General features: G+C 67.1%; 59 protein-coding genes, 1 tRNA gene, 1 other RNA gene, 2 pseudogenes and 1 riboswitch (2 of these 64 running past the window's edge). Of the genes and pseudogenes, 42 read left to right on the top strand and 21 right to left on the bottom strand.

The features are described from left to right. The 3 genes in view from DAI20_RS09850 to DAI20_RS09860 are tightly spaced (each overlapping or abutting the next) and all read left to right on the top strand, a layout consistent with a single transcriptional unit that may run on beyond the window. On the top strand, positions 1-140 hold the final stretch of the coding sequence (locus DAI20_RS09850; protein ID WP_108250369.1) for a metal ABC transporter ATP-binding protein. Its footprint begins 595 nt before the window's first position; the window shows 140 of its 735 coding nt (coding positions 596-735); its start codon lies off the left edge, out of view; it ends in the stop codon at positions 138-140. Next, complete coding sequence (locus DAI20_RS09855; RefSeq protein ID WP_108250370.1) at positions 137-1,009, top strand: metal ABC transporter permease; 873 nt, start codon at positions 137-139, stop codon at positions 1,007-1,009. The genes DAI20_RS09850 and DAI20_RS09855 overlap by 4 nt, the downstream gene beginning before the upstream one ends. Next, entirely contained in the window at positions 1,006-1,689 is a 684-nt protein-coding gene (locus tag DAI20_RS09860) for a metal-dependent transcriptional regulator (RefSeq protein WP_240606004.1), read from the top strand. The genes DAI20_RS09855 and DAI20_RS09860 overlap by 4 nt, the downstream gene beginning before the upstream one ends. A gap of 29 nt (positions 1,690-1,718) precedes the next feature. Here DAI20_RS09860 and DAI20_RS09865 read toward each other — a convergent pair whose 3' ends face one another. Further along, positions 1,719-2,474: a DedA family protein gene (locus DAI20_RS09865; RefSeq protein ID WP_108250371.1), complete on the bottom strand. Its 756-nt coding sequence runs from the start codon at positions 2,472-2,474 to the stop codon at positions 1,719-1,721. A gap of 205 nt (positions 2,475-2,679) precedes the next feature. Between DAI20_RS09865 and DAI20_RS09870 the strand changes: the two genes are divergently transcribed. Continuing rightward, positions 2,680-2,859, top strand: a complete 180-nt coding sequence (locus tag DAI20_RS09870; RefSeq protein WP_108250372.1) for a hypothetical protein — start codon at positions 2,680-2,682, stop codon at positions 2,857-2,859. 106 nt (positions 2,860-2,965) lie between these two features. Here DAI20_RS09870 and DAI20_RS09875 read toward each other — a convergent pair. Together DAI20_RS09875 and DAI20_RS09880 are read right to left on the bottom strand one after the other, a co-directional pair. Further along, positions 2,966-3,047: transfer RNA gene (locus DAI20_RS09875), tRNA-Leu, on the bottom strand. Positions 3,048-3,077: 30 nt separating this feature from the next. Next, entirely contained in the window at positions 3,078-3,851 is a 774-nt protein-coding gene (locus DAI20_RS09880) for a VOC family protein (protein ID WP_108250373.1), read from the bottom strand. A 182-nt stretch (positions 3,852-4,033) separates the two neighbouring features. Between DAI20_RS09880 and DAI20_RS09885 the strand changes: the two genes are divergently transcribed. The 7 genes from DAI20_RS09885 (at position 4,034) to DAI20_RS09915 (ending at position 11,614) form a co-directional block, all read left to right on the top strand. Continuing rightward, the gene (locus tag DAI20_RS09885) at positions 4,034-4,468 is read left to right on the top strand and encodes a Flp pilus assembly complex ATPase component TadA (RefSeq protein WP_108250374.1); all 435 of its coding nucleotides are present in this window, start codon (positions 4,034-4,036) and stop codon (positions 4,466-4,468) included. An 86-nt stretch (positions 4,469-4,554) separates the two neighbouring features. Then, positions 4,555-5,700, top strand: a complete 1,146-nt coding sequence (locus tag DAI20_RS09890) for a tyrosine-type recombinase/integrase (protein WP_159084986.1) — start codon at positions 4,555-4,557, stop codon at positions 5,698-5,700. Between the two features lie 679 nt (positions 5,701-6,379). Further along, positions 6,380-8,230, top strand: a complete 1,851-nt coding sequence (locus DAI20_RS09895; protein ID WP_159084987.1) for a site-specific integrase — start codon at positions 6,380-6,382, stop codon at positions 8,228-8,230. Positions 8,231-8,302: 72 nt separating this feature from the next. Beyond that, complete coding sequence (locus DAI20_RS09900) at positions 8,303-8,872, top strand: hypothetical protein (protein WP_108250377.1); 570 nt, start codon at positions 8,303-8,305, stop codon at positions 8,870-8,872. A 110-nt stretch (positions 8,873-8,982) separates the two neighbouring features. Continuing rightward, positions 8,983-9,267 (top strand): helix-turn-helix domain-containing protein, encoded by a 285-nt coding sequence (locus DAI20_RS19125; protein ID WP_108250378.1) that lies wholly within the window; start codon positions 8,983-8,985, stop codon positions 9,265-9,267. 6 nt (positions 9,268-9,273) lie between these two features. After that, positions 9,274-10,125: a hypothetical protein gene (locus DAI20_RS09910; protein WP_159084988.1), complete on the top strand. Its 852-nt coding sequence runs from the start codon at positions 9,274-9,276 to the stop codon at positions 10,123-10,125. A 595-nt stretch (positions 10,126-10,720) separates the two neighbouring features. Continuing rightward, complete coding sequence (locus DAI20_RS09915) at positions 10,721-11,614, top strand: hypothetical protein (RefSeq protein ID WP_159084989.1); 894 nt, start codon at positions 10,721-10,723, stop codon at positions 11,612-11,614. A gap of 209 nt (positions 11,615-11,823) precedes the next feature. Here DAI20_RS09915 and DAI20_RS09920 read toward each other — a convergent pair whose 3' ends face one another. Then, positions 11,824-12,279 carry a DUF302 domain-containing protein gene (locus DAI20_RS09920; protein WP_108250381.1) on the bottom strand — a complete coding sequence of 152 codons (456 nt, stop codon included), beginning with the start codon at positions 12,277-12,279 and terminating at the stop codon, positions 11,824-11,826. Between the two features lie 27 nt (positions 12,280-12,306). Continuing rightward, on the bottom strand, positions 12,307-12,564 hold the full coding sequence (locus DAI20_RS09925; RefSeq protein WP_108250382.1) for a metal-sensitive transcriptional regulator: 258 nt from the start codon (positions 12,562-12,564) through the stop codon (positions 12,307-12,309). A 125-nt stretch (positions 12,565-12,689) separates the two neighbouring features. Here DAI20_RS09925 and DAI20_RS09930 point away from each other — a divergent pair, with 125 nt between their 5' ends. The 9 genes and pseudogenes from DAI20_RS09930 to DAI20_RS09970 all read left to right on the top strand — a co-directional run bounded on the left by DAI20_RS09930 (position 12,690) and on the right by DAI20_RS09970 (position 20,757). Then, the gene (locus DAI20_RS09930; protein WP_108250383.1) at positions 12,690-13,292 is read left to right on the top strand and encodes a rhodanese-like domain-containing protein; all 603 of its coding nucleotides are present in this window, start codon (positions 12,690-12,692) and stop codon (positions 13,290-13,292) included. A gap of 8 nt (positions 13,293-13,300) precedes the next feature. Continuing rightward, positions 13,301-13,603 (top strand): annotated as a pseudogene (locus tag DAI20_RS09935) (rhodanese-like domain-containing protein); the annotation flags it as partial. A gap of 51 nt (positions 13,604-13,654) precedes the next feature. Further along, positions 13,655-13,951, top strand: a complete 297-nt coding sequence (locus DAI20_RS09940; RefSeq protein WP_108250646.1) for a rhodanese-like domain-containing protein — start codon at positions 13,655-13,657, stop codon at positions 13,949-13,951. Positions 13,952-14,051: 100 nt separating this feature from the next. Further along, positions 14,052-15,407, top strand: coding sequence for an MBL fold metallo-hydrolase (locus DAI20_RS09945; protein WP_108250384.1), 1,356 nt, complete (start codon positions 14,052-14,054; stop codon positions 15,405-15,407). An 86-nt stretch (positions 15,408-15,493) separates the two neighbouring features. Continuing rightward, positions 15,494-16,537: a HoxN/HupN/NixA family nickel/cobalt transporter gene (locus DAI20_RS09950; RefSeq protein WP_159084990.1), complete on the top strand. Its 1,044-nt coding sequence runs from the start codon at positions 15,494-15,496 to the stop codon at positions 16,535-16,537. Positions 16,538-16,629: 92 nt separating this feature from the next. Continuing rightward, positions 16,630-17,400 (top strand): sulfite exporter TauE/SafE family protein, encoded by a 771-nt coding sequence (locus DAI20_RS09955; RefSeq protein ID WP_108250386.1) that lies wholly within the window; start codon positions 16,630-16,632, stop codon positions 17,398-17,400. Positions 17,401-17,763: 363 nt separating this feature from the next. Next, a complete protein-coding gene (locus DAI20_RS09960) occupies positions 17,764-18,561 on the top strand; it encodes a creatininase family protein (RefSeq protein ID WP_108250387.1) in 798 nt (265 codons plus the stop codon). A 174-nt stretch (positions 18,562-18,735) separates the two neighbouring features. Beyond that, positions 18,736-19,191 (top strand): MarR family winged helix-turn-helix transcriptional regulator, encoded by a 456-nt coding sequence (locus DAI20_RS09965; RefSeq protein ID WP_205781406.1) that lies wholly within the window; start codon positions 18,736-18,738, stop codon positions 19,189-19,191. A 462-nt stretch (positions 19,192-19,653) separates the two neighbouring features. Then, positions 19,654-20,757 carry an NAD(P)-dependent alcohol dehydrogenase gene (locus DAI20_RS09970; protein ID WP_108250388.1) on the top strand — a complete coding sequence of 368 codons (1,104 nt, stop codon included), beginning with the start codon at positions 19,654-19,656 and terminating at the stop codon, positions 20,755-20,757. A gap of 50 nt (positions 20,758-20,807) precedes the next feature. On the opposite strand, the gene DAI20_RS09975 is transcribed toward DAI20_RS09970, so the two are convergent. From DAI20_RS09975 to DAI20_RS10000, 6 genes are all read right to left on the bottom strand, one after another. Continuing rightward, complete coding sequence (locus DAI20_RS09975) at positions 20,808-21,734, bottom strand: ABC transporter substrate-binding protein (RefSeq protein WP_108250389.1); 927 nt, start codon at positions 21,732-21,734, stop codon at positions 20,808-20,810. Further along, positions 21,731-22,342, bottom strand: coding sequence for an ABC transporter permease (locus DAI20_RS09980; RefSeq protein ID WP_306766472.1), 612 nt, complete (start codon positions 22,340-22,342; stop codon positions 21,731-21,733). Before DAI20_RS09980 ends, DAI20_RS09975 begins: the two co-directional genes overlap by 4 nt. A gap of 68 nt (positions 22,343-22,410) precedes the next feature. Next, positions 22,411-23,076, bottom strand: a complete 666-nt coding sequence (locus DAI20_RS09985) for an ABC transporter permease (RefSeq protein WP_108250391.1) — start codon at positions 23,074-23,076, stop codon at positions 22,411-22,413. Beyond that, a complete protein-coding gene (locus tag DAI20_RS09990; protein ID WP_108250392.1) occupies positions 23,073-23,885 on the bottom strand; it encodes an ABC transporter ATP-binding protein in 813 nt (270 codons plus the stop codon). The genes DAI20_RS09985 and DAI20_RS09990 overlap by 4 nt, the downstream gene beginning before the upstream one ends. Then, positions 23,882-24,865: a zinc-binding alcohol dehydrogenase family protein gene (locus DAI20_RS09995; protein ID WP_108250393.1), complete on the bottom strand. Its 984-nt coding sequence runs from the start codon at positions 24,863-24,865 to the stop codon at positions 23,882-23,884. The genes DAI20_RS09990 and DAI20_RS09995 overlap by 4 nt, the downstream gene beginning before the upstream one ends. Then, entirely contained in the window at positions 24,862-25,308 is a 447-nt protein-coding gene (locus DAI20_RS10000; RefSeq protein ID WP_108250394.1) for a MarR family winged helix-turn-helix transcriptional regulator, read from the bottom strand. Before DAI20_RS10000 ends, DAI20_RS09995 begins: the two co-directional genes overlap by 4 nt. A gap of 130 nt (positions 25,309-25,438) precedes the next feature. Between DAI20_RS10000 and DAI20_RS10005 the strand changes: the two genes are divergently transcribed. Further along, entirely contained in the window at positions 25,439-26,047 is a 609-nt protein-coding gene (locus DAI20_RS10005) for a cysteine hydrolase family protein (RefSeq protein ID WP_205781407.1), read from the top strand. 391 nt (positions 26,048-26,438) lie between these two features. Here the strand turns inward: DAI20_RS10005 and DAI20_RS10010 are convergent, their stop codons facing one another. Further along, positions 26,439-26,930, bottom strand: a complete 492-nt coding sequence (locus DAI20_RS10010) for a MarR family winged helix-turn-helix transcriptional regulator (protein ID WP_108250395.1) — start codon at positions 26,928-26,930, stop codon at positions 26,439-26,441. A 98-nt stretch (positions 26,931-27,028) separates the two neighbouring features. On the opposite strand from DAI20_RS10010, the gene DAI20_RS10015 reads away from it, so the two are divergent. The 6 genes from DAI20_RS10015 to DAI20_RS10040 all read left to right on the top strand — a co-directional run bounded on the left by DAI20_RS10015 (position 27,029) and on the right by DAI20_RS10040 (position 32,243). Continuing rightward, positions 27,029-27,601: an NADPH-dependent F420 reductase gene (locus DAI20_RS10015; protein ID WP_108250396.1), complete on the top strand. Its 573-nt coding sequence runs from the start codon at positions 27,029-27,031 to the stop codon at positions 27,599-27,601. A 121-nt stretch (positions 27,602-27,722) separates the two neighbouring features. Continuing rightward, complete coding sequence (locus tag DAI20_RS10020; protein WP_108250397.1) at positions 27,723-28,634, top strand: VOC family protein; 912 nt, start codon at positions 27,723-27,725, stop codon at positions 28,632-28,634. Next, a complete protein-coding gene (locus tag DAI20_RS10025) occupies positions 28,631-29,284 on the top strand; it encodes an alpha/beta hydrolase (RefSeq protein WP_108250398.1) in 654 nt (217 codons plus the stop codon). Before DAI20_RS10020 ends, DAI20_RS10025 begins: the two co-directional genes overlap by 4 nt. Further along, on the top strand, positions 29,284-30,321 hold the full coding sequence (locus tag DAI20_RS10030; protein WP_108250651.1) for an LLM class flavin-dependent oxidoreductase: 1,038 nt from the start codon (positions 29,284-29,286) through the stop codon (positions 30,319-30,321). Before DAI20_RS10025 ends, DAI20_RS10030 begins: the two co-directional genes overlap by 1 nt. Before the next feature lie 115 nt (positions 30,322-30,436). After that, the gene (locus DAI20_RS10035; RefSeq protein WP_159084991.1) at positions 30,437-31,624 is read left to right on the top strand and encodes an MFS transporter; all 1,188 of its coding nucleotides are present in this window, start codon (positions 30,437-30,439) and stop codon (positions 31,622-31,624) included. A gap of 166 nt (positions 31,625-31,790) precedes the next feature. Next, the gene (locus DAI20_RS10040; RefSeq protein WP_108250400.1) at positions 31,791-32,243 is read left to right on the top strand and encodes a DoxX family protein; all 453 of its coding nucleotides are present in this window, start codon (positions 31,791-31,793) and stop codon (positions 32,241-32,243) included. Positions 32,244-32,410: 167 nt separating this feature from the next. Here DAI20_RS10040 and DAI20_RS10045 read toward each other — a convergent pair whose 3' ends face one another. The 3 genes from DAI20_RS10045 to DAI20_RS18495 all read right to left on the bottom strand — a co-directional run bounded on the left by DAI20_RS10045 (position 32,411) and on the right by DAI20_RS18495 (position 37,394). Next, complete coding sequence (locus DAI20_RS10045) at positions 32,411-33,064, bottom strand: hypothetical protein (RefSeq protein ID WP_108250401.1); 654 nt, start codon at positions 33,062-33,064, stop codon at positions 32,411-32,413. A gap of 1,097 nt (positions 33,065-34,161) precedes the next feature. After that, the gene (locus tag DAI20_RS10050; protein WP_108250402.1) at positions 34,162-35,121 is read right to left on the bottom strand and encodes a hypothetical protein; all 960 of its coding nucleotides are present in this window, start codon (positions 35,119-35,121) and stop codon (positions 34,162-34,164) included. 398 nt (positions 35,122-35,519) lie between these two features. After that, positions 35,520-37,394 (bottom strand): hypothetical protein, encoded by a 1,875-nt coding sequence (locus DAI20_RS18495; protein WP_159084992.1) that lies wholly within the window; start codon positions 37,392-37,394, stop codon positions 35,520-35,522. A 371-nt stretch (positions 37,395-37,765) separates the two neighbouring features. Between DAI20_RS18495 and DAI20_RS10055 the strand changes: the two are divergent. From DAI20_RS10055 to DAI20_RS10065, 3 genes and pseudogenes are all read left to right on the top strand, one after another. Further along, positions 37,766-38,614 (top strand): annotated as a pseudogene (locus DAI20_RS10055) (TadA family conjugal transfer-associated ATPase); the annotation flags it as partial. Then, positions 38,611-39,477: a type II secretion system F family protein gene (locus DAI20_RS10060; RefSeq protein ID WP_108250404.1), complete on the top strand. Its 867-nt coding sequence runs from the start codon at positions 38,611-38,613 to the stop codon at positions 39,475-39,477. The pseudogene DAI20_RS10055 and the gene DAI20_RS10060, both read left to right, overlap by 4 nt. Beyond that, entirely contained in the window at positions 39,465-40,412 is a 948-nt protein-coding gene (locus DAI20_RS10065; protein ID WP_240606005.1) for a type II secretion system F family protein, read from the top strand. Before DAI20_RS10060 ends, DAI20_RS10065 begins: the two co-directional genes overlap by 13 nt. Here the strand turns inward: DAI20_RS10065 and DAI20_RS10070 are convergent. The 3 genes from DAI20_RS10070 to DAI20_RS10080 are packed head-to-tail and all read right to left on the bottom strand — an operon-like array spanning position 40,409 to position 41,819. Next, the gene (locus DAI20_RS10070; protein WP_108250405.1) at positions 40,409-41,107 is read right to left on the bottom strand and encodes an alpha/beta fold hydrolase; all 699 of its coding nucleotides are present in this window, start codon (positions 41,105-41,107) and stop codon (positions 40,409-40,411) included. The genes DAI20_RS10065 and DAI20_RS10070 overlap by 4 nt on opposite strands. A 32-nt stretch (positions 41,108-41,139) precedes the next feature. Further along, a complete protein-coding gene (locus DAI20_RS10075; RefSeq protein WP_159084993.1) occupies positions 41,140-41,568 on the bottom strand; it encodes a type II toxin-antitoxin system VapC family toxin in 429 nt (142 codons plus the stop codon). Next, entirely contained in the window at positions 41,565-41,819 is a 255-nt protein-coding gene (locus DAI20_RS10080; protein WP_108250407.1) for a type II toxin-antitoxin system Phd/YefM family antitoxin, read from the bottom strand. The genes DAI20_RS10075 and DAI20_RS10080 overlap by 4 nt, the downstream gene beginning before the upstream one ends. Positions 41,820-41,945: 126 nt before the next feature. Here DAI20_RS10080 and DAI20_RS18705 point away from each other — a divergent pair, with 126 nt between their 5' ends. The 5 genes from DAI20_RS18705 to DAI20_RS18785 all read left to right on the top strand — a co-directional run bounded on the left by DAI20_RS18705 (position 41,946) and on the right by DAI20_RS18785 (position 44,684). Further along, positions 41,946-42,113 (top strand): hypothetical protein, encoded by a 168-nt coding sequence (locus DAI20_RS18705; RefSeq protein ID WP_168927685.1) that lies wholly within the window; start codon positions 41,946-41,948, stop codon positions 42,111-42,113. Between the two features lie 14 nt (positions 42,114-42,127). Then, entirely contained in the window at positions 42,128-42,529 is a 402-nt protein-coding gene (locus DAI20_RS10090) for a TadE/TadG family type IV pilus assembly protein (protein WP_240606006.1), read from the top strand. Continuing rightward, the gene (locus tag DAI20_RS10095) at positions 42,504-42,971 is read left to right on the top strand and encodes a hypothetical protein (RefSeq protein ID WP_108250409.1); all 468 of its coding nucleotides are present in this window, start codon (positions 42,504-42,506) and stop codon (positions 42,969-42,971) included. Before DAI20_RS10090 ends, DAI20_RS10095 begins: the two co-directional genes overlap by 26 nt. Then, positions 42,971-43,438, top strand: a complete 468-nt coding sequence (locus tag DAI20_RS10100; RefSeq protein ID WP_108250410.1) for a pilus assembly protein TadG-related protein — start codon at positions 42,971-42,973, stop codon at positions 43,436-43,438. The genes DAI20_RS10095 and DAI20_RS10100 overlap by 1 nt, the downstream gene beginning before the upstream one ends. A gap of 195 nt (positions 43,439-43,633) precedes the next feature. Next, positions 43,634-43,715, top strand: a riboswitch (cyclic di-GMP riboswitch). 15 nt (positions 43,716-43,730) lie between these two features. Continuing rightward, a complete protein-coding gene (locus DAI20_RS18785) occupies positions 43,731-44,684 on the top strand; it encodes a TetR/AcrR family transcriptional regulator (RefSeq protein WP_240606007.1) in 954 nt (317 codons plus the stop codon). A 72-nt stretch (positions 44,685-44,756) separates the two neighbouring features. Here DAI20_RS18785 and DAI20_RS10110 read toward each other — a convergent pair whose 3' ends face one another. After that, positions 44,757-46,025: an MFS transporter gene (locus DAI20_RS10110; protein WP_108250411.1), complete on the bottom strand. Its 1,269-nt coding sequence runs from the start codon at positions 46,023-46,025 to the stop codon at positions 44,757-44,759. A gap of 148 nt (positions 46,026-46,173) precedes the next feature. Between DAI20_RS10110 and prfB the strand changes: the two genes are divergently transcribed. The 7 genes from prfB (at position 46,174) to DAI20_RS10145 (ending at position 53,110) form a co-directional block, all read left to right on the top strand. Further along, on the top strand, positions 46,174-47,283 hold the full coding sequence (prfB, locus tag DAI20_RS10115) for a peptide chain release factor 2 (protein WP_108250412.1): 1,110 nt from the start codon (positions 46,174-46,176) through the stop codon (positions 47,281-47,283). Between the two features lie 111 nt (positions 47,284-47,394). Further along, entirely contained in the window at positions 47,395-48,621 is a 1,227-nt protein-coding gene (ftsE, locus tag DAI20_RS10120; RefSeq protein WP_108250413.1) for a cell division ATP-binding protein FtsE, read from the top strand. After that, on the top strand, positions 48,618-49,532 hold the full coding sequence (ftsX, locus tag DAI20_RS10125) for a permease-like cell division protein FtsX (protein WP_108250414.1): 915 nt from the start codon (positions 48,618-48,620) through the stop codon (positions 49,530-49,532). Before ftsE ends, ftsX begins: the two co-directional genes overlap by 4 nt. A 128-nt stretch (positions 49,533-49,660) precedes the next feature. Continuing rightward, positions 49,661-50,137 carry an SsrA-binding protein SmpB gene (gene smpB, locus DAI20_RS10130; RefSeq protein WP_108250415.1) on the top strand — a complete coding sequence of 159 codons (477 nt, stop codon included), beginning with the start codon at positions 49,661-49,663 and terminating at the stop codon, positions 50,135-50,137. 149 nt (positions 50,138-50,286) lie between these two features. Continuing rightward, positions 50,287-50,661, top strand: a transfer-messenger RNA (tmRNA) gene (ssrA, locus tag DAI20_RS10135). 175 nt (positions 50,662-50,836) lie between these two features. Further along, positions 50,837-51,601 (top strand): SDR family oxidoreductase, encoded by a 765-nt coding sequence (locus DAI20_RS10140; protein ID WP_108250416.1) that lies wholly within the window; start codon positions 50,837-50,839, stop codon positions 51,599-51,601. A gap of 12 nt (positions 51,602-51,613) precedes the next feature. Further along, positions 51,614-53,110, top strand: a complete 1,497-nt coding sequence (locus tag DAI20_RS10145; protein ID WP_108250417.1) for an MFS transporter — start codon at positions 51,614-51,616, stop codon at positions 53,108-53,110. Between the two features lie 126 nt (positions 53,111-53,236). Here the strand turns inward: DAI20_RS10145 and DAI20_RS10150 are convergent, their stop codons facing one another. Together DAI20_RS10150 and rsgA are read right to left on the bottom strand one after the other, a co-directional pair. Further along, positions 53,237-54,046, bottom strand: coding sequence for an inositol monophosphatase family protein (locus tag DAI20_RS10150; RefSeq protein WP_108250418.1), 810 nt, complete (start codon positions 54,044-54,046; stop codon positions 53,237-53,239). Positions 54,047-54,117: 71 nt separating this feature from the next. Continuing rightward, positions 54,118-54,903, bottom strand: the 3' portion of a protein-coding gene (gene rsgA, locus DAI20_RS10155; protein WP_108250419.1) for a ribosome small subunit-dependent GTPase A. 258 nt of this gene lie beyond the right edge of the window; 786 of the gene's 1,044 nt are visible here — the last part of the coding sequence; the start codon falls outside the window, past its right edge; it ends in the stop codon at positions 54,118-54,120.

A 54,903-nucleotide genomic window follows, 5' to 3' on the forward strand; every position in this document is an offset into this window, starting at 1 on the left:
ACCTCGCGGGCGTCCCGGAGCTCTGCGACGAGGTGGTGTTGCTGCAGCGCCGGGTGCTGTTCCAGGGCTCGCCGGCCGACGCGCTCGCGCCCGAGACGCTGGCCCTCGCGTTCGGCGGCGGAGTGGCGGTGACGGGATGACCCCGATCGAGTGGCTGCTCGAGCCGCTGCAGTACGCGTTCATGGCCCGGGCGCTCGTGGTGACGCTGGTGGCCGCGGTCACCTGCGCGATCCTGTCCTGCTGGCTGGTGCAGATCGGCTGGTCGCTCATGGGCGACGCCGTGTCGCACGCGGTGCTGCCGGGCGTGGCGCTGAGCTACATCCTCGGCCTGCCGTTCGCGGTGGGCGCCTTCGTCTTCGGCGCCGGCGCGGTCGCGCTGATCGGCGGCGTGCGGGCCACGACGAAGATCAAGTCAGACGCGGCCATCGGGGTCGTCTTCACGGCGCTGTTCGCCATGGGGCTCGTGCTCATCTCGATCACCCCGAGTCAGACGGACCTGTCGCACATCCTGTTCGGCAACGTGCTCGGTGTGAGCGACGCGGAGATCGCGCAGGTGGTGGTGATCGGTGCGGTCGCGAGCGCCGTCCTGCTGCTCAAGCGGCGCGACCTCACGCTGTTCGCCTTCGACCGCAGCCACGCGAACGCCATCGGCATCAACACCCGCTGGCTGTCCGTGCTGCTGCTCGGACTCCTGGCCCTCACCGTGGTCGTCGCGCTGCAGGCGGTCGGCATCATCCTCGTGGTCGCGATGCTGATCACGCCGGGCGCGACCGCGTACCTGCTGACCAAGCGCTTCGACCGGATGATCGCGCTCGCCGTGCTCGTGACGGCCGTCGCCTCCCTCGGCGGCGCGTACGCCAGCTTCTACCTCGACGTGTCCACCGGCGGCGCCGTCGTGCTCGCGCAGTCGGCGGCGTTCACGCTCGCGTACCTGTTCGGCCTCCGCGGCGGCGTCGTGACCGCGCGGGTGCGGGTCGCCCGGGCGCGGCGGCTCGAGGCGGCCTCGTGACCGGCGTGCCGCCGGGACCGGGCGCGGTGCCCGTGGCGTTCGAGGACTACGTGAAGGCGATCTATGCGCACACGGAGTGGCAGCCCGAGCCCATCACGCCGTCCGTTCTCGCCGCCCGCCTGGGTCTCGCGGCGTCGTCCGTGACCGAGATGGTGAAGAAGCTCGCCCGCGTCGGGCTCGTCACCCACCGGCCGTACGGCGCGGTCACCCTGACCGACGAGGGCCGGGCCCTCGCGCTGCGGATGCTGCGCCGGCACCGGCTCATCGAGACCTGGCTGGTGCGCTCCTTCGGCTACGGCTGGGACGAGGTGCACGACGAGGCGGAGGTGCTCGAGCACTCGCTGTCCGACCGCCTGCTCGAGTCCATAGCCGAGCAGCTCGGACACCCCGAGTGCGACCCGCACGGCGACCCGATCCCGACCGCCGACGGCCGGGTGAGCCGGCCGGAGGCGTTGCTGCTGCACGAGGCTGCCGTCGGGCACGCCGGCGCGGTCGTGCGCATCAGCGATCGGGACTCCGGCCTGCTGCGCTACCTCGCGTCCGTGTCCCTCGACGTCGGCACGGGACTCACCGTGCTCCCGCCGACACCCTTCAGCGACGCGGTGTGCGTGCAGGTGCAGGACGGGCCGCGGCTGGAGCTGGGCGCGCAGGCCGCCCGCTCCGTGTGGCTGTCGGCCTGACCCGCGCAGAGTGCGCGGGCCGGCCTCGGCTACCGGTCGCTGACCTCGCCGTGGTAGCCGGGGCTCGGGTGCTGGGTGAAGTCCTCGGGGTCGAGCAGCAGTTCGGCACGGCTGCGTCCGGCGGCCGCCTCCGCCGCCGCGGCGGCCTTGGCCTTCCGGCTGGACTGCACGTAGTGGATGGCGGTCGGGACGATCGTCACGACGACGGCGCCGAGGAGGATCATGTCGATGTAGTGGCTGACGAAGTCGCGGAGCGGCGGGATGTACCCGAGCAGATAGCCCGCGTAGGTGAGGCCCGCGCCCCAGAGCAGCGCGCCGATCAGGTTGTAGAGCGAGTACTTGCGGTAGTTCATGTGGCCGACGCCGGCGGCGAGCGGCGCGAAGGTGCGCACGACCGGCACGAACCGCGCGAGGATCACGGCGAGGCCGCCGAACCGCTCGAAGAACCGGTTGGTGCGCACCACGTTCTCGCGGCTGAAGATGCCGCTGTCTTTGCGCTCGAAGACCTTCGGCCCGGCTTTGTGCCCGATGAAGTAGCCCACCTCGCCGCCCACGAAGGCGGCGAAGCCGATCGCCAGGCAGACCCACCAGATGTCCATCTCGATCACGCCCGAGAACGTCAGGATGCCGGTGATCACCAGCAGGGTGTCGCCGGGCAGCAGGAAGCCGACGAACAGACCGGTCTCGGCGAACACGATGAAGCAGATGCCCAGCAGCGCGAACGCACCGAAACCCTGGATCAACTGCTCCGGATCGAGGAAGGGGATGAGTGCGGTGGGCGCCACGGGTTCGGGTTCTCCAGTTCGCTGGTCACGTGCACGGGGCGACCGATGGGGGTACTCTCTCGCCGCGCGCGGTGCTCATCACACTAGCGCGCAGGGTGGTCGCCGAACCGAGGGATTTCCCCCCAAAGCGGGAGCGGCCGATGCGCGCGGGGGAAGCGTCCATGGCGTGTGCGCGCGACAGGGGGAGAACTCCTAGAATGGGTGCATGAACATCGTGGCCTTCCTCGTCTCGGCGCTTCTCTTCCTCGGCGGCGTCTTCCTCCTCGGAGCGTCGTTCGGGGTTCCCGGCTGGGAGATGCTCGTGTTCTTCATCGGCATCCTCGCCGTGACCGCGGCGTTCTTCATCCCGGTTCAGATCATCGGCGCCATGGAGCGCAGGCGCTAGATCGGCGGGATCCCTCGGATCCTGAAGCTGCGGCAGACCCCCGGTCTGTCGCAGCTTTTTGCGTGCCCGGGTGGTTCGGCGCCGTCGGCGCCGTCGGTGCCGTCGGTGCGGGAGAAGGGACTTGAACCCTCACGCTCGAAAGCACAGGAACCTAAATCCTGCGTGTCTGCCAATTTCACCACTCCCGCGGGCGGTTCCCAGTGTAGGGGCCGCCGGCTTCAGTCCTCCGCGGGGTCCATGACGTTGAAGACGGCGCCCACGGGATCCGCCAGCTCGGCCATGCGGCCGTAGGGCGTGTCCTCCGGCTCGCCGCGCACGGTGCCGCCGAGCCGCACCGCGTCGGCGCAGGCCCGGTCGACGTCCGCCACCTGGAAGTAGACCCGCCAGCGCGAGAGCCCGTCCTCCGGCGGGAGCGCGTCGGCGTCCATGATCCCCGCGTACGGGCGGCCCTCGAAGACCTGCACGCAGTAGCGGAACTCGTCGGTGTCGCTCTCGACCTCGGTCTCCCAGAGGAAGGCGTTGCGGTAGAAGTCGAGGGACGCGGCGTAGTTCCTCGCCTCCACCTCGTGCCACACCGGTGCGCCGTCCTCGTTCACGATCTCGGTGCCGGGATGGTCGCCCGGCTGCCACACGCCCACGAGCGCGTCCCCGGGGTCCGCCACGAGCGCCATGGTGCCCAGGCTGCCGATCGCCAACGGCTCGACGAGCACATCGCCGCCGTGGGTCTCCGCCGCGGCGGAGGTCGCGCACGCGTCCGGCGACGCGAGATAGACCAGCCAGCCCTCGGGCGCGCCGGACCCGACGTCCGCAGCGCTGATGCCGGCGAGCACGGACCCCTTCAGCCGACAGGCGATGTAGCCGTTCTCCTCCGCGGGTGTATCGGTGGTCCAGCCGAACAGCTGGGAGTAGAAGCGCGCCGACACCGTCGGCTCGCGGGTGTAGAGCTCGATCCAGATCGGGGCCCCGGAAGGGGTGAAGGCTCGCGTGGGCATGGCGGACTCCTTTGTGCGCGGCGCTGCGCAGCACCGGCGCTTCGGGTGCGCCGGTACCCAGATGGTAGTGAGCGCGACCGTCCAATGCGGGAGCGCCCGTGCCCCAGATTCCGCCGTGCGGCCCCTCGCCCGGCTGTGGAGAACTCGCTCCGGCCGGTTCTCCTGCGGCCGAGAATGCTGCGGTGTCGTCCGCAGCCGAGATCATCGCCGAGAGGGTGCGCGAGCGTGTGCGGCGCGACGGGGTAGACCTGGCCGAGGGCGGGCCCGCGACCCGTTACGTGCAGGACGAGGTGCGCCGGTACAGCGAGCGCGCGCTCGGCGGGGCGACGCCCGTCGTCGCCGACGAGTCGGCGGTCGCCCGTCAGGTCGTCGACACGCTGACCGGGTTCGGCGCGATCCAGCCGTTCCTGGACGATCCGACCGTCGAGGAGATCTGGATCAACTCGCCCACGCGCGTGTTCGTCGCGCGGGACGGCGTTCCGGAGCTGACCACGACCGTGCTCACGGACGGGGAGGTGCGGGACCTGGTCGAGCGGATGCTGCAGTCCTCCGGGCGGCGGGTGGACCTGTCCTCGCCGTTCGTCGACGCTTCGCTGCCCGACGTTATCTGTGGGTGAGCCAACGCCGTCAGCGACGGTCAGCAGCGAGAGCGAGGCCTGCTGTAGGACTGACAACTGTCGGTGGCGGTCAGTAACCTGCATCCGTGACGATCCCTCAGTTTTACCGACTCGACCGCGCCGTGCTGCCCGACGGCTCTGTGCGGTTCGTCATCGTCGATCAGCAGGACGAGGTGCACACAGCCTCCCTTTGGCTCGCCGCGTTGGCGGACGTCGGACGTTCTCCGCACACGATGATCAGCTACGGTCGCAAAGTTGCGCACTACCTCTCCTGGGTCGTCACGATGGAGGACTGGCGGGCAGCAAAGCTGTCGCACGTTATCCTGTGGCGGCGAGGCCTCGCGGCAGGAGACAGGCTAAGCCCAGATTCCATCCGCTTATACATAGTCGCTTTGAGATCCTTCTACGAGTGGGCGGATTCCCGTCGCTATCTGCGTTCAGATGTCGCTCAACAAATGACGGAGGTGAAGTACTTTCCGGCTGGCAGCGCCGCGGGTGGGGAGCGCGGTGCAATTCGACGTGTCACATCGGCGCGGCTACGTGATCGACGCGAGTTTCGCAACACCAGAAAAGCCGCCTGGATAGATAACGCCGATGCACGCGGGGAGCTAGAGGAACTCGAGTTGCGGAAGCGAGACAGGCTCCTCGTAGACCTGTTCTACTTCACCGGTATCCGTGCGGGCGAGGCCCTTTCCCTCTTTACGGCAGACATGCACTTCGGGGGAGGCGACCGGCGATCGAACTGTAACATCCGGGACCCTCATCTTCACGTCAGGACTTCGAACCCGGTGGAGAACGAAGCGCGTGCTAAGGGGCAAGAGCGGACGCTTTTTGTGCAACAGTTCTTAGTCGACCGTTATATCGATTACGTGATCGAGCGCATGGGAAATCTAGGTGAATCGGATGCGTCCAAGCACGTCTTCGTCAATCTCTACACGCGCGGGCCTCACCGGAGCTCGGCTATGAGGTATCCGGGAGTGCGCGACCTTATCCAGCGGTGTGGCGAAGCAATCAAATTCCCGATGGATGGCCCGCACATACTGCGACATACATTTGCGACTCGGCTTCTGCGCGGGATCGACTGCACTCCTCAGCCACGGGATGTCGTCTCGGTACTGTTAGGTCACCGCAGCCGAAGTTCGATAGAGGTCTACGTTCACGATACGGAGAAAGCGGAGCGCGCGGCAATGATAGCGCTAAAGCCCCGCCGGATGGTCCTGGCAGGAGGGTGAAGTGGTGCTCCAAGCTGTGAGAGACGCTCCACTGAGGCTTCCCACTGCCTCGCACGCCGCGGTGACGTGGCAGGAGTTCCTCAGATCTCGGATCAAGTTTGACTGGCGCTCAGGAGAGTTTGACCAAGAGTCACTTGTCTACACCCCGGATCCCGCCGACCCGACCACGGCGATCACGGTCTGCGAGAAGAAAGGCTGCGGCGTCAGACTCGAGCATCGCGGGTTGTGCCCGACATGCCTTACGGCACGAGGCAAGGCCGAGGCGGCCGCTGGTTCAGCATTTGAAGTGAGCGAGTGGCTTCTGATTCCCCGGGTCAGGCGCCCGAAAGCCCGAGGATGTATCGTCATTGGATGTCAGCGGTCCCACGGGACCCGCGGACTCTGCATCAGTCACGCGACCACTTTCAAGAGTTGGGCCGCAAGGAGGTCTCCTAGGCCGGACCCAGAGGACTGGATCCAGGCGCGAAACCCGAAGGGCCTCCAAGCCTTAACACGCTGTCTGGCGGTCATCTGTCAGGCTGACGCATGGGGCCAGTACGGACTCTGCGGCGCTCATTCCTACCGCTACAAGCGTTGGGCGACCGCGCGAAGTTCAGCGGAGCACTCGGTCGAGGCCTGGCTGAGGCTCGCGGTTGAAGTTCCTCACGACACCGATTCGACGACCTCATACTCAGAGGTGATGGCCTTGCCCTTTGGCCTCTTACCCGAGCCACTCCGCTGGGAGCTGCTGTACGCCATTCAGCAACGAGACCTCTCCGATACGGCCAGGATGACGCCCCTGGAATTTCGTCGTGCATATCTTCACCTCCGGCGGTCAGAACTCACGACGGCCGTCGGCCTTGAGGCGCTGACCATGAGAAACCAGGATCGCAACGCCACCGGGATGTTGCGTGACCTCCAATACCGAATCGATGAAGCCCATCGCGAATGGTCCGGTATCGACAATCGACCGGCGAACGTCTACTTCATTCTTGATCTCGACCTCCGATACTCGACGAAGTCTGTTGGGCGAAATGCGAAAATCGACCTGCGCCCGATAAAAACCTCGTGGCTGCTCGATACGATGCGAGCGTTCCTTCTGGAGGGAGGGCCGCACGGGTATTCAGAGCTTTCGCAGGCCGGGCTGGTCGTGCAACTCGTTGATGATGTCCTGGTTGCTCGGCAAACCCGGATCGCGGCTCTCGGCCGTGCTGATATCGACGCCATAATGCGCGCTATACGAGCGCGCTGGACCACCGAATTGTCGCAGCGACGGCACATCGCCGCTTTGCAGGCAATCATCCGTTTCGCGCGCACTAACACGGATGCCGTTCCAGTCTGGAAGCGCGTGCCCGCCGAGTTTGAGATTGATCGCTCGCGGCACCGGCCGAACGGCACGCCAGCCCGCGGCCGATCCGTTGACACCTTGGACGAGCCCTTTCGGTTCGTTCCTCAGCCGATAATCGATTGGTTGATGGACCACCTTCACCTCTTGGAGCGCCGGACCTCCTACCAGACGGCTGAGGCGCGGTTCCTGCTATACCTTCATGAGCGGTGTGGCCGGCGCACGGGTGAAACGGTACGCCTCTTGAACGACTGTCTCAGCTACGACAACGCGGGAAACGCCTACCTTGAGTGGATCCAGGGCAAACCGCCGTGGGGGCAGGGGCGGCGCCTTCCAATAGACCAAGAGACGCACGATGCGATCAGGGAATGGCAGGCGTTCAAGAAGCAGGCCGGGGTGGAATCGAGATGGCTATTTCCATCACCGCGTCGACGCGACTTGCCAATTGATCCTGGGTTTCTTCTTGCGCGCGTACACGATTTCATAGACATCATTGAGCGCGACGCTCCTTACGATTCCGAGGTCGAGGGAGCGGAAGGCAACCTGATCTACTTCGACCTATCAACCATCGACGCTTACTCCTTCCGGCACGCCTACGCCCAGCGGCATGCTGACGCAACGGATCAGTTTGGTCGCGAGGCGGTACCGCAGGACGTGCTTCGAGAATGGATGGGACACTCTAACGCGAACACCACGGCGGTGTACTACGCCGTCACGAAGCAACGCCGCATGAGGGCGATGGCTGCCTTGCCGCCCCGGCGACTCAACTTCCTTGGAAAACTGGTGCCGTTCGATAGGGAACGAGAGAGCTACAACAGAATTGGGGTTGCTTTCGGCAGTTGCACGGAACCGCGCAACGTTGCCGCCGGTGGTGCGGCGTGTGCGATGGATTACGCGTGCGAGTCGTGCCCATTCTTTCTCGTCGACCCTTTCGAGAAAGACGGGATGGTGGCAAAGCGGCAGTACCTGATGGCGCAGATTGAGCGGCTGCAAATCATCGCTCCCGACAGTCACATGGTCAGCCACTATCGAGCGCGGGTGGCTGACTGCGATCGAATCATTGGCGCCATAGATTCCTACATCGCCACTCTTGCTGGCGAGGAGCGCGAAAAGATCGTTTCGGCACTCGATAAGATGTCCGACATGCGCCGACGAGCAACAGCTCACCGTCGCATTGATCTACGCTCTCTCTTCCGGGGTGAATGAGTGATGGTCCAACCATCTACCGAAGGCCTCCGACGGTTTCAGGCTAAGGCTGCTCAGGATAAGAATCTAGCGGTGCTGCAGGCCTTGGATGCAGCCGCCGAGTCCGATGAGCCGCTCACCATTGCGGCGGTCGCGCGCCGGGCCGGCGTCTCGCGCGAGTTCATACACAGTCGCCCCGTGCTGCATGCGAAGGTTCAGGAAGTGGCTGCCTTGAGGGAGGATGCGCGGTCGCGGGTTGCACTTGATCAAGCGACCGTGCAAGAGGGGCGTGTCGCTGACCGCTCTACGCTCGCGACTAAAGTCATCCGGCAACGCGACGAGATTCGACGCCTTGCAGACAGGGTGTCCGAGTTGGAGACCGCTCGATCCAAGCTGCTCGGCGAAAAGCTGCTGGCGCTCGACTCGACCGCCCAGGTGGATATCCAGGAAGCGCTTTCGCGGTCCGATCGGCTTCAGGCCGAGAATCTCGACTTGAAGCGCAGGTTGAACGAGGCCCAGCGCGTGCGAGCAGAACTCGAAGACGCCCTCGCAGCAGTTCGAGTCGCCCTCGCCGAGGCGCTATCGGATCAGCGGTTGAACGTGACTCCGTTGACCCCGCAGCGGCAGAGGCTCCCGGGGGCGCCGCCACCGCCGGCTCCGTGACCTGCCTTCCAACTGAAACTACCGCAGCACGGCGCGCTGTTGTGTATTACAATAAACAGGTATGAACAGCACTGAAAATCGCGCTACGGCGTGTCGTCTACGCTCGTCGTATGCCACGGCCCACGCGCACGCCACCGCTGGCGCGCACCGAAAGTTGGCCGAACGTGCCATCGCCGGATCCCAGCGGTGAAGTAGCGCGCCGCTTCGCGCTGAACCTCCGATCAGCGCTCGGGGCGAAATCGCTACGAGCGGCGGCAGACGTGACCGGGGTCGATCACTCGACCATCCAGGCGATCCTGCAGGGTCGTGTTTGGCCCGATTTAGAGACGATCGCGAAGCTTGAACGAGGCTTCGGGGTGGTCTTGTGGCCGGGACTCGTAGACATCGACAGTTGATCTGAGGTGGACGTGGTGGTGTCGACCGCCCCGCCCGATGGGCCGACCACAAGGCCCTTCGGCCTCGTTCCGTTATCCTCTGTGGCCAGGCTCGGTCTCATAGGAGACGTGAACGGGAGCACGCTCTACGCAATTCGTGCGGCGAAAAAGCTTTGTCAGCTCGGTGTGCGTGTGATCATCCAACTTGGCGATCTCGGCTTACTCAACTCTCGTCGCGACCACCCCGACCTCGAGTGGGTCAACCAGGAGCTGGAAGCTGCCGATCAATGGCTGCTCTTCGTCGACGGCAACCAGGACAACTTCGACGAACTGCTGAGTTACGCGCTCCACCCCAGCGGGCTCCGGCCGATCACCTCAAGGATCTTTCACCTGCCTCGCGGGTACCGGACGCGACTTTGGGATTTCCGCCTAGCCGCCCTCGGAGGCGCCAGCTCTGCAGACGCCTGGCGTGGACACTGGGAGCAGGAAGCTATTACCTCAGCGGATCTCGCTGACCTTGGGAGCGAGCGCGCCGAGATCATGATCGGCCACGACGCACCTCTGCACGTCCGGCCTCTCGAGGATTTTCTCGCAAGTACCGCGCACCGGTGGCCGGCTAGCGGGCGCGTGTACGCGCGCGGGGGTCAGGAAACCTTCCACGATGGCTTCCTGCAAGTCCGTCCGCGGGTTTACGTCGGATCGCATTACGAGCACCACGTCGACACGCGTGTGACGTATGCGGTAAATGGAGAGGCGTTCGAGACGCACGTGGTCCTACTCGACGCGTGTGGGCTTCCAGAATCGAAGAGCATGGCGATCCTCGACTCGAGGACGCTCGAAATCCGGAGCTTCGCGTTGATCGATTCGGATCAGCCATGACCAAGGGTTCTGGACATTTTCGGTCGACAAACGAGTCCGCGGAATCGAAATCGGAGCGGAGATCGGCCCCGCCCCGAAACAACCGTCGAGTGGCGCTGGGAGGGGTGAATTCGAGGATGCGGCAGTGGACCACAAAGCAAGCGGAGCTTGACTTTCCCGCCGACGTTCTCGGCGCCGTCAGGGCGCGGCGCCTCGCTGCAGCCTACGCGAGGGGTGACTTGCCCCTGTTGCTACCGGGGCCACCGACGTACGGCTTCTCGACGGAGGATCTCATCGAGTTCGGCGTGACTCTGGAAGACCTTTCGGGTGAGATCTCCGGTTCCACCCTCGCAAGGATCGCTCGGGGGCTCCTCGTCCGCATTTTGAAAGTAGAGGGCCGCGACGCGGAAATCGACGCCCTGCCGCCCCTTCCAGATCGACCACCGGCATCAGCTGAACCGGAGAGATCGCGTCCCCCTCGAAGAGGGTCTCCGAGATTCCGCGAAAATTGGCCCTGCCACTTCGTTCCGATCGTGCTGGCGTCTCTCGTCGGAGTCGTGGTTGCCAAGCTGTCAAACTCGCTAATCCGCTACCTTCTGCTCCGCGGCTCCGCGCGATGAGCGAACCTGTGCTTCGACCGCTCTCCTCGTCCCGGATCGATCGGGGAGCGCCCCTTGTCGTCCTCCTGCTGATATTGACCGTCGGATCGCTGCTGGTCACGGTCGAACCGGCCTATACCACCACGGCCTTGTTCGTCTTCCTCGCCTACCTCCTGGCAGGAGATGTGTGGGCCTCACAGCTGTCGCGCACTCGGTGGGTGCCGGCCACCCACACCTCCCTGTGGCCTGAGAACACTGCAATGGGCCTTGTCCTGTTCTTGCTTCTGGCGCACGGCGTCTGCACAGCGGTCGGCGCCCCCGTAGGTGGGTGGCTGTCCGTAGTGGGCATGGCCGTTGTCACCGCGGTGATCAGCCCCATCACTTTGGCGCGGTTCCCGGGGGTGCTTTTGGTTCCGCTTCGGGAGCTGCCCTCTGAGCCGCTCAGATACCAAGGAGCGGGTGTGGCTGTATCGACTCGGGCGCCGCGGCTGCCGGGGCACGGAGGCACGGCCGGTGCTCATCCTTCGCCCGTCGGCAGAACGGCGAAAGCGAACCTTCTGCGGCTGAATCGCGAGTTGGAAGTTGACCTCCTGCACAGCCTCGGCCGCGCCGAGGAAGCCGCGGCGCTGGAACCCATCGAACAAGTGATCAGCCGTCTGGACGCTCGCCGCCGCGCCCGCCAACGGAAGTACCTCAACCGCCGGAGGATGCGCCGACGGCCGTCGAAGCGTCAAGGAGCCCGGATCGTCCGACGGAGCGCCTCACGCCGCACCGGCCGCGTGTACGACCCGGACTACGACCCGGCGGCGAAGCGCGACGACGAGGACAACGAGTGGACCGACCTGGACAACATCTCGGACAGTCAGGTCATCACCAACGCTCGCCGCAGCTCCGGGACTACGGCTCCGTGAGACCGGAAGAGTTCACCGCGCTCTTCTACGCGCAGGCCTTCATAAACTGGAGTTCGCTGTGCGTGCGCGATCTGCTTCAGATTCTGGACGGTCAGGGCCAGCGGCCTTGGACGGACTGACGCGAGAGCACGGTCATCCACGAAGGCGATTCTCTATGCGCGGTCATATCCGGTGCGGAGACTCGGCCCTCTGCCCGGTGTCGCACCAATCTATCGTCGGTCGTTGTCGTTGTCGTTGTCGTTGTCGTTGTCGCTGCCCGCGGTAGCGGTGAGTGCCTCGAGTGCTGCTCGCAGGCGTGTATCGGCGTCGGTGGCGACGGCAGCGACGTGTTCGTTGTCCGTTAGTTGGACCATGGTCTGCGGGTCGATCGCTTCAACGGTCGTGTGGGTGCTCTCAGGGCTTCGTCGGACGACGACGTTGCATGGCAGGAGAGCGCCGAGGCTGGGGTCGGCGGCAAGCCCGCGGCTGGCCAGGTGCGGGTTGCAGGCGCCGAGGATGATGTAGTCACCAAGGGACTCAGCGACCGCCGTGCCGAGTTTGGTTTCGAAGGTAGCTCGAACGTCGATCTCGGACAGGATCCCGAAGCCCTGGACGCTGAGGGCGTCTTTTACGCGGGTGAGCGCTTTAGCGTGCGGCAGGTCGAGGGTGATGGCGTTGGTGTACATGTCGCTCCTGGTTCGGCGGGGGGACTTTCAGGCGAGGGAGAGGAACAGCTTTTCGAGTTCTTTCCGGTCCATGGTCCCGTCGGCGCTGGTGATGCATTTCTCGAGGGTGTCGGCGATGATCGCGAAGCCCGCCCGGTCGAGGGCTTTGGAGACGGCGGCGAGCTGGGTGACGACGTCCTTGCAGTCGCGGCCGTCCTCAACCATCCGGGTCACGGCGGCGAGTTGACCCTGGGCGCGTTTGAGCCGGTTGATGACCGGGGTCAGGTCGGCGGGATCGAGGTTCATGCGGGTATCTCCTTGAGCGTCATGAACCTCCAGCGTATACCCCCTGGGGTGTCTTGCATACCCCAGGGGGTATGTGTAAAGGTGGTGGTCGTTCCTGATCGACGCCTCTAGCAAAGAAGGACTTCATGACTGTTCCTCCCACCACGGTGATCGCCCTCGAGCCGGAGACTCTGCGGAGCTGGGTCTCGCAGCATGAGGACCTGGTCGTGCTCGATGTGCGTTCTGCAGCGGAGTTCGAATCCCTGCACATCCGTGGTTCCTACAACGTTCCTCTGCCGCATCTGGCCGAGCATGCAGACCAGGTGGCGGAGCGTCTGGGCAGCCGGGTGGTGCTCGCCTGCCAGTCGGGTGCCCGCGCTGAGCAGGCACGCCAGAGGCTGGCCGCCGCAGGCCTCGACACCGCGTATGTGCTCGTTGGTGGCGTGCCCGGTTTCGCGGCAGCCGGCGGCGATGTTGTCCGAGGCTCTGACCGGTGGGCGATGGAGCGGCAGGTGCGTTTCGCGGCAGGTTCCCTCGTCGTGCTCGGCCTGCTCGGAGGACGTTTCCTCTCACCACACCTGCGGTCCCTCGCCGGCGCGATCGGGACGGGGCTGACCTTCTCCGCAGCGACTAACACGTGCGCCCTAAGCCGAGTCCTCGCGGTCCTGCCGTGGAACAGGGCGACGAACGAGATCACCCCGACGGCCGCGATCGCACAACTCCCCGACACGAGCGAACAGGTTGCGTGATCGTGGGGATGTTCGAGAAGGTCACAGCACTGTTCCGAAGATCTTCAACGACCGTGTCGGTAGCGGAGGCAAAGGACCTCCTGGCCGCCGGGGCGAGCCTGGTGGATGTCCGCACTGTGCGCGAATGGCGCGTCGGTCATGTTCCCTCCGCGAAGAACCTGCCACTGGACACACTGCACAGCACGACCGCGGGAATCCGGAAGGACCGTCCCGTGGTGCTGGTGTGCCGAACCGGCGTCCGCTCGGCGGCCGCCGCTCAGTTGCTCGCCGATCGCGGATACGCCGCCCACTCGCTTCGCGGTGGGATCACCGCGTGGTTGGCCGCCGGGGAACCTTCTCAAAGCGATAACGGGGAGGAAACCATGTCGGAGATCAGCATCACCGAAGCCGACCAGCGCCGAGCCACCGAGCAGGTCCTCGACGTCCGGGAGCATAGCGAGGTTGCCAGCGGGATGATTCCCGGCGTGATTCACATTCCGATGGGTCAACTTGGTCAGCGCCTGAACGAGCTGGACGCCCAGACGCCGATCATCGTCGTCTGCCGCAGCGGTAACCGCAGCGCCATCACGGCAGAGGCGCTCACCTCCGCCGGCTACCGCGCCGACACCATGGCCGGCGGCATGATCGCCTGGACACGTGCGGGTCTTCCCACCACCTGAACGGCACACGACCGGCTCGAACGATCGCCTGAAAACGGCGTCCTCTCCTCGCCGAGCCCCGACATCCCTCATTTTCTGTTCTCTATCAAAGGATCTCTCCGTGGACGTCTCCATCATCGAAACCCCGCAGCTCGGGGACCGCAGCTACCTGGTCCATGACGGTGAGGTGGCACTCATCATCGATCCGCAACGCGATACCGATCGGGTCACCACCGCTGCCGCCGAGGCCGGTGTCCGCATCACCCATGTCGCGGAAACCCACCTCCACAACGACTACGTCACCGGCGGCCTCGCCCTCGCCCAGGAACTCGACGCCGTCTACCTCGTCAACGCCGCCGACCCGGTGGCATTCGACCGCCAGTCCATCGTGGACGGGGAAACGATCACCGTCGGCGCTCTGACCGTGAAGGCTGTGGCAACCCCCGGGCACACCCACACTCACCTGTCCTACGTCGTCACCCACGGTGACGAGCAGGCCGTGTTCTCCGGCGGGAGCCTGCTCTACGGCTCCGTCGGCCGCACCGATCTGGTGAACCCCGACGCGACCGTGGGACTCACCCACGACCAGTACGCCTCCGTCCGCCGCCTGACCGTCGAGGCGGACCCGGAAGCCGCTCTCTACCCGACGCACGGGTTCGGGTCGTTCTGCTCCTCGGGCCCCGCCACCGGTGCCGGGTCCTCCACCGTCGGTGAGCAGCTGCAGCACAACCACGCCCTCACCGACCCGGACGAGGAACACTTCGTCCGGGAACTGATCGCGAACCTCACCGCTTACCCCTCCTACTACGCCCACATGGGACCGGCGAACACGGAAGGCCCGGGTCCTGCGGATCTCACAGTTCCGCAGTCCCTCGACCCGCACGAACTCGCCCACCGGCTTCAGGCAGGCGAGTGGGTGGTGGATCTGCGGAACCGGGTCGCGTTCTCCGCCGACCACCTCGCCGGGGCGGTCAGCTTCGAATACGGGAACGGTGCCTCCTTCACGACCTTCCTCGGCTGGGTGATGCCCTGGAATCAGCAACTCACCCTCGTCGGCTCCCACGACGATGTCGAGAACGCCATCCGGGACCTGTCCCGCATCGGCATCGACTCACCTGATGCGGCGATCGGCACCGACCCCACCCAGCTCGCACCTGGTCACCCCACCCGCTCCTACCCGCGCGTGGACTGGGCCGGGTTCCTCACTCAACGACCTGACACCGACACCATCCTCGACGTGCGCCGTGAAGACGAATACGCCAATGGTCACCTCCAGGGGGCGGTGACGATCCCCCTGCACCAGCTGATCACCCGGATGGATGAGGTCCCCGCCGGGAAGTTGTGGGTGCACTGCGGTTCCGGATACCGCGCCGGGATCGCGGCGAGTCTGCTCGAACGCGCCGGACACGACGTCGTCCACATCGACGCGGCCTTCGGTGACGCCGAGGCCGCCGGCGTTCCCGTCACCCACGGCTGACCTGTCCCTCTCAAGGAACGTGTGGGAGGTGGACTCGTCGCCGCCTTCCACATGTTCCTCCTTCCCTGCCGTTGAAAGGCACATCCGTGACCACCCTCACGACGCTCCTCCCGGCGACCCCGCACCACCGTGCCCTCCTCGGTATCAGCTCGGCCATCACGCTCCTGCACCTGTCGGGTGGGGGGCTGCTGTTCACCCTCCTCCTGCCCACCGCGGCCGCGGCCGGCGGAAGCCCCGGTGCTCTCCTCGGGCTCGCCGTCGGCGCGTACGCGCTTGGCATCCGACACGCGTTCGACGTGGACCACATCGCCGCGATCGACAACGCCACCCGGCAGCTCATCAGCCAGGGCCGTGAATCGGTCAGCACCGGCTTCTGGTTCGCCCTCGGCCACTCCAGCGTCGTCTTCGGTTCCGTCCTCATCCTCACCACCGGGGTCGACACCTTCGCCGAAGCACTGACGAACGAGAACTCTCCACTCCGGCACACCGCCGGCATCTGGGGCGGCACGGTGTCGGGCGTGTTCCTGATCACGGCGGGAGCCTTGAACCTCCCCGTACTGCGCTCCCTTCTGCACCTGCGGCACCGGAAAGATGTGAGCACCACCGAGCTGCACAACCAACTCGAGCGGCGAGGGGTGCTCCACCGCCTCTTCCATCCCTTCACCCGACTCGTGGACCGGCCCACCCGGATGTATCCGGTCGGGTTCCTGTTCGGGCTAGGCCTCGACACCGCGGGTTCCATCAGCCTGTTCGTGCTCGCCAGCACCCTCACCCCCGGACTGCCCTGGTATGCCGCCCTCGTGCTCCCGGTGCTCTTCGCCGCCGGAATGACCCTGTTCGACAGCGCCGACGGAATCCTCGCCCGCACCGTCTACGCCTGGGGCACCGACGGCAACCGACGAACGATCATCTACAACCTCATCGTCACCGCCGTGTCCGTGTTCATCGCATTCCTCATCGGCGGCATAGGACTCCTCACCGTCGCAAGCGACCTCGTCGGAAGCCGCGCCCTCGACCCGGTGATGACCATCGACCTCTCCACCGTCGGTATCGGCGCGGTCATCTTCTTCGCACTCGCCCTGATGACCGTCGCCGTGCTGCACAGAAAACCCACTGCGACATCCTCCTGACGTAAACCTCCGGAACACACCACCGGAACTTCAACACCGTTCTCCTCCTGCTCGCGCTCAGCGCGTCCCTCCGAAAGAACAGGCACAACACGATGGGCGCACTCCTCGCCATACCCCTCGGGCTCCTCATCGGCGCGATCCTCGGCCTCGTCGGAGCAGGTGGCTCCATCATCGCCGTCCCCGCTCTTGTCTACGGCGTCGGCCTCTCCCCCGGAGAAGCCATCCCCTCCTCCCTGATCATCGTCGGACTCGCCGCTCTCACCGCCGTCCTCCCGCGCATCCGCAGCAACATCGACTGGAACACCGCATTCCCCGTCGGACTCGCCGGAATCCCCGCCACCTGGCTCGGCGCCACAGTGAACGGACTACTCAACCCGAACATGCTCATGCTCGCGTTCGCCGCGCTCATGGTCGCCGCAGCAACCCGGATGCTCGCCACAAATCCGACCAACCGCGCCACCGACTCCGATCCTGGTCACCGGCGGAGAAACATGCCGAAAGCACTTCTCGTGGGCGTGATCGTCGGGTTCCTCACCGGGCTACTCGGAATCGGCGGAGGCTTTATCATCACCCCCGCGCTGATCCTGCTCCTCGGCCTCCCCACGGGAACCGCCGTCGGAACCTCGCTCGTCATCATCGTCCTGAACTCGATCTCCGGATTCACCTCCCACCTCAGCGGCCTCGAACTCAACTGGATCGTCGTGCTCCTATTCAGCGCCACCGCGATCATCGGCTCACTGATCGCCTCCCGCTACGCCACCCGACTCCCGGACCGCATCATCAAAATGACCTTCGCCATCGTGGTCCTCACCGTCGCCGCTTTCGTCGCAATCAGCAGCACCACAGCACTCGTCACCACCTGAAGGACCAAACCGGCACTCACTAGCGACAGAACTTCACCCGCCAGATAGCAACACAGAATCACCGCCACCAATCGCCCTCAATAACACCCCAGTCGCTTGCTGGCAGTCTGGTCAGGGCGCGGTCGGCGTCCGCAGAGCGACCGCCACCCGGACATTTGATCGACGTTGGTTTCAGGATCGGTGACCGGATAGGGAGCACAATCCCTCCGTTGGCAGTTCGCATAGCCGTCGGCTGCCGGACGTCCAGGGTAGTTCGCAGTCACCTCTGCGGTTCACTCCAAGTTCGACTCTGCTGGCCTCACGTGCGTTGCTCTCAGAGGCAACAATTGGAGTTGCGGGTCGACGGATCCCCAGGAGGTCACAATGCGGTGGGAAGAGTTAACGGGAGACCGGTTCGCCGAGGCGGTCGACGAGTGCGGCGGGGTATGCGCCATCCCGCTCTCGGTGGTTGAACGCCACGGGCGTCACCTGCCGATGGGTACCGACACCTACCTCGGGCGGGAGACGCTGACCCGCGCGGCGGCGCTCGAACCCGTGATCGAGTTCCCGGACTACATCTTCACCCAGATCCCTGAAGCCCGGCATCGTGCCGGCACCATCAGCATCGATGGGGACCTGATGGTCAAGCTGCTCGACAACGTCTGCCGCGAGATCGCACGGAACGGGTGCAAGAAGATCGTGCTGGTGAATGCGCACGGCGGGAACCAGGGACTGGTGACGCTGTTCAACATGCTGCAGCTGTATTCGCCGCGTGACTACGTCGTCTATCTCGTTCAGCCGTTTATGGTGGTGTTCAGCGGCGACGTCGACGTGCCCTGGCCGATCGAGAGCGAGGGGCACGCCGGGCCGGGCGAGACGAGCATGATCATGACCACGCGTCCGGATCTGGTCCACATGGATCAGCATGTGGCGGAAGAGGGAGCAGCACTGGGTCGGCTGTCGGCGCTTCAAGACGCCGGTGTTCACACAGGGATTTCGTGGTACTCCGACTTCCCAACCCACTATTCCGGTGATGCCGCTCTGGCCGACGCCGAGGCGGGCGATCGGCTTCTTGACGCGATGGCGCAATCCGTTGTCCGTGCGTTACGTGCGATCAAGGCCGACACAACGGCGAGGCCACTCCAGGATGAATTCTTCGCCAGCTCTGAGCGCCCGGTCTAGCATCAGCCGAAGCGATAACAGGTGTACGTGATGGTCGCCTTCCCTTTTGAGGCTCCGGTCTCCTTGCCTGGGTGAGTCTGCCCGAAGTTCTCAGACGCGTACACGCGCCCGGTGGCATTGCGCGCTCGTATGGCTTCGCGTCGATGATCGATGAGGGGCGGCTAAAATAGCGCGGTGCCGACCAGCGCGGATGACCGTCTCCGATTTTTCGATGTCCTCGTGCGCACGGAGATAGCGCTATGGAACGCGGTGGACGACGCCGTCTCCACAGAGACGCCGGTGAACCTCGGCCTGCTCACCGCTTTGCGGCACATCGACGCGCATGACGGTCAAGCGCGCGTCCAAGAGGTGGCAGACGGGATAGGCATCACTGTCGGTGCGGCGAGCAAGATCGTCGATCGGCTCGAAAGAGCCCAACTTGTACGACGCAGGCCGCACCCGGCGGACAAGCGCTCATCCCTGATCGAACTCACCGACGATGGCGCCCAAGCCTTGCGTTTCGGTATGCGCGCCGTTCTCGCTGAGCTCCGCCGCCGTACCGACGTGCTTACGCCGGAGGATCTCGCCGCAACGACGATGCAGCTCGCCGCCCTCGGGAACGCGTTCGCCCCTTCAGGGTGCCGGGCCTAGTCGGCGCCGGATCCTGGTCTGCATTCCGTGGAATAACCTCGAGGTCCGCGCACGGACCGTGCGGGCGAGGAGAACCACTGGAACACGACGGCAAGGCCCTTGCTGCCGACGAGACTCATCGCCGTCAGCCCCGGCTCCGGGGCTCATCTCTGTTCTTGGCCGAGCCGCCGTGACGTGTCTGTCGATCTTTCCACTCGCGATGGTCGGCATGTTCGTAGAGGCGGCGCTCGTACCGTCCTGGCCCATCCCGTTACGAGCGCTGGCGCTCACCGTGATCGTGTGCCGCTGTCGGTACATGTGCTTGTACCGCGCCTGCTGCTGCTCGTGCGCCACATGATGGGGCAGCGGAGCGCGTGAACCTTCGCGGGCATAAGCTTCATTCCACGGAATAGTTATCCGCGTCTGACGCCGCCGCTTGGAGCCGGCGCCGGCGCCGGCGCGGAGGCGAAGGGAACTCGAACAATGCAGATCACCGCAGCCGTCGCCCGTGAGCACGGCCAGCCACTCTCCGTCGAGCAGCTCGAACTCGACGACATCCGTCCGAACGAGGTTCGCGTCCGGATGGTCTCGGTCGGCGTATGCCACACCGACGCCATCGTCCGCGACGGCGTATACCCGACACCGCTGCCAGCCGTGCTCGGGCACGAGGGCGCGGGCGTCGTGGAGGCGGTCGGGCACGCCGTCCGGAGCGTCGCCCCCGGTGACCACGTGGTCCTCGGTGCGGCCTACTGCGGCTTCTGCCGTCGATGCCGATCCGGCGAGATGGCGTATTGCGAGAACCTCTTCGCCGAGGACTTCGGCGGGCGCCGTCGGGATGGCAGCACGTCGCTCAGTCGGGACGGCGAGGTCATCTCTTCGCACTTCTTCGGCCAGTCGGCATTCGCGACCTACGCCAACGTGGTCGAGGAGAGCGTGATCAAGGTGGATAAGGACGTTCCGCTCGAGCATCTCGGTCCGCTGGGTTGTGGTTTGAATACCGGCGCAGGCACAGTCCTCAACGAGCTCCAGCCACCCGCGGGCAGCTCGCTCGTCGTGTTCGGAACCGGCGCGGTCGGATGCGCCGCCATCATGGCGGCGGGTGTCGCCGGGTGCACCACGGTAATCGCTGTCGACATCGTGGAATCCAGGCTAGAGCTCGCCAAGGAGCTCGGCGCGACCCACGTCATCAACTCCAAGTCCGACGACGTCGCCGCCCGTATCGCCGAGATCACCGACGGCCGCGGCGTCGACTTCGCCGTCGACACGACGGCCCGTCCCGAGCAGCTTCGGACTGCCGCCGAGGCGCTGGCCGTGCGCGGCACGCTCGCGCTCGTCGGCGCCGCGAAGCCCGGGACGGAGGTTGCTTTCGAGATCGGTGCCTCCCTGGTAAAGGGGTGGACTTTCAAGACGGTCGTTCAGGGCAGCTCGGTCCCGCAGGTGTTCATCCCGCACCTGATCGATCTCTGGCGCGAGGGCAAGTTCCCGTTCGAGAAGCTCATCGGCGAGTACGACCTCGAGCACATCAACGACGGTTTCGAGGACTCCCGCAACGGAAGCGTCGTCAAGCCTGTGGTCGTGTTCAGCTGATCCAGCCCTGAGCCGTTCGGGGAGGGCGCTTCGCCCTCCCCGAAGTGGTTTCAGGAGACTGGGTTCTCCTCGAGCCACTGCTTCGCGATGGTCGATGCCGGTGCCTGCTCGTCGACGCTCTGTGCGTTCAGGGCGACGAGGCCGGCCGGGGTGAGGGCGGCGCTCACCGTGTTGATGACCTTCTCGGCTTCGGCGTCGATCTTCTCGCTGGCCACGGGAACGACGTGTGACGCGAGGAACAGGCCGCGCGTGTCCTCCAGTGCCACGAGGTCGTTTTTCTGGACGGAGGGATCGGCAGTGTAGATGATTGCAAGCTGGATGTCGCCGTCCTGCAGTGCTTTGACCGTGAGCGGTCCTCCGCCGTCCTCGATGGGGGCGAACGACGCGTCGACGCCGTATGTCTCCTTGAGGCCCTTCGGCCCGTTCGGGCGATTCTCGCCCTCGGAATTGCCGCCGAGGACGAGGGGCTCGGGCACATCGGTCAGGTCGTCGATCGTCTTCAGCTCGTATCGCTCGGCGAAGCCACGGGTCACGGTGTATGCGTCCTGGTCGGTCGCTGAGGAGCGGTCCAGAATCCGGACACCTTCGGGTGCCGAGTCGACGAGAGCGTCGTAGACGTCCTGGTCGAGACGTGCCGCAGTGTCCGGTTCCCAGAACTCAAGGAGAGGACCGGTGTATTCGGGGAAGAGGTCAATCGATCCGTTCTCAATTTCCTCCACGTAGACCTCGCGCTGTCCGATGCGCAGGTCTCTCTCGACGTCGTAGCCGGCCGCCTCGAGAGCCTGTGCGTAGATCTCCGCGATGATCTCGTTCGAGTAGTAGTCCTGCGAGCCGACGACGATGGTCTGCGACTCCGAGTCCGACGGTGACTCGAGGTCGGACGCGCTGGCGCATCCGGAGAGAGCCAAACCGATGGTGATGACAGCCGCCGTCGTCCTGACGCGACGCGCGCTCGTGATGCGATGGGTGTTCTTCATGGGTGGTGCCTTTCTGTGGTGACGGGGAGTCGGTGGGGGTCGCGAAGCGTGACCCGCTGAACCAGGGCGAAAATGCCGTCGAGTAGCAGCGCGAGAGCGACGATGAGGGCGGAGCCGCCTATGAGCTCCGCGTACTCGCGACCCTTGAGGCCGGCGAAGATGTATCGCCCGAGCCCGGTGTTCGAGGTGTACGCGGCCAGGGTCGCCGTGGCCACGACCTGGAGGGTGGCCGAGCGGAGGCCGCCGAGGATCAGAGGTGCCGCGAGCGGCAGTTCGACCGTCCGGATGATCGCAGGTTCTGACATGCCCATGGCGCGGGCAGCGTCCACCGTTTGCCGGTCTACGGATTGGACGCCGGCATAGGCGCCGGCCAGGAGCGATGGTGAGGCGAGGACGATGAGGGCGATCGCCGGCGCGACGAGCCCGATACCCAGCCCCAGACCCAGCAGCGTGAGTAGACCGAGCGTGGGCATGGCCCGTGCGGCGCCTGTTGCGGCGCTCACGAGCGTGGTGCCGCGACGCGTGTGTCCGATGACCACCCCAACTGGCAGTGCGATCGTCGCGGCGACTCCGACCACAACGACGGTGAAGACGAGGTGCTCACTCAACCTTCGGGCGATCCCACTGTCGCCAATCCATGAGGTCGGGGCGATGAGCCACGCGAACGCCTGTTGAATCAGGTCCATGCGCTAGCCCCCCTGACGCGACGCTGGGACACGGTCCACGGGGTCAGGAGCCGAGCCATCAAGATGCAACCGCCGTCGAGCACGAGCGCGAGCAGCACCGTCACGACGAGGCCGGCGACCACCTCCGCGACTATGCCTCGTTGAAACCCATCGGTGAAGAGAGTCCCGAGATTCTGGATGCCGATCACCGAGGCCACCGTTACCATGCTGATCGTGCTGACCACCAGCACTCGCAATCCGGCGACCATCACAGGGATCGCCAGGGGAAGCTCCACCATCCACAGACGCTGCCAGGACGAGTGACCGATCGCGGCAGCGGAGAGCCGGGCGTCCTCGGGTACCGAGGCGAAGGCGTCGGCGGCGGAGCGCACCATGATCGCCGTGCCGTACACGGTCAGGACGATGATCGCGTTGGCGGCCGACCGGAGGCCCAGTCCGAACATCACCGGGATCAGCACGAATAGCGGCAGCGACGGGATTGCGTACAGGATGCCGACGAGGGTTAGCGCTGGGTCGCGCGCCCACCTGCGCCGCTGCGCCGCCCAGCCGATCGGCACCGCTATCAGGAAGCTGAGGACGACGGATGGCAGCACGAGCGCGAGATGGCTGGCGGTGAGCTGCAGCAGGGTCTCCCAGTTCTGACTCAGCCATCTCATCGGTCGAGGGTTCCGATCGGCCGGCCCAGACCATCCGTCACCAGCTCGACGCCGTTCTCCTCGCGGAGACGAAGTCGTCGCTCTGGCTGGCCGACCCCCACGAACTCGGCGACGAAGGCGTCCGCCGGGCGGGTGAGAACTTCAGTTGGCGTTCCCCGCTGCGCGAGCTTGCCTCCACTACTGATGATGATGATCTCGTCGGCGAGGGTCATGGCTTCGTCGATGTCGTGTGTGACCAGGAGGATTGTCTTGCCCAGCTCCTGCTGCAGTGCGCGAAGCTCGCGCTGCAGGGAGCGACGAACGATCGGGTCGACGGCGCCGAAGGGTTCGTCCATGAGCAGGATGTTCGGGTCGCCGGCTAGAGCTCGCGCGACGCCTACCCTTTGCTGCTGTCCGCCGGATAGTTGCGCGGGGTAACGCTTCCCGAGGCTGGCATCTAGTCCGACGATCTCCAGTACCTCGTACGCCCGCTTCGTCGCCACGGAGCGGGACGCGCCTCTCAGTCGTGGCACCGTGGCAATGTTCTCGACGACGGTGCGGTGCGGTAGGAGCCCCCCGGCCTGAAGCACGTACCCGATGGACCGGCGCAGCTGCACCGGGTCCATCTCGGCGACGTCGTTCCCGTCGATGAGCACGCGTCCGCGCGTCGGGTCGGTCATTCGATTGACCATGCGCAGCAGAGTGGTCTTGCCGGAGCCCGACGAGCCCACGAGGACAACGGTGGAGTGACTGGCAACGGTGAACGAGACGTCGTCGACTGCGACGGTGCCGTCCGGATAGTGCTTGAAGACGGAGGAAAACTCGATCATCGATCTAGAACGACGACCAGCTTGCCGGTCACCGCGCCTTCCTCCATGTCGCGGTGCGCCTGCACCACTTCGTCGAAGGCGTACACCTTGCCGACGGGCACAGACACCTCCCGGGAGGTGACCGAGTCAAGGAAGGCCTGCAATACGTCGGCGGGCAGGTCGCTGGCCTCACCATAGTAAGCCGTGAGGCGGACCCCGTTGGGGATGAAGTCCATCGGGTAGAAGTCCTTCACGATCCACTCATCGGAAAGCATGCCGGTGAAGCTGACGGTCCCGAACTTCGCCGTGGCTCGGAGCGTGTCCCGGAGCGAGGGCGTGCCGACCAGTTCGACCGCACCACTCACACCCGCCGGGAGGACCTGCCGGACCTGGCGCGAGATTTCACCGGCGTCGATGAGGACGTGATCTACCCCAGCCTGCTGCAGCTTCTCCCGCTTCGCCGCGTTCCTCGTGGTGGAGAGCACGGTGATGCCCCGGTGTTTCGCCAACACGGCTAGTGCGAGCCCGATTGAGGATGTGCCCCCGCGGACGAGCAACGAATCGCCTGCCTTCAGTTGCAGGAGTGCGAGCGACCCGTTCGCGGTCTGAAGCATCTCGGGTAGGGCCCCGAGGGTCGCCCAGTCGAGGTCGCTCGAGAACGGGATGACGGTGCCTGCAGGGACCAGGACGTACTCCGCGTACCCGCCATCGAAGTCCCGACCCATCCCTCCCATCACCGCGGCCACGGTGGTACCCGGCTCGAACTCGCCTCCCGGCGCCTCCACGACCACTCCGGTTGCCTCGATGCCGGGAATGCGCGGCAACGACCCGAACGACCCCATCCCTCGGCGGAAGTGCAACTCTGAGCGATTTAGTCCGAACGCCATCACCCGGATCAGCACCCATCCGGGGCGAGGCTCCGGCCGAGGAACATCCCGGGAAACTAGGACCTCGGGCCCACCGAATTCGTCGAGCACGATGGCACGCATGGTGGCGGTCATCGCGCCTCACTCTCCGCCTTGTCGAACACGCCCTGGTCGATCCGCTCGAGCCCGTCGAGCGTCCCAAGCACGGTTTCCTCGTCAACAGATCCGAGCAACTCAGCGATGGCGGCGTCGAAGGCGGCGGTCGAGGAAACGAACGCGGCCCGCCCGGAAGCGCTGAGCTGAATCAGCGAGCTGCGCCGGTCCGACGGGTGAGCTTCCCGCTGCACCAGACCATCCGCGACGAGTCGGTCGGTCAGCCGGCTGGCTGCGCCGACAGTGATGCCCAAGGCCTCGGCAACATCCTGCACTCGTGCGCTTCCGTTCTCGGTTACTACGCGCAGGAACTCGAGGCGACCGAGCCGCAGCGCGCCCGACTGTGCGAGTCGGCGATCCACCGCGTTCCAGAGGGCGGTTTCATGCGCGACAAGGGCGCGGAAATAGCGGGAGAGGAGAGTCATGAGGAGGAGTATGCCATGGAATTAGTTGTCATGTAAGATAGTGCCTTGTTAACTTCTCGGCATCGATGCGAGCTGCCGTGACTCGAGTCGACGGCGGCGACGCTCGAGCGGACCACCTTCGGAGGCATCCTTGAATTCATCCACGCGCCCCGCTGCGACGACGGCGATCCTGGTCGTCGACATGCAGAACGACAACCTGCACCCTGACGGCGCATTCGCCTCGAGCGGCGCCGCCGATCACGCAGCATCCCAGAACGTCGTCGTGAACGTCCGCGCCGTGCTCGACGCCGCCCGCGCAGTCGGCTCGCCGGTCTTCCACAACCGCATCGTCGTGTACCCGCAGCGCCCCGTCGGCGGCGACAACGCCCCAATCTTCCGGATGCTGGGCCCCGAGTCGCTCAAGATGGGAACCTGGGGCGCCGAGATCGTCGACGGTCTCGACGTGCGTGACGACGAGATCGTTCTCGAGCGCAACCGCATGAGTGCGTTCAACGGCACCGGACTCGACCTCATGCTGCGCAACCTCGGTATCACCGACGTCATCGTCGTGGGGGTGTGGACCAACATGGCCGTAGAGCACACCGTCCGGGACGCGGCGGACCACGGCTACCGGGTCGCCATCGTCTCGGACGCCACCTCCAGCATCAACGAGGACTGGCAGCGGGCAGCCCTCAGCTACGCGCTCACCAACATCGCGACGATCACCGACACCGCCTCCGTGGTCGAGGCGCTCAGATGAGCTGATCGGCCGACTGGGCGGCGGCGCCCTGTGGGAGGTGAGTCGCGTCTGTCTGTCTCGCGTTCGCCTAACGGACCCTTCTGATCGGGAGGTAACAGGTGCGCCTACCAGGGCGGCGGCCCTGGTAGCTCAAAGCCCTTTAGGGCCTTTCGCCGCCGACTGCGGGGTGGAGCAGGTAGCTCACGCAGGAAAAGTCTCTCCCTGAAGCCGGAGCGGTCGCTCTTGGAGTGATGGACGAGAGTATCTGTCGCGTCCGGGGGAGGGCCGACAAGCGGCGAAGTGAGTGGTCTTCCTGCTGCTGGGTCTGGCGGGGGCGAAGTGATACGAAGGAAGTCGTGCCGAACAAGCTGAAATAGGAGTCGACGGCAGGGGGGTACTGCCCGATCCCGGGCTACTCGTGCTGTGGAACCGAGGCAAGCATCTTGCCGGCCGGGTCCAGTCGGGTCAGCAGGGACGCTGAAATCGCCGACAACTGCTTCAACTGCTCCGGGGTCAGCGCGTCGATGACCATCGCGCGCACGTTCTCCACGTGCCCAGGCGCCGTCGCGACGACCTTTTGCCAGCCCGACTTTGTCAAGGCCACGTTCGTGGCTCGCTTGTCCTCCGGGCAGGGGTACCGGTTCACCAGGCCGCGCGTCTCCAGCCTGCCTATCACCTTCGAGAGCCTCGGCAGAGTGGCGTTCGTTCTGGCCGCTAATGCCGAAGCGCGGAGGACATGGTCAGGGGCCTCGGACAACATCGCGAGGGCGAAGTAGTCGAAGTGCGTCAGCCCGGCGTCCTGGGACAGTTGCGAATCCAGGGCCGCTGGGAGCAGTTCGAGGACCGCGGAGAACCGTATCCACGCCTCTCGCTCCTCGGGGGACAGCCAACGTGTTGCACTCATAGCGTCATCCTACGACAAAGGTTGTATCGACAACCAATATGGGTTACGTTAGTTGTATCAACAACCAATGACCGTCCCTGGTCGAGAAGGAGAAACACATGAGCACCGTCACGATTTTCGGCACCGGGAACATGGGAACTGCCATCGCAAGCGTCGTCGCTGCCGGGGGCGCGTCTGTTCAGCACGTCGGCTCCGCTGATGATGCCAGCATCAGGGGTGACGTCGTCGTTCTCGCCGTGCCCTACCCGGCGCTCGCCCCAATCGCCGCGAAGTACGCCGGCCAGCTCGAGGGCAAGATCGTGGTCGACATCACCAACCCGCTCAACTTCGAAACCTTCGACTCGCTCGTCGTCCCGGCGGGAACCTCTGCGGCGGCCGAGCTCGCGAAGGCGCTGCCCGCGTCGAAGGTTCTCAAGGCCTTCAACACCAATTTCGCTGCCACCCTGGCTGCGAAGAAGCTCGGTCCCGTCAACACGACCGTGCTCATCGCCGGTGACGACGCCGACGCGAAGGCCACACTGGCGGGCCTCGTCACCGCGGGAGGCGTGAACGCTATCGACGCCGGCTCACTCAAGCGCGCCAACGAGCTCGAGGCCATGGGCTTCCTTCAGCTCACCCTGGCCGCCGGCGAGAAGATCAGCTGGACCGGCGGCTTCGGCATCATCAACTGATTGACCCGGTCGAGTCAACCCCGCTGGGTCGCGCCAATTCAGCCGGCGCGACCCGCTCTCCCACTGCTTCGCCCTGTCACAGGATCGCAGCGCCAATAGCCACACAGAAAGTGCAGGGTCCATGGTTCCGCCGACGAACAACGTCCTTTCCGCCGACACCTCCATGGGCGCCGTAACCCTCAGGGTCGGCGACCTCGAAAAGATGTCCTCCTACTACTCGCAGGCCTTCGCCATGGAGTCCCTCGAGGAGGTCAGCCGCGGCCGAGAGGTACATCGGGTACTTGGCCGTGGACGCACGCCGCTGGTAAAGCTCGTCCACACCCCGGATCTTCCCGGTGTCGACTCCCGGCAGGCAGGCCTCTTCCACACGGCGTTCCTCTTCGACGACGCCTCCAGCCTCGCGGCCACGGTCTATCGATCCGCGCAGGTGACATCCGGGCGTTTCATCGGGTCCAGTGATCACCATGTCAGCGAGGCCTTCTACTTCACAGACCCCGAGGGCAACGGCGTCGAGCTGTATACAGATCGAGACCGGTCCATGTGGATCCATGACGGTGACCAGATCCGCATCACGACCACATTCCTCGACCCCAACGAATACCTCAGAAAGAACCTGACTCAGGAGGCCGTCGACGCGGGCCCGTCGCTCGCCGGCCGAGTCGGGCACGTCCACCTCCAGGTCGGTGACATCGACACGGCGAAGGCGTTCTACGTCGACGCTCTCGGCTTCGAAACGACCCAGACCGGCTACTCGGGCGCCCTTTTCGCATCGGCCGGCGGTTACCACCACCACATCGCCATGAACGTCTGGAACAGCCGAGGGGCGGGACCGCGTGCCGCAAGCCTCGGCCTGGGGGATGTCGCGATCACGGCCTCGAGCTCGCCGGACCTGGAAGCGCTCCAGTCGCGACTGCGGAAGGCCTCGATCCCGTTCGCTTCCGATGGTCGATCCGTTGCCGTCAATGACCCCTGGGGCACCCGTATCACCGTCGCCCTGTCCGACCTCAGCACAGAGGAGATGCTCGCCCGATGACGCTTTTGATCCTGCACGCCGAGCGCACGCCCGACGTGACGACCGAGGTCGTCTCCGGAACCGCCGTCGTGGTCTTCCTCCACGGGTACGGCTCCGGGGAGCGCGACCTCCCCGGCCTCGCCTCCGCTCTCGGATTGAACTTGCCGTGGGTATCGCTTCGGGCGCCGATCAATCTCGCGAACGGAGGAGCGGCGTGGTTCACCATCACCACCCCGGGTGATCCGGATCCGAAACCTGTCGTCGACGCCACCGATGCGATCTGGTCGTGGATCGACGAGCACATCGACCCGGACACGAAGATCGTCCCGATCGGCTTCTCCCAGGGCGGCCTCATGGCTAGCCAACTGTTGCGCACCCGTCCGGAGCGGGTCGTCGCCCCGGTGATCCTCGGCGGGTTCGTCCTGGGCGCTCACCAGCCGGGAGACGACCAGCTCGCGGAGGACCGGCCGGCAGTGTTCTGGGGGCGAGGCGCCGAAGACCGCGTCATCACGGTCCCCGCCATCAACCGCACCGGCGCGTTCCTGCCCGGTCACAGCACTCTCTCGCAGCGCATCTACCCAGGCCTCGCTCACGGCATCGACAATCGTGAGATCGATGACGTCCGTCACTTCCTCGCCACGCACGTCGGCCCTGATGCCGTGGCCGTGTGATGAGCACCGCACCGTTCGAAATCGGGATCTTCACCTTCGGAGAACTCACCAGGGACGCTGACGGCAGACCGATATCTCCATCCCAGCGCCTGCGGGATGTCCTCGAATGGGCACGCGTAGCGGACCAAGCCGGGCTCGACCTTTTCGGTGTCGGCGAGCATCACCGGCAAGACTTCGCCGTCACTTCTCCCCAGCTGATGCTCTCAGCGATCGCCGCGCAGACCAGCCGCATCCGGTTGACGAGCACGGTGACCGTACTGTCGAGCTCAGACCCCGTCCGGATCTTCGAGGACTTCGCCATGCTCGACCTCCTCAGCGGCGGACGCGCGGAGATCACCGCCGGCCGCGGGGCGTATGTCGAGTCATTCCCCCTGTTCGGACAGTCCCTCGATCGTTATGACGTCTACTTCGAGGACCGGCTCGACCTGCTGCTGAAGATCCGCGGGCAGAACCCGGTCACCTGGTCGGGCACCACCAGACCACCGCTGAACGCCGCCGAGATCTGGCCGCGCCCGTTGCAGGACGAACTTCCCGTGTGGATTGCCGTCGGCGGAACCCCCGACTCTGTCGTCCGCGCGGCCACCAGGGGCCTTCCCCTGTATCTCGCGATCCTCGGCGACCCGGGGCGATTCGCCTCCCTCGCACACCTCTACCGACACGCGGCAGACCAAGCGGGGCAGCAGCCGGGACGTGTCGGGGTCACCTCCCACTTCTATGCGGAGCCGACGTCGCAGGGCGCACGAGAAACGTTCTTCCCGCATTACTCGTCGTACATCGGCCAGAACATGCCGCGCACAGGGCGTCTCGACCGCGACACCCTCGATGTCTGGGCAGGTCCCCGCGGAGCACTTTTCGCCGGAAGCCCAGCCGAGATCATCGACAAGATCCTGTGGGAACACGACATCCTCGGCCATACGCGATTCCTCGCTCAGGTCGGTCTCGGTGGTCTCTCGCAACGAGACACCCTGGCCTCGATCGAACTGCTCGCAACCGAGATCCTCCCCGCCGTCCGTGCCGCCACCCACGCTCGTGTCTGAGCGGCACTGGCGCCCGTCCCGCGCCGGTGGGCCACCGGAGCGGCGCGCAGGGGAGCAGCTGACGGGCGGAACGGTGGTGCCACTCACGCCCGAAGCACCCGGGTGGAGAGTCTTCGTGTGGGCGCTGTTCCTCGCGGGGTTCGCGACCTTCGCTCTCCTGTTCTCGCCGCAGGCGTTCCTTCCCGCGCTTTCCGCGGAGTTCGCGGTGGACGCGGACGCGGCAGCGGTGACGGTGTCGGCGACGGCCCTCGGGGTCGCCGCGGGTGTGCTCGGCTGGGCTAGCGTGTCGAATCGCGTCGGGCGGCTGCGTGCCATCCGGATGTCCCTCGTCCTCGCCCTGCTTTTCGCCGTCGCCATCCCATTCCTCCCGAACCTGGGAAGTGTGGTCGTCGTCCGCTTCGCGGAAGGCCTTGCTCTGGGTGCTGCGCCTGCCGTCGGCATGGCCTACATCGCGGAGAGGGTGGACGGACGCTGGGCGGCGCACGCCGCCGGGACATTCGTCGCGGGGAACACCGTCGGCGGGATCGTCGGCCGTCTCACCTCCGGCCTCGCCGCCGACATCGGCGGATGGCGACTCGCTTTCGGGGTGAGCACCGAAGTAGCCGCCCTGGCGATCGCCGCCTTTCTGATCCTGTCCCGGCGTCTCTACGACCGCGAGGCGTCGCCATCTGGCGGTAGCGCAGGTCGCGCCGTCTGGTTGAACCTGCGCGATCCATACATGCTGGCGTTATACCTCCAGGGTTTCCTGCTCATGGGAGCCTTCGGTGCGGTCTACAACTTCTTCGGGTACCGCGTGCAGGCGCCGCCGTTCGATCAACCCGCATGGATATCCAGCGCCTTGTTCCTCGTTTACCTCACCGGCTCCGTCGCGGCACAACGGTCCGGTGCCCTCGCCGCAAGGATGGGCACCGCCCGGACGTTAGTCGTCGGAAGTGCCGCGATACTCGTATCGCTTCCGCTGATGGCGTCGGATCTGCTTGCCGTCATGGTAGGGGGGCTCATCCTCTTCACGATCGGTTGCTTCACCGCCCATCCCATCGCGAGCGGACTCAGCGCGCGCTCGGCTCGGGCCGGCCGGGCACAGAGCACCGCGCTCTATCAGATCGCCTGGCTCGGAGGAACGAGTCTGTTCGGCTGGCTCGGCGGGCTTGCGTACGCGGCTGCCGGATGGACGGCGACGCTAGCTCTAGTCGCGATCCTCTGCATCCTCTCCGCCGCGGCCGCCGTCCTAGGCGCCACCGTGTCCACCCGGCTTCGGCTCGCGGACAGTCCAACCGTGACAGTGAGCGGAGTGAGTTCCTGAGTCGTCCGCTCGTAATCGATGGAGCCGCCTCGCGGTGGACGCCCACGGCGATGACGGAATCGGGGATGCCGCAGGGCAGCCCGCCGCTCTGAAATATGGAGCGGCGTTCGTAACCGCAATTAACTAGCAGCCAACCGGTTGCGCCAACCCTTGAAAGGACCGAACGATGACCTCTACGGCCACCGCCCAGCCCACACGAACGACGTCGACCGCTTTGCCGAGCTATCCTTCGCTGGCGCTGTTGATCCTGCGCCTGGCGCTCGGGGCGATCCTGATCGCGCACGGCGCTCAAAAAGTCTTCTTCTACGGATTCGCCGGAACGGGCGCTTCCTTCGCCCAGATGGGCGTACCGATGGCGGAGATCGCCGGTCCCCTCGTGGGCATCGTCGAACTCGTAGGCGGGCTCGCGATCGCCGCGGGCATCGGCACTCGCATCGCCTCGGTCCTCGTCGCGATCGACATGATCGTTGCCGCCGTTCTGGTGCACCTGCCCAACGGCATCTTCATCGCGGATGGCGGCTTCGAACTCACCCTGATCCTCGCTGCGGCAGCGATAGCTCTCGCACTGGCGGGCGCAGGGCGGTTCTCGCTGGACTCGGTGATCTCCTCGCGCCGCTGAATCGCTGAGCCGAGGCTGGATCGACGTCAACGTCGGTCCAGCCTCGACGTGTGCCTCGGCAAGGAGTTGCAGGTCTCGAGTTCGGTACGAAGTGGACGGTTCATCTGGTTCGAGAGTCCGCTCTCGTGTGAAACGAGAGCCGTGAAGTACTCCCGCAGGTCGTCCGATCACCTGGCTGACACGACGAGATTGGAGAAGAGGGCGTCGGTTCCGATGTCCACGAACAGGCCGACCCGTCCTGGTTCGGGGGAAGCCAGCGTCTCGGGGATCAGGAGTTGCTCCGCACCGTTGACGGTGACCCGTACCCGGTCGTGGCGGACGTCGATCGCCAAGGTGATCCACTCGTCCGGGCCGATGTCGGCGCCGGCCTCGAATCTCTCCGGGGGGAACTCGTTTCGGATTCGGTCGAACGGCCACTCGGGGTAAGCAAAGTACTGAATCGCCCGGCCGGCCCGCGGAGCCGGAGGGTTGACCTTCCGACCGTTCAGTGGGCGCACATACACGGACTCGAACCGAGAGCAGTCCTCAGCAATACGGTACGCGAGCCCCGCAAATCCTCGGGCAAGCTCCGGCGCATCGGCGGTGAGTCGAGACCGGATGTCGACCTCGATGCGGCCATCGAGGAACTCGATCGGGAGGATGACGAAGGTTGGCTGGTCAATGTAGTCGACGCCGGGAACACCCTCTGCAACCGCCCTCTCCAATTGGACGCGAAGGCAGTCGCGGCCACCGACGCGAGCGGGCTGAGCCGTCACCGATCGGAGCATAGCCCCATCGGGGATGACATCCAAAGGAGAGCGAACCGGGTTGAAGGAGAACATCAGTCGGACACTACCCGACTATCTTCCATGTAATCAATCTGTGAAGCGGATGGCTCGCGTGCAGAGACCATTTCAAGGTGTTGAGGGGTATGGGGCGACGGGCTGAAGCCGCAGCGGGAAGCAGTCGCTAGTTGTGTCGACCCGGGCGTGGAGATTGAGCAAGGCGGGAGTCTGAGAAATTCCGCTGGAGTGTCGTCTGCGTTGCCAATCAGGCGTTTCGTGCCTACCAAGCATCACTGAACGATTGAGCCGCTACCACAACGGGCTCCCACAGCGTGACGCGAGCAAGGACTGATCGACGAATTCCTGTGATTCTGCGTGCCAACCAAACCGACCGGCAGCTGGAGCGCCGGTTGCCCGAGATGGCAATCCGCCCCACACCGGTCAGTCTCACTCCAGAGGAGCTCGACCTCGAGCACGACCCGGTTAAGCAAGCGGACAACACCGTCCCCGTGCGCGCGCGGGTCCGCTTTCCCCGAAACGGTCATCCGGGCCGAAGGGCGGGCCGTCGCATGGACCAGCCGCGCTGTGGCACCGCCCGCGGGCGAAGCGCCAAGGATCACGAATTGTCCGCCGGCACGCCCCGCGTCACGCGGATTCGAACGGACAGTCCGAATTACGACCCGGCGACGGAACGGGACGACGAAGACAACGCCTGGAACGACCTGGACAATATCACCGACAGCCAAATCCTCGCGAGCTCGCGCCGGCTCCTCCGAGACTTCGGGAAGGTTCGGCCGGACGAGTTCACCCGCTCTTCTATGAGCATGGCTTCTGGGAGTGGAGCTCGCCGTGCGCGACTTGCTCCGAATCATCGACGGGCAGCGTCCGCCGTCGTCAGGATGACCCGTCGATCTCCGTTCGGCTGCGTGGCAGCGCGGCCAGGTTCACCATCGGCTACCGGCCCGGTAGGTGTCTCGCCATCGGCTGTAGTCATTGCTGATTCGCCGTCTGAGATGATCGCAGCGCGACCACTGTTGTAGGAAGGGTCCGCCCGTACCTGCCCCGCTTCGCCTCCGAAACGAGCACGACTGGCGCAGCGGTCATCGGGATCCTGACCCGCTGAGGAGGGTCGAACGCACGCTCCGTGCACTCGGTTAGTCGGCCACTCCGGTAGCGCCGTTCTTGTTTACCTCCTTTCGCTCGCGCTCGAAGTGGAAGAGCCCCTCGGACCAGGCAGTCAGGTGACCGGTCATCCGGTCCAGCGCCTCGTAGGCCTGAAACACCGCGGAATTCAAAGCGGGGTGACCGTCGCCCTCCCGTTTCGCGATCTCATTCAGCGCCTCGGTCAGCTGAGCACGATCAGGCCGCTCGTCGAAGCGCGACATCGCTTCGTCGAGCATGTACCGCAGCATCCCCCGGGTGATCCGGGAGCCGGCGTTGGAATGACGGTTGGTCTCATCCTCACGCTCCGGAATACGACCGTACATCTCGCGCCAAATCACACTGAGCGGCGTGAATTCCGGTGACCCCTTGATGGCGGTGTATACGCCCTTACGGAGCCGCCATCGACGGCTCCAGCTGGACTTTTGGGGACGATTCGTCCGACCTGCGACTCCCACGAAGCCGCGTACGACGACCCGCCGCCTCGGGGCCGCGCTAAGGAGGCCGGGCAGGACGCTCCAGTGATCGAGGAGGAACGTCACACGCCCGTACGGCTCAACCCGGACGACAGTGTCCTTGATCGCCTCGTCGGGGCCGAACGAGGCTCCCGTCGCGAACATGCGTGGGACAAGCGAGTGGTCCTTCTTACCGTGTCCGCTGATGCTCAGGCCCGGTGAGTACACGGTCACAGGAACTCTCCCCGGATTCTCAACCACGAGTTGAGCGACCTCCAGCGCCTTCCCGTACTTCACGCTGCGCGCCACGCTGTCATCTCTCAAGGCGAAGCGGCCAGAGCGATTGACTGCGAGCATGAACTCGGGTTCCAGAATGGCCGTGTTCAGGTAGACCTTCACGCGGCCTCCGTCGAGGAAGTGCTTGAACACCTGCCAGCCGAGGGCCACGAGCGCGATGAGGAAACTGAGCAGAGAGACGACGAGTGCCCAGGTAGCCACAGGAGCACCGAACAGCTCAGGCGAGGGAGGAGGGGCCGGAATCACGTCTCGATGATCCCATCTGCGGGTCGGACGGGAAGTGGGATCGGCGCAACCGGTCGAGTGAGTGTGCGCGGTCACGGGTGTCCAGGATCCCTGAGGTGGCGCCCCGCGCACGTGCCATCAAGCGCCCCTGCCCTGAGAGCTGGAGCTGGACCTCGAATATCAGCCGTCAAGCAGGCCATGGCGGCGTACCGATGCGCGCGCGTGTCCCCCCGGAATGCTCGTTCGGACTAAGTACGCGGCGTCACATGGACGAACCGGGCATTGCTCATCTGGTAGGACGAGGCTGATCACAACTAGCCCGACGCCGAGTCTGGGCCTCGGCCGAACTTCGCTCCATGATCGCGGGCCTCGCGTTAGCCTGAAGACGCGGAGCCATCAGAGGCGTTCGGTGCGCCGGATTTCCAGCCTTCGCGCGGGCGCTGGAAATATCTCGGAGCGGCGGTCCAGACGCGTCGCCACCTCCTACGAAGTCGCACCCGGGCCGCGATGGACCCGATCGGGTCTCGCAACCGAACTGAAACCTCAGCGCGATCGACAATCGCCGAGTCGGGCGGAGTGAGAATTACCAGGAGCCCGGCAGTTCTTAGCATCAACGCCGCCTCCTCGCGTCGGAGGTCTATGCGATGACCATGGGCGAGTGCATTTCTGAGTGTTGCCACCGGTCCGCGAATAGTTCGAATCCAGTCAAGGTCGAACTCGTGTGCAGCGAGACGTTCCAAATATGTCTCGAGGCTGGGGAACTTGCCCTCCGAGCCACCGGTTTCGATTCTGAAGAGTGGATCTCCGAGAGCAAGGAGCAGTCCCCTCGCGCCAGCCTCGACCAGCGGGAATGCAGCGCGGCCAGCATCGGCAAAGCGACCATCCCAAAAGCTTGCGATCGCATCACCGAAAGCGACAGCTTTCTCCGGATCGCAGTTGAATCGCGTGGCCAAGTGACGCCCGAGTTCGCCCGCGGAGATCTGGCCATACTCGGTCTTGATTGCCTCCAACTCGTTCGCGAGCACGATGCTGCTCACAGCAGCATTCATGTTCTCGATGCGCTCCAGCTGCCAGGACGCAGCGGCCTCAGGGCCGATGCCGGAGCGCAAGGGTAGACCTTGCTCGCTGACGACAGTTCGCGACGCGAGACTGAGCATGCCGAGCTTGCTCAAGTCGTCAGCTTTCCGAGTGTTGGCCTCGAAGGAACCGGTTGGCGCGGGATTGGTGAGCCAGATTTCTATTGCGCCTCGAGCGTCCTGCGACCAGCGGTAGTTTGAAATTTCAGAGTCTAGTGCATGCCTTGGTACCCTCATTTCAGTTGTCACTGATTGGAAGCCGAAATCATCGACCGACAAGGATTGTAGGGCGCTAACCGCCGTATCCCGAAGGTTTATGAGGCCGAATCGTTGGGCGGCGCTGGCCGCCTCCTGCAGCCAAGTCATTCTGAGGAACCCGTCGCAAAGGTCCGCGAGATTCAAATAGCTCTGCACGAGTGACCCGCGGGCAGCCTCGCGCTCCGCAGCGTTCTGCGCCAATCGCTCTCGCACCTCATGGACTGCCTCGAACACAATCGAGGACCGGCCATGTAGGCGATCGACGGTTGATAAGAGTGTTACCACCTGCGCTCTATCCGGCTCGGTGAATTCACCATCCCGCAGCGGAATCGCCAATGGCTCGACTGCTCGGAACAGAAGCCCCGGTTGGACATCGGAGACCGCCACAAGCGTTTCCGCCATCTCGAAGAGACGGTGACGCACGTCCGCTTCCATTCCGAGCGGATACACTCGCGTCAAGCTCCAAGCGCGTCGCAGGCAGGAGGCACGGTAGTACCCATCGAGGGTGGTCATTTCTGCCAGTATCAGGTACTGGTCGACAAGCGCTCGCGCTGCCTGCACACCGGAACGAGTCCCCGTCGATAGTGCCAGATCCGAAAACTGGGCCAGCGGTAGAGGATGCGTGACGATATCGGCGAATTTTGCCCAGCACCTCTTCTCGTCGCCGTCCACTACGTCAAAGGCTGGCGGCCAGTCACCCCCTGATGATGAAAATCGACGTCCGAGGATCACAGTCCCATATCGGGCAGCATCGTCCTCGAAGCTGTACGCGAGAGCCCTCTCAGCCATGACGAGGAGCGGAGTGCGCTCCGCCTCGGCGCCAGGACCGCCATGAGCCTCCGATAGGCGCTGGAGCAGGTCCCAAGGGTGGCTCGCCTGCGTGCTTAGGGCGTCGATTTCCAGCGCGAGCTTCATCAGCGCGGACTCATCGTACGGAGAATGCTCTCCATTTGATGGATCTGATAGGCCCGTGACGGCGGGATCAAGCATTTTTCAACTCCGCAAGCAAGACGATTTTCGATGATGAGCGCGGGAGCATGCCGCCTGCTAATCATGCCCCGTCATCCTGCTGCGGACTGCGGTCCCGACGGATTCCCCAGCCGGCACAGCCCGGCCTCCCCATGCCCGTGGTCGGATTTCGCCAACGACCGACTCCTGTCCACCAGCCCCACGTTGACTTCCGCTCTTGTCCGCACGAGCCGCACAATTGGTACGTTGGCCACGTGGCGGACCGCCGCTGACATCATCTGGCGCGTAACTAAGCCGGACGTCGCTCCTGAGGTCAGATAACCGACGGATCCCGCCTGCACGTCGTCATCCCCGACGTGACGCGGCGGCACTGGGCCGTCAACGTGCGGAAGTTCCCGCGCCGCATCCGCGAGCTGGGACAGCTCGTCGAGCTGGGCTCGCTGCCGCCGGCCGCGGCCGAGTTCCTGCGCATGTGCGTGCTCGCCGGGCTGAACGTCCTGGTGTCCGGCGCGACGCAGAGCGGCAAGACGACGCTGCTGAACGCGCTGCTGTCCGTGGCGCGGCCGGCCGAGCGCATCGTGACCGTCGAGGAGACGTTCGAGCTCGACCTGACCGGGCGCGACGTCGTCGCGATGCAGTGCCGCCAGCCCTCGATCGAGGGCACCGGCGAGATCACGCTGCGCCGGCTCATCAAGGAGGCCCTGCGGATGCGACCCGACAGGCTGGTGGTGGGGGAGGTGCGTGAGGCGGAGAGTCTCGACCTCCTCATCGCGCTCAACTCCGGCTTGCCCGGCATGAGCAGCATCCACGCCAACGGGCCGCGCGAGGCCCTGACCAAGCTGTGCACCCTCCCACTCCTGGCCGGCAGGAACATCGACTCGTCGTTCATCGTGCCCACGGTCGCCGCCTGCGTGGACGTCGTCGTCCACCTGGAGCTGACGCCGTCCGGGCGTCGTCGCGTTGCGAGCATCTGCTCCGTCCTCGGCAGCACGCCGGACGGGATGATCGACGTGACGGAAATCTTCGCCGGCCGGGACGGCGTCCTTCGCCCGACCGGCGCCGCGCCGGGTCGCGAGCGCCGGTTCGCATCCGCCGGGCTCGACCCCGCCGCACTCCTGCGGGACGAGGCGGGTGCGGAGCACGGGGACCGCGAGGTGAGCGGATGAGCGCGCTGCTCGGACTGTGCCTCGGGCTCGGGCTGCTGTCGATGGTCGCGCCGTTCCTGTGGCCCCGGCGGCGCCGGCGGCCGACCGCGGTGCGAACGCAGCCCCTGGCCGGGCTGCGGGATCGGCTGGCCCGCGCGGGCCTGGAGCGGCTACCCCTCCCCGCGTTCCTGGCCCTGTCCCTCCTCTCGGCCGTCGCGGGCTTCGCCCTGGGCGGTGCCCTCTCCGGCGTCACGGCGGTGGCGCTGGCCGCAGGCCTGGTCGGCCTCGCCGCGCCGTTCCTCGCCGCCGGCTGGCGCGACCGCGCGACCCGGCGAGCTCACCGCGGCGCCTGGCCCGACGTCGTCGACCACCTGGTGTCCGCCGTCCGCTCCGGCGCGTCCCTGCCCGATGCCGTGGCGTCGCTGTCCCGGACCGGGCCTCCCGCCCTTCGTTCGGCGTTCGCCGCCTTCGAGCGCGACTACGGCGCCACCGGCAACTTCTCGGTGAGCGTCGACGGGCTGAAGGAGCGACTCGCCGACCCGACGGCCGACCGCATCGTCGAGATCCTCCGCATGTCGCGCGAGGTCGGCGGGAGCGAGCTGACGGGGGTGCTGCGCAACCTCTCGTCGTACCTGCGATCCGAGGCGGCGATCCGCGGCGAGGCCGAGGCGCGGCAATCCTGGGTGGTCAACGCGGCGAAGCTCGCGGTCGCGGCCCCCTGGCTGGTCCTCGTGCTGCTGTCGACCCGGCCGGAGGCCGCGGCGGCCTACAACTCGGCGGGCGGCGGCGTGCTCATCGCGGGCGGCGTCGCCGTCTCGCTCGTCGCCTACCGGGCGATGATGCGCCTCGCGCGGCTGCCCGAGGAGCGGCGGTGGTTCCGGTGAGCCAGATCGTGGCGTGGGCGATGCTGCTCGGCGCCCTTCTTGGGCTGGGAGCCTGGTCCCTCGCCTCGCTGCTGCCGCGGGTGGGCGCGCTCCCGCTCGCGGCGCGGGTGGCGCCGTACCTCCTCGACGTCTCGGAACAGGCGCGGCGGCTCGCGTCGCGGCGGCCCGTCGATCCGCTGCCGGTCGTCGGCGCACTGCTCGCACCGGTGTTCACGCGAGCGCGCCTGGGGCTCGAGTCCCTGCTCGGCGGTGCCGACCGGTTGCGGACCCGGCTCCGGCAGGCGGGCTCGCCGCTGAGCGTCGAGCAGTTCCGGGCCCAGCAGCTGGCGTGGGGTCTGATCGGCGCCACCCTCGGCGTCGCCGCGTCCATCGCGATCGCGCTGGGTCGGGCCGTTCCGCTCGCCGTGCCCGTCGCCCTGCCCGTGGTGGGGGCGCTCCTCGGCCTGACCCTGCGGGACGCGCTGCTGCAGCGCGCGGTGCGGGCCCGGCTCGCGCGGATTGCGGGCGAGTTCCCCACCGTCGTCGAGTTCCTCACGCTGAGCGTGTCCGCCGGGGAGGGCGTGCTCGACGCCCTGCACCGCGTCGCGAGGGTCACGTCGGGGGAGCTGTCGCGGGAGGTCGCGCTTGTCGTCTCGGACGCCCGCACCGGTGTCGGGCTCGCGTCGGCGCTCGAGTCGCTGGACGCCCGGCTCGGCATGCCGTCGATCACCCGGCTCGTCGAGCAGGTCGTCACGGCGCTCGAGAAGGGCACGCCGCTTGCCGAGGTGCTCCGGGCGCAGGCTCAGGACGCGCGGGAGGTCGCCAAGCGGGAGCTGCTCGAGGCGGCGGGCAAGAAGGAGGTCGCGATGCTCGTGCCGCTCGTCTTCCTCATCCTGCCCGTCACCGTCGTGTTCGCGATCTACCCCGGCATCTTCGTGCTACAGACCGGGTTCTAGCGGTCGACCGCCGCGAGGATCGCCGCGGCGAGCTCGCGCGGCTTCGTGAGCTGCGGCCAGTGGCCGGTGGGCAGGTCGACGAGCTCGTAGTCCGTGGCCCGCGCGAGCTCGGCGACGTAGGGGTGACCCTTGGCCATGAGGTCCCGCATCATCTCGGCGGGGAACTCGCAGCAGATGACGGTGGCCGGGATGTCGTAGCGGCGGGGGTCGGAGAGCACCTGCGGGTCGCTCGTCACCCTCGCCGGCTCCGGGATCGCGATGCTCCGGAACCTCTCCCGCAGCTCCTCGGTGAGGTCGACGAGGTCCTCGTCCTCGAAGACGCCCCAGTCGGGCAGCGGCACCTCGCCGTCCACCTGCGGCAGCTCGTCGTTGATCACCCCGCCCTCGCCGAGCGGGCCACTGTCGACGTAGACCAGGCGGGCGACGGAGTCCGGGCGCGCGTCGGCCGCGGCGTAGGCGATGGCACCTCCGCCGCTGTGCCCGACGAGCACCACGGGGTCGGGCAGGTAGTCGATCACGGCGACGACGGCGTCGACGTGGTCCCGCAGGCCGATCTCGGACCGGTCGGCGTCCCGTGACTCCATTCCGGGGAGGGTCAGCGCGTGCACGGTGTGACCCGCGTCACGCAGGGGCGGGGCCACGTCGTCCCAGGACGCGCCGTCGAGCCAGAAACCGGGGATGAGAACGATGTCCATGCCGCGAGGATACGGTCGCCCACCGACACCTGTCAGGTGTTCGGCGTCGTGCTGCCTCCGCCGGGTTCCAGCACCGACAAGAGGGTCAGACCAGCGTCCAGCGCAGCCTGCTCCTGCAGACGGTCGAACGTGGCGAACAGGTCCGCCGCGACCTGGAGAGCCGAGGCGATGTGCAGCGCGTCGAGGCTGCGCAGGGCCGCACCCGGGAGGACCCCGGTCTGTCGGTACGTGGCCCGGTCGAGATCGACCACGGTCAGCCGGGCGAGCACGTCCGTGACGGCGGACTGCTCGAGACCGCCGACTCGCCTGGCGAGACGGCGGAGCTCGGTCTCGGCGAGGGCGGACGTCAGCAGGGTCGCTCCCGTGCTGGCCAGCTCATCGAGCTTCTCCGCGAGGGCGGCGGACTCCGCCTCCTCGATCACGAGCTTCGCGACCGCGGATGTGTCGAGGTGAACGATCACCGCTCCGACCGCAGATCGTCGAGCGCATCTCCGGTCGGCTCGCCGGACCAGGCGCGAGTCATGCCCGAGAAGGAGCCGCCGATAAGCGGCCCGCGGTGACCGATACCGGTCAGCGGATGCGCTGTGGGCGGCGTCAGCACGGCCACGACCCGGCCGTGGTTCGTCACCTCGATCGTTTCCCCCGACTCCACCGAGCGCAGTACCTCGGAACTGCTGTTCCGGAGGTCGCGATGGGCGATGGGTCTGCTCATGGGCCGGACTGTAGCACCGTGTAGCAATGTTCCCCAGCGCCGATGCTGCCTGTGGAGAGTTTCGACGGGGACCGCCCGGTCGGGCGGACGATGAGCATCGGGAAGCGCGAAGGGAAGGAGCGTCCGATGACCACGTTGCGCAGGCGGTTCGTCGAGGAGGAGCGCGGGGACGTGCCCGGCTGGGTGCTCATCACTCTGATGACGGCCGGGCTCGTGATCCTGCTCTGGGGGCTGGCCGGACCGGCGCTCGGCGAGGTCTTCGAGCAGGCCATCTCCCGGGTCACCTCCTTCTGACCCGAGCCGCTTCCGTGGTGCGACATCGGCGTCCGAGCGGGGAGGGCGAGCGCGGCGGCGCACCCGCCGAGTTCGCGCTGGTGGCTGGACTGCTCGCGCTGCTCACGCTGTCGGTGCTGCAGCTGGCGCTCGCCCTGCACGTGCGGAACACCGCCCTCGACGCGGCCGCCGAGGGGGCGCGGATCGCGGCGCTCGCCGACAGCGGCCTCACCGAGGGCGAGCAGCGCACTCGCGACCTCCTCGGCACGGCTCTCAGTCCCGGATACGCCCGGCAGGTGAGCGCGGCGTACCGGGACGTCGCGGGGACCCGCACGGTCGAGGTGACCGTGGTGTTCCCGCTGCCGGTCCTCGGGCTCGTCGGATTCGAGCGGGGGCTGGAGGTGCGCGGCCATGCGGCTGTCGAGGCGCTGGACTGAGAAGGCGGCCGGCGAGGACGGCTCCGCGTCCATCGAGTTCGTCGTCGCCGGGCTGCTGATGCTGGTGCCGCTCGTCTACCTCGTCCTCGCGCTGTCGGCCGTGCAGGCGGCCGCCTTCGCCACCGAGGGGAGCGCCCGCCAGGCCGCCCGTGCCTACGTGCGCTCGGAGACACCGGCGGACGCCGTCGCGGCCGTGGACCGGGCGGTGCGGATCGGCCTGGCGGACTACGGCCTGGAGGCGTCCTCCGCGGAGGTGGTCGTCACCTGCAGCCCGGAGCCGGCGCGCTGCCTGACCCGGCGCGGCACGGTGGCCGTCACGGTGCGGGTCTCCGTTCCGCTTCCCCTCCTGCCCGCGGCCGTGCAGGCGTCGACACCGCTCGCCGTGCCCGTGGAGGGCAGGGCTGTTCAGGCCGTGTCCCGATTCTGGGCGGGGGAGGAGTGATGGGCGCGGGAGGCCAGAGGGACCCGCGGCGCCTGAGGAACGACGAGGAGGGGTCGACGCTGCTGCTCGCGATCTTCTTCGGCGCGCTGTGCCTCGCGGTCGTGCTGCTCGTCGTCGCCGCGACGTCGCTCTACCTCGAGCGGAAGCGCCTCTTCTCCCTCGCGGACGGCGCCGCGCTCGCCGCTGCGGAATCGTTCCCACTCGAATCCGTGTCGCGCGATGATTCCGGCGAGGTGAGGCCTGCGCTCCGCTCCGCGGACGTCGAGGAGGCCGCCCGCGAGTACCTCGCGGATGCGTCGACGGGGTCGTTCCGGGACCTCCGTCTGCTCGGCGCTCGATCCCCGGACGGGCGCAGCGCGGCCGTGTCGCTGGCGTGCGCCTGGGCGCCGCCCGTCGTGTCCCTCTTCGCACCCGAGGGGGTGCGTGTCGAGGTCAGCGCGACCGCCCGATCCGTGCTCGGCGGGTGATCCCTAATTTCCGCAATGAGGAGATGCTGAAATCGTTTTCAGCCGCGGAAACACGGGGAAATTCTTCTGTGGGGAACACTGGAGCAATCCTCAGAAGTCGCGTATCGTCGGAAGGGTAATCGCGGACCGGGGGAGGCGACGCGAGCAGCTTCTGCTCCCCTCTGGGGAGAGCGAGTTGCCCTCTTCTTTCCCCCTCAACGACAACGGCAAACCCGGCGCGAGCCGGGGACGCAAAGCCACGGGGCCCGTATCAGCGCGGGTCAGCCGGGTTACCGAAATGAGAGCAGCCACTATGTCTGATCTGCACGACCGTATCCTGACCGCCGCCTACCCGCTGTTCGTCCACCGTGGCGTCCGCGGGGTGAGCCTGTACGAGGTGCAGGACGCCGCCGGCGTAAGCGCCTCCGAGTTCGACCTTGAGTTCCCGTCGCGCGACGCGCTGGCTGAGGAGTGCCTCCGGCTCCGCGAGCGCGAGTGGACCATCGGCAAGATCGCCGAGGGCGCCCGCGCCCGCGGCGTGACGCCCGAGGGTCGCCTCCTCGCCATCTTCGACGTGTTCGACGAGTGGTTCCACCGCGACGACTACGAGGCGTGCACCTTCGTGAACGTGCTCCTCGAGATGGGGCGCGAGCACCCGCTCGGCCGCGCGAGCGTCGAGTACCTCGTGCACATCCGCCAGCTCCTGACGGCGCTGGCGAGCGAGGCCGAGCTGCGCGACTCCGAGGAGTTCGCCCTCTCCGTGCACCTGCTCATGAAGGGGTCGATCGTCAGTGCGGCGATGGGAGACCTGGGCGCTGCCCTGCGGGGCAAGGAGATGGCCCGGGACCTCATCGCCCGGCACCGCACCGCGCCGCTGCGGGCCCCCTCGCACACCGACGTCGACTGGTTCGACGCGTGCCAGCCGGACAGCGGGTACCTCCCGGCTCCGCGGGAGGAGAAGCCCCCGGCGCAGGAGCGGTCGGTGTTCTTCGCCGAGTCCGTTCAGCCGACGGCCACCGTCGAGGCGGAGCCGGAGGCCGTGGTCACACCCCCGGTCGTCTGGTCCGCCGTGCGCCACGACCTGTGGGTGGGCAACCACGACGGGGAGTTCGCGGGAATGGTCGAGCTCATCCACGGCGCGTACTGGGCCACCAGCCGGCACGGCCGCCCCTCCGGCTCCTACCCGACCCTCCGCGAGGCGGAGGAGGCCCTGGAGTGGGAGCAGATCCACGCGGGGCACGAGGACACGACGATCTTCGGCGTCTGAGCCCGCGCGGTCTGAGCCGACGCGTTCTGAGCCGACGCGCCCGGTGCGCTCCGCGTACCCGGGCGGCGTCGATCAGGTCGTGCGCGGTCGCCGGGGCACGTAGCGCGGCACGTACCGGGCGAGGATCCCGGCGCCGAGCAGGCCGAGGACGCCCATCACCCCGCTCGCGATGGCCAGTGACGCGACCGCGGTGAGCAGCGAGATGAGCAGGGGGGCGGCGGCGCTTCCCGCGTCTCCGGTGAACCGCCAGGCACCGAGGAACGGTGCGGGGTTGCCCTGCGGGGCGAGGTCGGCGCCCAGGGTCATCAGCAGGCCGCTGCCGATGCCATTCGCCAGGGCGAGGAACACCGCGACCGCGATGAACCACTGCACGTTCGCGGGCGCCTCGTGGGTGAGCGACAGCACGAGGTACCCCATGCCGAGCCCGATCATCGAGGGCATCGCGCTCCACATCCGGCCGAAGCGGTCCATGATCTGACCGCTCGAGTAGAAGAGCGCGAAGTCGACGCCGCCCGCGATCCCGATGATCAGGGCGGTGTTCGCCTCGGTGATCCCGATGCTCACGGCCCAGAGCGGGAGCAGCACGCTGCGGCCGGCGCGCATCGCGGCGACGAGCGCGGCGCCGCTGCCGAGCTTCACGAGCACGCCCTTGTAGGTCCAGATCGTGCGGAAGAGGCCGTGCGCCTCGCGCGCGACCAACTCCTCGCCCTCGCGGAGCGCGGACCCCGGGGCACCGGCCGCGGCGGCCTGCTGCGCGCGCGCCGCCTTCATCGGGTCGGGCAGCACGAGCAGCACGCCCGCCGCGAGGAGGCACGCGATGATGTGGATCCAGAACGCCGACTGGATCGAGCCGGTTGCGTGGATGAACGCGGCGCTGAGGAACGGGCCGATGAAGAAGCCGGCGCGGAAGATGCCGCCGAGCGTGGACAGCGCCCGCGCCCGGTAGTGCCGCGGCACGAAGCTCGTCATGAATGCGTGCCGGGCCAGGGCGAACACCGCCGTCGCGATGCCGATGAGGAAGACGCCGACGCCGAGCACCCAGGGCTCGGGGGCGAGCAGGCTCACGACGAGCCCAACGATCGAGAGCAGGGCCGCGCCGATCATGGCCGTGCGCTCGCCGATGCGGCTCACGACCGTGCCGCTCGGAATGTCGCCGAACAGCTCGCCGAGCATGAGCATCGAGGCGATGAACCCGGCGATGCCGAGGGTCGCGCCCAGGCTGTCCGCCGCGACCGGGATCATGGGGATGATCGCGCCCTCGCCGATGGAGAAGAGGAGCGTCGGCAGGAACGCGGGGAGGGCGACCGAGCGCAGGGAGAAGGGCGGCTCGGACGTCGACATGGCCCGTCAAGACTATGCCGACTCTCCGTCGCGAACATCGTCGCCGACGTCGCCGAGGGCCGCCGGGCCGAGGCTGCCGGGCCGCCGTCTCGGCCGCCGCTCCGGTCCGCAACCGCGGGCCCAGGTGCGGCGGGTAGGCTTGACGGTCATGGTCGACCTGGATTTGAGCGGGCAGATAGCCGCACTTCGCACGACGTTCGCCGATATCCGATCGGTGGTCGGCGTGGATCGGCTGGAGGCGGAGATCGCCGACCTCAGCGCGCAGGCGGGTGTCCCCGACCTCTGGGACGACACCGAGCGGGCGCAGAAGGTGACGAGCGAGCTCAGTCACCGCCAGACCGAGCTCGCCCGCATCAACAGCATCGACCGGCGTCTGGACGACCTCGAGGTGCTCGTGGAGATGGCCGTCGACGGCGACGACCAGGAGTCCGCGGACGAGGCGGTCGCCGAGCTGGAGAGCCTGACCAAGCTGCTCGGCGAGCTCGAGGTGCAGACGCTGCTGAACGGCGAGTACGACCAGCGCGCCGCCGTGGTCACGATCCGGGCGGGGGCGGGCGGCGTCGACGCCGCGGACTTCGCCGAGATGCTGCTGCGCATGTACCTCCGTTACGCCGAGCAGCACCGCTACCCGGTCAAGGTGCTCGACACGAGCTACGCGGAGGAGGCGGGCATCAAGTCCGCGACCTTCGAGGTCGACGCGCCGTACGCGTTCGGCACGCTGTCCGTCGAGGCGGGAACGCACCGCCTCGTGCGCATGAGCCCCTTCAACTCCGCGGGCAAGCGTCAGACGAGCTTCGCCGCGGTCGAGGTCGTGCCGCTCATCGAGCAGACCGAGTCGGTCGAGATCCCGGAGAACGACATGCGCGTCGACGTGTTCCGGTCCTCCGGCCCCGGCGGCCAGTCGGTCAACACGACAGACTCGGCCGTGCGCATCACCCACCTCCCGACCGGCATCGTCGTCAGCTGCCAGAACGAGAAGAGCCAGATCCAGAACCGCGCGGCCGCGCTGCGCGTGCTGCAGTCACGGCTCCTCCTGCTTCAGCGCGAGCAGGAGGCCGCGACCAAGAAGGAGCTGGCCGGCACCATCACCGCGAGCTGGGGCGACCAGATGCGCAGCTACGTGCTCGCGCCCTACCAGATGGTCAAGGACCTCCGCACGGACTACGAGGTGAACAACCCGTCGAACGTGTTCGACGGCGACCTCGACGGCTTCATCTCGGCCGGCATCCGCTGGCGCAAGCAGCCCGCCGACGCCTGATCCGGCCGTGTCCGTCCGACGGTCCGGCCCCACCCGGGCGCCCGGTCAAGCGGCCCGGGGAGCGAGTCGCTCGTCGGGATCACAGCAAACGATGCATAGGCTCTAGAGGTCATGATTCGGTTCGATAGCGTCTCCAAGATCTACTCCGGCACCTCGAAGCCGGCCCTGAACGACGTGACCCTCGAGATCCTGCGGGGCGAGTTCGTCTTCCTCGTCGGCGCGTCGGGATCCGGGAAGTCCACGTTCCTGCGGCTCGTCCTCAAGGAGGACAAGCCGACGAAGGGGACCATCCACGTGCTGGGTCAGCAGCTCAGCCAGCTGTCCGGCCGCAAGGTGCCCTATTACCGCCGCAACCTCGGCGTCGTGTTCCAGGACTTCCGCCTGCTGCCGAACAAGACGGTGTTCGACAACGTCGCGTTCACCCTCCAGGTGATCGGCAAGTCCCGCGGCTTCATCCAGGAGGCCGTTCCCGACGTCCTCAAGATGGTGGGGCTCGCGGGCAAGGCGCAGCGCCTGCCGCACGAGCTCTCCGGCGGTGAGCAGCAGCGCGTCGCCATCGCCCGCGCGGTGGTGAACAAGCCGGCCGTCCTGCTCGCCGACGAGCCGACCGGCAACCTCGACCCCGCGACGAGCGCGGGCATCATGCAGGTGCTCGACCGCATCAACCTGTCCGGCACGACCGTCGTCATGGCCACCCACGACTCCACGATCGTGGACGAGATGCAGCGCCGCGTGATCGAGCTCATCGGCGGCGAGATCGTCCGCGACGAGCGCCGGGGCGGCTACCAGACGACCACCATCCCGATCCAGCGCGAGGGGGCGGACGCCCGCACGCCGCAGGCCGAGGAGTTCGTCGGCGTGCCCGGCTCCGCCGCGATGTCCGGCGGACCGCGCACGGGGTCCATCGTGCGCCCGCTGCGTGAGGACGAGCTCCAGACCGTCGCGCGTGCCCAGGCGGTCGCCGCCGAGCCGACCGTGGCCGGGACGCCCGCGGCATCGTCGCAGCCGGAGCCGCAGCCGTCGACGCCCGCGTCCGGCTCCACCGTCGGCACCGCCCCGTTCGCGGGCGATGCCGCCGTGCCCGCCCCGAGCACCGAGTCCCGTCCCGCGGCCGCCGAGACGTCGCCCGCGACGGGCACCATCCGACGGCTGCCCGAGGGCACCGGCGTGATCGACCTCAGCGCTCTCGCCTCCGGCGGTGACGCGGGCCGCTCCGCCGTCCCCGTCACGGCGGGCGTCGACCTCAAGGAACTCGGCCTCGCCGAGAAGCTGGGGCTTCGGAAGGCCGATGACGACCTGAACGACGCCCGCTCCCAGGAAGTGGGTCCCACCTCATGAGATTCGCCCTCGTCTGGTCCGAGGTGACGCACGGCCTCCGCCGCAACGTCAGCATGGTCGTCTCCGTCGTCCTCGTGACCTTCATCTCCCTCACCTTCGTCGGCGCGGCCGTCCTGCTGCAGATGCAGATCGGCCAGATGAAGAACTTCTGGTACGACCGCGCCCAGGTCGCGATCGACATGTGCACGGACACCTCGGCGAGCGACAACTGCGCCAACGGGGCGGCCACCGAGGAACAGGTCGCGGCCGTGAGGGCGGAGCTGGAGGGCGAGACGCTCGCCCCGTTCATCCAGGACTACTACTTCGAGGACCGCGAGCAGGCCTACGAGAACTTCCAGCAGCAGTTCGAGGGCGACCCGGTCGCCAGCTTCGTGGAGCCCGAGTTCCTGAACGAGGCGTTCTGGGTGAACCTCAAGGACCCGTCGCAGTCCGACATCCTCACCGAGAGCCTCGGGACCGTGGCCGGAGTGGAGGGCGTGACCGATCAGCGGCAGTACCTCGACCGGATCTTCTCCGTCCTCAACATCGCGAGCCTCGCCGCGGTCGGCATCGCGAGCCTCATGCTCGTCGCCGCCGCGCTGCTCATCGCCACGACGATCCGGCTGTCGGCGTTCAGTCGCCGGCGGGAGCTCGGCATCATGCGCCTCGTGGGCGCGTCGAACCGCTTCATCCAGACCCCATTCGTGCTCGAGGGCGTGTTCGCCGCGTTGATCGGCTCGCTCCTGGCGGGCGGCGCCACCGTGGCGATCGTGCACTTCTTTGTGCAGGGCGTGCTGCGGGTGGAGTTCGCGGGCACCTCGCTCGTCGACCTGAGCGACGCCTTGCTCGTCGTGCCGATCCTGCTCGGCCTCGGCATCGTCCTCGCGGCGATCGCGGCCAACTTCGCGATCAGCCGGTACCTCAAGATCTAGCCCGGCCCGCTGCGGCGTCCCCGCCGCCGCGCCGTCGCCGGAACCGCACTACACTGATGGGCTGCCCGGCATTTCTCGTGCCCGGCATCCGATCACACAGAACACCAGCGACACCGGGGAGGTGGACCATGCCCAGAGAACGTGGTGAGAAGGTCGTGGCCACCAACCGCAAGGCACGCCACGACTACAGCATCGAGGACACGTACGAGGCGGGCCTCGTCCTGTCCGGAACCGAGGTCAAGTCGCTCCGTGCGGGCCGTGCGTCCCTGGTCGACGGCTACGCGTTCGTCGACGGGGGAGAGGCGTGGCTCGACGCCGTGCACATCCCCGAGTACGGCCAGGGGACGTGGAACAACCACCCGCCGCGCCGCAAGCGCAAGCTGCTGCTGCACAAGACCGAGATCCTGAAGATCCACAACCGGGTCAAGGAGGGCGGGTACACCCTCGTTCCGCTGTCGCTGTACTTCAAGGACGGCCGGGCGAAGGTCGAGATCGCGGTGGCCAAGGGCAAGCGCGAGTACGACAAGCGGCAGACGCTGCGGGAGCGGCAGGACCGGCGCGAGGCCGAGCGTGCCATCGCGAGCAGGCGGCACCTGGGGGAGTGACCTCGCCCGTTCGCTTCGATCGCTGGCGCTCGCGCCCCGATCGGACGTAGGATGGAGGGCTGCAGCGGAAGCGGTGCAGCTCTGTTCCAACTACACTGCAACTCAACAACTACACAGTGCGACAGTGGCCCACTTCACCAAGTGCGCATGGGGATGATCGGTTTCGACATTGCCTGCAAAACTGGGAGAAGCGGGTCGAGGATGCGAAGTTATCTCGTAAACGCTCTTCGCAAAAAAATAAGTGCCAATACTAAGCGCACTGACCTCGCTCTCGCTGCTTAAGCGAAGCACTAAGTAGGTCCGTCAGCCCGGGAATGCTCTCTACCCGGGTACTGGCGTCAGCTAGAGAGCTCGCTTTCGCGTTACGCCTTGGGGCGCGAAGGGACTTGCACCAGGGCTGGGCCCGTCGACCTAGTTGCCAGTAGCAAAGGTCGGGGCCGAGTAGAACGCCTGTACTGGATACACCCGTAGAAGGCTCGGAATTACAGCGATGGACGGGGGTTCAATTCCCCCCATCTCCACAACCGGCCACTGTCGCACTGAGTAGTTGCAGGCACGAATAGAACGACGCAGGGGACGCATCCGACGGATGCGTCCCCTTCGTCGTTCCCTCCTCTGGAGGCCCGGCACCCCGCCCGCTAGGGTCGAGCCGAGGGTCGGCGACGCGGACCGGTCCCGGCAGAGCGGGGAGAAGCAGCCGTGAGGGTTCTCGTAACGGGTGGGACGGGGCGGCTCGGCCGCGTGCTAGTGCCTGAGCTGCGACGGCGAGGCCACGACACGGTCGTCCTGAGCCGCAGTCCGCGCGACGGGGAGCCGGATCGCCTCGTGGGCGACCTGTTCACCGGCGTCGGCGTGCGGGAGGCCCTCGAGGGCGCCGAGGTCGTCGTGCATGCGGCCAGCCACGTCGGCGGCCACGACGACATCGTCGCCGCGGACCACCTGCTGTCCGGCATCCGGGAGGTCGGCGCGAGGCTGGTGCACGTGTCCATCGTCGGAATCGACCATCACCCCTACTCGTACTACCGGGTCAAGCGGGCCGTCGAGTACCGGGTCGAGCGCTCCGACGTGCCCGCGGCCATCCAGCGGGCCACGCAGTTCCACGACTTCGTGGAGGAGATGCTGCGCAAGTGTACGGTGGGGCCGGTCGCCGTCGTGCCGGCGGAGACATCCGCCCAGCCGGTGTCGCTCGACGCCGTGGCCACCCGCCTCGCCGAGCTCGTCGACTCGGGCGCGACGGGGCGCCAGCCGGACCTCGCGGGGCCGGTCGCGCAGACGGCCGAGGACCTCATGCGGCTGTCGCTCGCCGCCCGTCGATCCCACGCGCAGGTGCTCCGGGTCCGCGTCCCGGGGCGGGTCGGCGCCGCGTTCCGCCGCGGCGATCACCTCGCCGGTCCCGGCGCCGTGGTCGCGGGGGAGAGCTTCGCCCAGTTCCTCGCCCGGCAGCGCCCAGGGGGCCAGGAATAGACTCGGGTCTCGATGACCTCCTCACCCGCACCAGCAGAGAATCCGAAGCCGGGTGGGGTCAGCGAACGCGGGAGGTGGCAGGCCTACTGGGTCTGCGTCGGAGTCGCCGCGCTCACCATCCTCGACCTGTCGAAGGTCAACGTCGGGCTCCCCTCGATCGAGGAGTCGCTGGGCGCGGGTCCCACGGAGCTGCAGCTGATCGTCGCCGGCTACGCGCTCGCGTTCGGCCTCGCCCTCGTGCCCGCGGGTCGCCTCGGCGACATCCGGTCGCGCCGGCTCATGTTCGTGATCGGCCTCAGCCTCTTCACGCTGGCCAGCCTCGCCTGCGCGCTAGCGCCGAGCGTCGAGGTGCTCGTCGTCTCCCGCATCCTGCAGGGTGTCGCCGCCGGCATCCAGATGCCGCAGGTGCTCGGCCTCATCCAGCAGCTGTTCGAGCCGAAGGAGCGCGGTCGCGCGTTCGGGCTCTTCGGCGCGACCATCGGCATCTCCACCGCGTTCGGCCCGACGCTCGGCGGTCTGCTCATCGCGGTCGGCGGGCCGACGGACGGTTGGCGGCTCCTGTTCTGGATGAACATCCCGCTCGGTCTTCTCGCGCTGATCTTCGCCATCCGGCTGCTGCCGCACACCCAGCGCCGCGACGCGGCGGCCATGCAGCTCGATCCAGTGGGCATCGTGCTGCTCGGCATGGCCGTGTTCAGCCTCATGCTCCCGTTCCTGCTCACCACCGGCGGGCCGGACGACGACCCGCGCCGCTGGTTCTGGCTCGTCGGGTTCGCGGCGGCCACGGCCGCGTTCATCGCCTGGGAGCGGCACTACTCCGCGCTCGGCAAGTCGCCCGTGCTGCACTTCGCCCTCTTCGCCCGCGGCTCGTACCGCAACGGGATCCTGCTGGCGACGGCGTACTTCGGTGCGATCCCGGCGATCTTCCTGCTCACGACCCTGTACCTGCAGCAGGGGCTCGACATCGAGCCCGTCTTCGCCGGAATGGTCAGCATCCCCTTCGCCCTCGCGTCCGCGGTGAGCGCGTACATCAGCGGGCGGCTCGTCGACCGGCACGGCCGCAAGCTCGTCGTGCTCGGCCTGGTGATCGTGATCGCCGGCTTCGCCTTGGTGCTGCTGCTCGGCATCCTCACGCCGCCGGAGTACACCCTGGTCGCGATGGCGGGCGGCATGTTCGTCGCCGGGGTCGGCGGCGGCATGGTCGTCTCGCCGAATCAGACTCTGACGCTCGCCGAGGTGCCGGTGACGCAGGGCGGCGTCGCGGGCTCCATGGCCCAGGTCGGGCAGCGCGTCGGCACGGCCATGGGCGTCGCCGTCGCGACCTCGACCTTCTATGCGACGCTGTACAGCGAGCGCGGCGGGCGGGAGCTCGCGGTGTACCACGACGGGTTCCGCAACGGCTTCCTCGTGGCGCTCGCGCTCATCTCGGTCGCCCTGCTCGTGGGCCTCTTCGACCTGCGGGCGCGCCGGCGGGCCCGCCGCCGGGCCCCGGCACCCCAGCCCGCCTGACCGCCCCCTCCAACCCCCTCCAACCCCCTCGAACCCCCTGAACTCTCCCGTGAGGTGCCCGAAACGGACCCGAAACCCGCGATTTCGGGTCCGAAGTGGGCACCTCAGCGGATGGTGCGGGGCGGGTCACGAGAGGGCGCGGAGGACCGCGTCGTGGAGCAGGCCGTTCGTCGCGAGCGCGCTGCCGTGCCAGGGACCCTCGTGCCCGTCCACCGAGGTGAACCGGCCACCGGCCTCCTCGACGATCGGCACGAGCGCCGCCATGTCGTAGGGCTTCAGGTCGTACTCGCTCGCGACGTCGAGCAGCCCCTCGGCGAGCAGCATGTACGACCACATGTCGCCGTAGGCGCGCGTGCGCCACACCTTCCGGGCGAGCCCGATGAGGGCGTCGAGGCGGCCCGCCTCGTCCCACTGCTGCATGCTGCCGTAGCTGATGGACGCGTCGGCCAGGTCCCGCACGCCCGAGACCGAGATGCGTCGCTCGTGCCGTCCGGTGGGCGAGCCCAGCGCGTCGTCGACGTACGCGCCGAGCCCCTTCGCAGCCCACCAGCGCTTGCCGAGCGCGGGCGAGCTCACGACGCCGACGACCGGCACGCGATCGACGGCGAGGGCGACGAGGGTGCCCCACACGGGCACGCCGCGCAGGAAGTTCGCGGTGCCGTCGATGGGGTCGATGATCCACTGCCGGCGGGCGTCGCCCTGCGTGCCGTACTCCTCGCCGAGGATCGCGTCGCCGGGCCGGGAGTCGGCGAGGGCGCCCCGGATGGCCCGCTCGACCGCCTGATCCGCGTCCGTGACGTGCGTCGTGTCCGGCTTGGTGCTGACCACGAGGTCGACGGCGCGGAACCGGCTCCGGGTGATCTCGTCCGCCATGTCGGCGAGGTCGCGCGCGAGGCGGAGGTCGGACTGGAGCGAGTAGAGGTGATCGGAGGCCACCTATGCACCCTACCGAGTGGCGGCGGGCCGCCCGTCGGCGGGGCGGGCCGGTCGCGCGGGTTCGACCGGCGTCAGGACCGCAGCGTGCCGAGCAGCCGCTGCAGCGAGTCCAGCCGGGCGCGGCCGACGTCGCCGAGCTCGCCCTCCGCGACGCGCTCCATGATCGCGCAGTCCGGGGCGTCGGGCATGTGCGTGCACCCCCGCGGGCAGTCCTCCGCGATGGCGTCGAGATCCGGGAACGACTTGAGCACGTTCGCGACGTCGACGTGGCCGAGGCCGAAGGACCGCACGCCGGGGGTGTCGATGATCCAGCCGCTCTCCTCGCCCTCGCGCATGCGGAACGACAGCGTCGACGACGAGGTGTGCCTGCCCCGCCCGGTGACGGTGTTGACCCGGCCGATCGCCCGGTGCGCGCCGGGCACGAGCGCGTTGACGAGGGTCGACTTGCCGACACCCGAGTGCCCGACCGTCACGGTCGTGTGCCCGAGCAGCCGCGAGCGGATCTCGTCCACCGGCACGGCGCCCTCCGCGCTGCGGAACACCTCGATGTCCAGGCCCGCGAAGTTGCGGAGGAAGTCCTCGGGGTCCGCGAGGTCGGTCTTGGTGATGCAGAGCAGCGGGGTGATGCCCGCGTCGAAGGCGGCGACGAGGTAGCGGTCGACGAGTCGCGTGCGCGGCTCGGGGTTCGCCGCGGCCACGACGATGAGCATCTGGTCGGCGTTCGCGACGATGACGCGCTCGACGGCGTCCGTGTCGTCCGCGCTGCGCCGCAGCAGCGTCGTCCGGGGCAGGATGCGCACGATGCGGGAGAGGCTGCCCTCGGCGCCGCTCGTGTCGCCGACGAGCTCGACCACGTC

The organism is Planctomonas deserti (assembly GCF_003067705.1).
Taxonomy (GTDB): domain Bacteria; phylum Actinomycetota; class Actinomycetes; order Actinomycetales; family Microbacteriaceae; genus Planctomonas; species Planctomonas deserti.

Bases quoted from the DNA above. Each gene is read 5' to 3' on its own strand.
- DAI20_RS09855 (WP_108250370.1), top strand. From the start codon at position 137: ATGACCCCGATCGAGTGGCTGCTCGAGCCGCTGCAGTACGCGTTCATG.
- DAI20_RS09870 (WP_108250372.1), top strand. From the start codon at position 2,680: ATGAACATCGTGGCCTTCCTCGTCTCGGCGCTTCTCTTCCTCGGCGGC.
- DAI20_RS09880 (WP_108250373.1), bottom strand. From the start codon at position 3,851: ATGCCCACGCGAGCCTTCACCCCTTCCGGGGCCCCGATCTGGATCGAG.
- DAI20_RS09895 (WP_159084987.1), top strand. From the start codon at position 6,380: ATGGCCTTGCCCTTTGGCCTCTTACCCGAGCCACTCCGCTGGGAGCTG.
- DAI20_RS19125 (WP_108250378.1), top strand. From the start codon at position 8,983: ATGCCACGGCCCACGCGCACGCCACCGCTGGCGCGCACCGAAAGTTGG.
- DAI20_RS09915 (WP_159084989.1), top strand. From the start codon at position 10,721: ATGAGCGAACCTGTGCTTCGACCGCTCTCCTCGTCCCGGATCGATCGG.
- DAI20_RS09920 (WP_108250381.1), bottom strand. From the start codon at position 12,279: ATGTACACCAACGCCATCACCCTCGACCTGCCGCACGCTAAAGCGCTC.
- DAI20_RS09925 (WP_108250382.1), bottom strand. From the start codon at position 12,564: ATGAACCTCGATCCCGCCGACCTGACCCCGGTCATCAACCGGCTCAAA.
- DAI20_RS09930 (WP_108250383.1), top strand. From the start codon at position 12,690: ATGACTGTTCCTCCCACCACGGTGATCGCCCTCGAGCCGGAGACTCTG.
- DAI20_RS09940 (WP_108250646.1), top strand. From the start codon at position 13,655: ATGTCGGAGATCAGCATCACCGAAGCCGACCAGCGCCGAGCCACCGAG.
- DAI20_RS09955 (WP_108250386.1), top strand. From the start codon at position 16,630: ATGGGCGCACTCCTCGCCATACCCCTCGGGCTCCTCATCGGCGCGATC.
- DAI20_RS09960 (WP_108250387.1), top strand. From the start codon at position 17,764: ATGCGGTGGGAAGAGTTAACGGGAGACCGGTTCGCCGAGGCGGTCGAC.
- DAI20_RS09970 (WP_108250388.1), top strand. From the start codon at position 19,654: ATGCAGATCACCGCAGCCGTCGCCCGTGAGCACGGCCAGCCACTCTCC.
- DAI20_RS09975 (WP_108250389.1), bottom strand. From the start codon at position 21,734: ATGAAGAACACCCATCGCATCACGAGCGCGCGTCGCGTCAGGACGACG.
- DAI20_RS09985 (WP_108250391.1), bottom strand. From the start codon at position 23,076: ATGAGATGGCTGAGTCAGAACTGGGAGACCCTGCTGCAGCTCACCGCC.
- DAI20_RS09990 (WP_108250392.1), bottom strand. From the start codon at position 23,885: ATGATCGAGTTTTCCTCCGTCTTCAAGCACTATCCGGACGGCACCGTC.
- DAI20_RS09995 (WP_108250393.1), bottom strand. From the start codon at position 24,865: ATGACCGCCACCATGCGTGCCATCGTGCTCGACGAATTCGGTGGGCCC.
- DAI20_RS10000 (WP_108250394.1), bottom strand. From the start codon at position 25,308: ATGACTCTCCTCTCCCGCTATTTCCGCGCCCTTGTCGCGCATGAAACC.
- DAI20_RS10010 (WP_108250395.1), bottom strand. From the start codon at position 26,930: ATGAGTGCAACACGTTGGCTGTCCCCCGAGGAGCGAGAGGCGTGGATA.
- DAI20_RS10015 (WP_108250396.1), top strand. From the start codon at position 27,029: ATGAGCACCGTCACGATTTTCGGCACCGGGAACATGGGAACTGCCATC.
- DAI20_RS10020 (WP_108250397.1), top strand. From the start codon at position 27,723: ATGGTTCCGCCGACGAACAACGTCCTTTCCGCCGACACCTCCATGGGC.
- DAI20_RS10025 (WP_108250398.1), top strand. From the start codon at position 28,631: ATGACGCTTTTGATCCTGCACGCCGAGCGCACGCCCGACGTGACGACC.
- DAI20_RS10030 (WP_108250651.1), top strand. From the start codon at position 29,284: ATGAGCACCGCACCGTTCGAAATCGGGATCTTCACCTTCGGAGAACTC.
- DAI20_RS10040 (WP_108250400.1), top strand. From the start codon at position 31,791: ATGACCTCTACGGCCACCGCCCAGCCCACACGAACGACGTCGACCGCT.
- DAI20_RS10045 (WP_108250401.1), bottom strand. From the start codon at position 33,064: ATGTTCTCCTTCAACCCGGTTCGCTCTCCTTTGGATGTCATCCCCGAT.
- DAI20_RS18495 (WP_159084992.1), bottom strand. From the start codon at position 37,394: ATGAAGCTCGCGCTGGAAATCGACGCCCTAAGCACGCAGGCGAGCCAC.
- DAI20_RS10060 (WP_108250404.1), top strand. From the start codon at position 38,611: ATGAGCGCGCTGCTCGGACTGTGCCTCGGGCTCGGGCTGCTGTCGATG.
- DAI20_RS10070 (WP_108250405.1), bottom strand. From the start codon at position 41,107: ATGGACATCGTTCTCATCCCCGGTTTCTGGCTCGACGGCGCGTCCTGG.
- DAI20_RS10080 (WP_108250407.1), bottom strand. From the start codon at position 41,819: ATGAGCAGACCCATCGCCCATCGCGACCTCCGGAACAGCAGTTCCGAG.
- DAI20_RS18705 (WP_168927685.1), top strand. From the start codon at position 41,946: ATGACCACGTTGCGCAGGCGGTTCGTCGAGGAGGAGCGCGGGGACGTG.
- DAI20_RS10095 (WP_108250409.1), top strand. From the start codon at position 42,504: ATGCGGCTGTCGAGGCGCTGGACTGAGAAGGCGGCCGGCGAGGACGGC.
- DAI20_RS10100 (WP_108250410.1), top strand. From the start codon at position 42,971: ATGGGCGCGGGAGGCCAGAGGGACCCGCGGCGCCTGAGGAACGACGAG.
- DAI20_RS18785 (WP_240606007.1), top strand. From the start codon at position 43,731: ATGTCTGATCTGCACGACCGTATCCTGACCGCCGCCTACCCGCTGTTC.
- DAI20_RS10110 (WP_108250411.1), bottom strand. From the start codon at position 46,025: ATGTCGACGTCCGAGCCGCCCTTCTCCCTGCGCTCGGTCGCCCTCCCC.
- prfB (WP_108250412.1), top strand. From the start codon at position 46,174: ATGGTCGACCTGGATTTGAGCGGGCAGATAGCCGCACTTCGCACGACG.
- ftsE (WP_108250413.1), top strand. From the start codon at position 47,395: ATGATTCGGTTCGATAGCGTCTCCAAGATCTACTCCGGCACCTCGAAG.
- ftsX (WP_108250414.1), top strand. From the start codon at position 48,618: ATGAGATTCGCCCTCGTCTGGTCCGAGGTGACGCACGGCCTCCGCCGC.
- smpB (WP_108250415.1), top strand. From the start codon at position 49,661: ATGCCCAGAGAACGTGGTGAGAAGGTCGTGGCCACCAACCGCAAGGCA.
- DAI20_RS10145 (WP_108250417.1), top strand. From the start codon at position 51,614: ATGACCTCCTCACCCGCACCAGCAGAGAATCCGAAGCCGGGTGGGGTC.